Origin of the sequence: Streptomyces sp. NBC_00400 (genome assembly GCF_036048035.1) — a bacterium.
Classification (GTDB): Bacteria; Actinomycetota; Actinomycetes; order Streptomycetales; family Streptomycetaceae; genus Streptomyces.
In genome coordinates, this window is sequence record NZ_CP107940.1 from 7,012,833 (window position 1) to 7,070,503 (window position 57,671).

The 57,671-nt window shown below is 71.4% G+C and carries 49 protein-coding genes and 1 riboswitch (2 of these 50 cut by a window edge); of the genes, 37 read left to right on the forward strand and 12 right to left on the reverse strand.

Annotation, left to right across the window (positions count from 1 at the left end; genetic code table 11):
• From carA to OHS81_RS30820, 10 genes are all read left to right on the forward strand, one after another.
• A protein-coding gene (gene carA / locus OHS81_RS30775; RefSeq protein ID WP_328388631.1) for a glutamine-hydrolyzing carbamoyl-phosphate synthase small subunit crosses the window boundary here: on the forward strand, nt 1–350 show its 3' end. Its footprint begins 832 nt before the window's first position; 350 of the gene's 1,182 nt are visible here — the last part of the coding sequence; its start codon lies off the left edge, out of view; its stop codon occupies nt 348–350.
• Complete coding sequence (gene carB, locus OHS81_RS30780) at nt 343–3,654, forward strand: carbamoyl-phosphate synthase large subunit (protein ID WP_328388633.1); 3,312 nt, start codon at nt 343–345, stop codon at nt 3,652–3,654. The genes carA and carB overlap by 8 nt, the downstream gene beginning before the upstream one ends.
• 80 nt (nt 3,655–3,734) lie before the next feature.
• Entirely contained in the window at nt 3,735–4,844 is a 1,110-nt protein-coding gene (locus tag OHS81_RS30785) for a quinone-dependent dihydroorotate dehydrogenase (protein ID WP_328388635.1), read from the forward strand.
• Nucleotides 4,841–5,677, forward strand: a complete 837-nt coding sequence (gene pyrF / locus OHS81_RS30790; protein WP_328388637.1) for an orotidine-5'-phosphate decarboxylase — start codon at nt 4,841–4,843, stop codon at nt 5,675–5,677. Before OHS81_RS30785 ends, pyrF begins: the two co-directional genes overlap by 4 nt.
• Before the next feature lie 215 nt (nt 5,678–5,892).
• Complete coding sequence (locus OHS81_RS30795) at nt 5,893–6,216, forward strand: integration host factor (RefSeq protein ID WP_006607450.1); 324 nt, start codon at nt 5,893–5,895, stop codon at nt 6,214–6,216.
• Between the two features lie 38 nt (nt 6,217–6,254).
• Nucleotides 6,255–6,875 (forward strand): guanylate kinase, encoded by a 621-nt coding sequence (gmk, locus tag OHS81_RS30800; RefSeq protein WP_328388639.1) that lies wholly within the window; start codon nt 6,255–6,257, stop codon nt 6,873–6,875.
• Nucleotides 6,876–6,946: 71 nt separating this feature from the next.
• Nucleotides 6,947–7,219: a DNA-directed RNA polymerase subunit omega gene (rpoZ, locus tag OHS81_RS30805; protein ID WP_005319902.1), complete on the forward strand. Its 273-nt coding sequence runs from the start codon at nt 6,947–6,949 to the stop codon at nt 7,217–7,219.
• A 99-nt stretch (nt 7,220–7,318) separates the two neighbouring features.
• The gene (coaBC, locus tag OHS81_RS30810; RefSeq protein ID WP_328388641.1) at nt 7,319–8,554 is read left to right on the forward strand and encodes a bifunctional phosphopantothenoylcysteine decarboxylase/phosphopantothenate--cysteine ligase CoaBC; all 1,236 of its coding nucleotides are present in this window, start codon (nt 7,319–7,321) and stop codon (nt 8,552–8,554) included.
• A gap of 253 nt (nt 8,555–8,807) precedes the next feature.
• Nucleotides 8,808–10,016: a methionine adenosyltransferase gene (gene metK / locus OHS81_RS30815; protein ID WP_088796724.1), complete on the forward strand. Its 1,209-nt coding sequence runs from the start codon at nt 8,808–8,810 to the stop codon at nt 10,014–10,016.
• Nucleotides 10,017–10,138: 122 nt separating this feature from the next.
• On the forward strand, nt 10,139–12,277 hold the full coding sequence (locus tag OHS81_RS30820) for a primosomal protein N' (RefSeq protein WP_328388645.1): 2,139 nt from the start codon (nt 10,139–10,141) through the stop codon (nt 12,275–12,277).
• Nucleotides 12,278–12,387: 110 nt separating this feature from the next.
• On the opposite strand, the gene OHS81_RS30825 is transcribed toward OHS81_RS30820, so the two are convergent.
• Nucleotides 12,388–12,945 carry a hypothetical protein gene (locus OHS81_RS30825; RefSeq protein ID WP_328388647.1) on the reverse strand — a complete coding sequence of 186 codons (558 nt, stop codon included), beginning with the start codon at nt 12,943–12,945 and terminating at the stop codon, nt 12,388–12,390.
• Nucleotides 12,946–13,194: 249 nt separating this feature from the next.
• Here OHS81_RS30825 and fmt point away from each other — a divergent pair, with 249 nt between their 5' ends.
• Nucleotides 13,195–14,133, forward strand: coding sequence for a methionyl-tRNA formyltransferase (gene fmt / locus OHS81_RS30830; protein ID WP_328388649.1), 939 nt, complete (start codon nt 13,195–13,197; stop codon nt 14,131–14,133).
• A 139-nt stretch (nt 14,134–14,272) separates the two neighbouring features.
• On the forward strand, nt 14,273–15,706 hold the full coding sequence (locus OHS81_RS30835; protein ID WP_328388650.1) for an RsmB/NOP family class I SAM-dependent RNA methyltransferase: 1,434 nt from the start codon (nt 14,273–14,275) through the stop codon (nt 15,704–15,706).
• A 166-nt stretch (nt 15,707–15,872) separates the two neighbouring features.
• Here OHS81_RS30835 and OHS81_RS30840 read toward each other — a convergent pair whose 3' ends face one another.
• The 3 genes from OHS81_RS30840 to OHS81_RS30850 form a co-directional block, all read right to left on the reverse strand.
• Nucleotides 15,873–16,268 carry a DUF6193 family natural product biosynthesis protein gene (locus OHS81_RS30840; RefSeq protein WP_328388651.1) on the reverse strand — a complete coding sequence of 132 codons (396 nt, stop codon included), beginning with the start codon at nt 16,266–16,268 and terminating at the stop codon, nt 15,873–15,875.
• Nucleotides 16,269–16,328: 60 nt separating this feature from the next.
• Nucleotides 16,329–21,191 (reverse strand): RHS repeat-associated core domain-containing protein, encoded by a 4,863-nt coding sequence (locus OHS81_RS30845; protein WP_328388652.1) that lies wholly within the window; start codon nt 21,189–21,191, stop codon nt 16,329–16,331.
• A gap of 426 nt (nt 21,192–21,617) precedes the next feature.
• A complete protein-coding gene (locus OHS81_RS30850; protein WP_328388653.1) occupies nt 21,618–22,313 on the reverse strand; it encodes an SDR family oxidoreductase in 696 nt (231 codons plus the stop codon).
• Between the two features lie 231 nt (nt 22,314–22,544).
• Between OHS81_RS30850 and OHS81_RS30855 the strand changes: the two genes are divergently transcribed.
• The 8 genes from OHS81_RS30855 (at nt 22,545) to OHS81_RS30890 (ending at nt 30,616) form a co-directional block, all read left to right on the forward strand.
• Nucleotides 22,545–23,465: a LysR family transcriptional regulator gene (locus OHS81_RS30855; RefSeq protein ID WP_328388654.1), complete on the forward strand. Its 921-nt coding sequence runs from the start codon at nt 22,545–22,547 to the stop codon at nt 23,463–23,465.
• 149 nt (nt 23,466–23,614) lie between these two features.
• Nucleotides 23,615–24,298: a ribulose-phosphate 3-epimerase gene (rpe, locus tag OHS81_RS30860; RefSeq protein WP_328388655.1), complete on the forward strand. Its 684-nt coding sequence runs from the start codon at nt 23,615–23,617 to the stop codon at nt 24,296–24,298.
• Nucleotides 24,299–24,517: 219 nt separating this feature from the next.
• Entirely contained in the window at nt 24,518–25,534 is a 1,017-nt protein-coding gene (locus OHS81_RS30865) for a sugar-binding transcriptional regulator (RefSeq protein WP_129297385.1), read from the forward strand.
• Nucleotides 25,535–25,747: 213 nt separating this feature from the next.
• The gene (locus OHS81_RS30870; protein ID WP_328388656.1) at nt 25,748–26,215 is read left to right on the forward strand and encodes a ribonuclease domain-containing protein; all 468 of its coding nucleotides are present in this window, start codon (nt 25,748–25,750) and stop codon (nt 26,213–26,215) included.
• Nucleotides 26,212–26,655 (forward strand): barstar family protein, encoded by a 444-nt coding sequence (locus tag OHS81_RS30875; RefSeq protein WP_328388657.1) that lies wholly within the window; start codon nt 26,212–26,214, stop codon nt 26,653–26,655. The genes OHS81_RS30870 and OHS81_RS30875 overlap by 4 nt, the downstream gene beginning before the upstream one ends.
• 189 nt (nt 26,656–26,844) lie before the next feature.
• Nucleotides 26,845–28,308 carry a GuaB1 family IMP dehydrogenase-related protein gene (locus OHS81_RS30880; RefSeq protein WP_328388659.1) on the forward strand — a complete coding sequence of 488 codons (1,464 nt, stop codon included), beginning with the start codon at nt 26,845–26,847 and terminating at the stop codon, nt 28,306–28,308.
• Nucleotides 28,309–28,686: 378 nt separating this feature from the next.
• Nucleotides 28,687–30,150 carry an amino acid permease gene (locus OHS81_RS30885; RefSeq protein ID WP_443058787.1) on the forward strand — a complete coding sequence of 488 codons (1,464 nt, stop codon included), beginning with the start codon at nt 28,687–28,689 and terminating at the stop codon, nt 30,148–30,150.
• Nucleotides 30,151–30,160: 10 nt separating this feature from the next.
• A complete protein-coding gene (locus OHS81_RS30890; protein ID WP_030076492.1) occupies nt 30,161–30,616 on the forward strand; it encodes an Lrp/AsnC family transcriptional regulator in 456 nt (151 codons plus the stop codon).
• A gap of 33 nt (nt 30,617–30,649) precedes the next feature.
• On the opposite strand, the gene OHS81_RS30895 is transcribed toward OHS81_RS30890, so the two are convergent.
• A complete protein-coding gene (locus OHS81_RS30895; RefSeq protein WP_328388663.1) occupies nt 30,650–32,140 on the reverse strand; it encodes an MFS transporter in 1,491 nt (496 codons plus the stop codon).
• Between the two features lie 54 nt (nt 32,141–32,194).
• Between OHS81_RS30895 and OHS81_RS30900 the strand changes: the two genes are divergently transcribed.
• The 3 genes from OHS81_RS30900 (at nt 32,195) to OHS81_RS30910 (ending at nt 36,080) form a co-directional block, all read left to right on the forward strand.
• Nucleotides 32,195–33,136: a LysR family transcriptional regulator gene (locus OHS81_RS30900; protein WP_328388665.1), complete on the forward strand. Its 942-nt coding sequence runs from the start codon at nt 32,195–32,197 to the stop codon at nt 33,134–33,136.
• Nucleotides 33,137–33,418: 282 nt separating this feature from the next.
• Nucleotides 33,419–34,234, forward strand: a complete 816-nt coding sequence (locus OHS81_RS30905; RefSeq protein WP_328388667.1) for a carbon-nitrogen hydrolase family protein — start codon at nt 33,419–33,421, stop codon at nt 34,232–34,234.
• Nucleotides 34,235–34,379: 145 nt separating this feature from the next.
• Entirely contained in the window at nt 34,380–36,080 is a 1,701-nt protein-coding gene (locus tag OHS81_RS30910) for a flavin monoamine oxidase family protein (protein ID WP_328388669.1), read from the forward strand.
• A gap of 100 nt (nt 36,081–36,180) precedes the next feature.
• On the opposite strand, the gene OHS81_RS30915 is transcribed toward OHS81_RS30910, so the two are convergent.
• Nucleotides 36,181–36,939 (reverse strand): DUF5995 family protein, encoded by a 759-nt coding sequence (locus OHS81_RS30915; protein ID WP_443058788.1) that lies wholly within the window; start codon nt 36,937–36,939, stop codon nt 36,181–36,183.
• Nucleotides 36,940–37,213: 274 nt separating this feature from the next.
• Between OHS81_RS30915 and OHS81_RS30920 the strand changes: the two genes are divergently transcribed.
• Nucleotides 37,214–38,599, forward strand: a complete 1,386-nt coding sequence (locus tag OHS81_RS30920) for a uracil-xanthine permease family protein (RefSeq protein ID WP_328388671.1) — start codon at nt 37,214–37,216, stop codon at nt 38,597–38,599.
• 112 nt (nt 38,600–38,711) lie between these two features.
• Here OHS81_RS30920 and OHS81_RS30925 read toward each other — a convergent pair whose 3' ends face one another.
• Both OHS81_RS30925 and OHS81_RS30930 read right to left on the reverse strand, forming a co-directional pair.
• Complete coding sequence (locus tag OHS81_RS30925; protein ID WP_328388673.1) at nt 38,712–38,870, reverse strand: hypothetical protein; 159 nt, start codon at nt 38,868–38,870, stop codon at nt 38,712–38,714.
• 231 nt (nt 38,871–39,101) lie between these two features.
• A complete protein-coding gene (locus tag OHS81_RS30930; RefSeq protein WP_328388675.1) occupies nt 39,102–39,653 on the reverse strand; it encodes an SMI1/KNR4 family protein in 552 nt (183 codons plus the stop codon).
• Nucleotides 39,654–39,840: 187 nt separating this feature from the next.
• Here OHS81_RS30930 and OHS81_RS30935 point away from each other — a divergent pair, with 187 nt between their 5' ends.
• On the forward strand, nt 39,841–40,329 hold the full coding sequence (locus OHS81_RS30935; RefSeq protein WP_328388677.1) for an acyl-CoA thioesterase: 489 nt from the start codon (nt 39,841–39,843) through the stop codon (nt 40,327–40,329).
• 103 nt (nt 40,330–40,432) lie between these two features.
• On the opposite strand, the gene OHS81_RS30940 is transcribed toward OHS81_RS30935, so the two are convergent.
• Nucleotides 40,433–41,662, reverse strand: a complete 1,230-nt coding sequence (locus OHS81_RS30940) for an MFS transporter (RefSeq protein WP_328388679.1) — start codon at nt 41,660–41,662, stop codon at nt 40,433–40,435.
• A gap of 70 nt (nt 41,663–41,732) precedes the next feature.
• Here OHS81_RS30940 and OHS81_RS30945 point away from each other — a divergent pair, with 70 nt between their 5' ends.
• Entirely contained in the window at nt 41,733–43,064 is a 1,332-nt protein-coding gene (locus OHS81_RS30945) for an ROK family transcriptional regulator (RefSeq protein WP_328388680.1), read from the forward strand.
• Nucleotides 43,065–43,245: 181 nt separating this feature from the next.
• Here the strand turns inward: OHS81_RS30945 and OHS81_RS30950 are convergent, their stop codons facing one another.
• Complete coding sequence (locus tag OHS81_RS30950) at nt 43,246–44,025, reverse strand: SDR family oxidoreductase (RefSeq protein ID WP_328388682.1); 780 nt, start codon at nt 44,023–44,025, stop codon at nt 43,246–43,248.
• Nucleotides 44,026–44,196: 171 nt separating this feature from the next.
• Nucleotides 44,197–44,327, forward strand: a riboswitch (FMN riboswitch).
• Between the two features lie 153 nt (nt 44,328–44,480).
• Here OHS81_RS30950 and ribD point away from each other — a divergent pair.
• The 11 genes from ribD to OHS81_RS31005 all read left to right on the forward strand — a co-directional run bounded on the left by ribD (nt 44,481) and on the right by OHS81_RS31005 (nt 54,927).
• Nucleotides 44,481–45,608 (forward strand): bifunctional diaminohydroxyphosphoribosylaminopyrimidine deaminase/5-amino-6-(5-phosphoribosylamino)uracil reductase RibD, encoded by a 1,128-nt coding sequence (gene ribD / locus OHS81_RS30955; protein WP_328388684.1) that lies wholly within the window; start codon nt 44,481–44,483, stop codon nt 45,606–45,608.
• A gap of 1 nt (nt 45,609) precedes the next feature.
• Nucleotides 45,610–46,245: a riboflavin synthase gene (locus OHS81_RS30960; RefSeq protein WP_328388686.1), complete on the forward strand. Its 636-nt coding sequence runs from the start codon at nt 45,610–45,612 to the stop codon at nt 46,243–46,245.
• On the forward strand, nt 46,242–46,895 hold the full coding sequence (locus tag OHS81_RS30965; protein ID WP_311624368.1) for a nicotinamide mononucleotide transporter family protein: 654 nt from the start codon (nt 46,242–46,244) through the stop codon (nt 46,893–46,895). The genes OHS81_RS30960 and OHS81_RS30965 overlap by 4 nt, the downstream gene beginning before the upstream one ends.
• A complete protein-coding gene (locus tag OHS81_RS30970) occupies nt 46,892–48,232 on the forward strand; it encodes a bifunctional 3,4-dihydroxy-2-butanone-4-phosphate synthase/GTP cyclohydrolase II (protein ID WP_328388691.1) in 1,341 nt (446 codons plus the stop codon). Before OHS81_RS30965 ends, OHS81_RS30970 begins: the two co-directional genes overlap by 4 nt.
• Nucleotides 48,233–48,327: 95 nt before the next feature.
• On the forward strand, nt 48,328–48,813 hold the full coding sequence (gene ribH, locus OHS81_RS30975) for a 6,7-dimethyl-8-ribityllumazine synthase (RefSeq protein ID WP_086720683.1): 486 nt from the start codon (nt 48,328–48,330) through the stop codon (nt 48,811–48,813).
• Nucleotides 48,814–48,938: 125 nt separating this feature from the next.
• Nucleotides 48,939–49,211 (forward strand): phosphoribosyl-ATP diphosphatase, encoded by a 273-nt coding sequence (locus OHS81_RS30980; protein ID WP_086720687.1) that lies wholly within the window; start codon nt 48,939–48,941, stop codon nt 49,209–49,211.
• A gap of 51 nt (nt 49,212–49,262) precedes the next feature.
• Nucleotides 49,263–50,111 carry an ATP phosphoribosyltransferase gene (gene hisG, locus OHS81_RS30985; RefSeq protein WP_328388694.1) on the forward strand — a complete coding sequence of 283 codons (849 nt, stop codon included), beginning with the start codon at nt 49,263–49,265 and terminating at the stop codon, nt 50,109–50,111.
• Between the two features lie 81 nt (nt 50,112–50,192).
• Complete coding sequence (locus OHS81_RS30990) at nt 50,193–50,645, forward strand: PH domain-containing protein (RefSeq protein WP_328388696.1); 453 nt, start codon at nt 50,193–50,195, stop codon at nt 50,643–50,645.
• 174 nt (nt 50,646–50,819) lie between these two features.
• Nucleotides 50,820–52,193: a hemolysin family protein gene (locus OHS81_RS30995; RefSeq protein ID WP_328388698.1), complete on the forward strand. Its 1,374-nt coding sequence runs from the start codon at nt 50,820–50,822 to the stop codon at nt 52,191–52,193.
• Nucleotides 52,190–53,350, forward strand: a complete 1,161-nt coding sequence (locus tag OHS81_RS31000; RefSeq protein ID WP_328388700.1) for a hemolysin family protein — start codon at nt 52,190–52,192, stop codon at nt 53,348–53,350. The genes OHS81_RS30995 and OHS81_RS31000 overlap by 4 nt, the downstream gene beginning before the upstream one ends.
• A gap of 347 nt (nt 53,351–53,697) precedes the next feature.
• Nucleotides 53,698–54,927, forward strand: coding sequence for a serine hydrolase domain-containing protein (locus tag OHS81_RS31005; RefSeq protein WP_328388702.1), 1,230 nt, complete (start codon nt 53,698–53,700; stop codon nt 54,925–54,927).
• Nucleotides 54,928–54,992: 65 nt separating this feature from the next.
• Here OHS81_RS31005 and OHS81_RS31010 read toward each other — a convergent pair whose 3' ends face one another.
• Nucleotides 54,993–56,888, reverse strand: coding sequence for an AAA family ATPase (locus tag OHS81_RS31010; protein ID WP_328388704.1), 1,896 nt, complete (start codon nt 56,886–56,888; stop codon nt 54,993–54,995).
• Between the two features lie 477 nt (nt 56,889–57,365).
• On the reverse strand, nt 57,366–57,671 hold the 3' portion of the coding sequence (locus OHS81_RS31015) for a uridine kinase family protein (protein WP_328388706.1). The gene runs 279 nt beyond the window's last position; 306 of the gene's 585 nt are visible here — the last part of the coding sequence; its start codon lies off the right edge, out of view; the stop codon is at nt 57,366–57,368.

Genomic DNA, 57,671 nt, shown 5'->3' on the forward strand with positions numbered 1-57,671 from the left:
TCGGCAACCAGATCCTGGGCCGCGCGCTGGGCTTCGGCACGTTCAAGCTCAAGTACGGGCACCGCGGCATCAACCAGCCGGTGCAGGACCGCACGACCGGCAAGGTCGAGGTCACCGCGCACAACCACGGATTCGCCGTCGACGCCCCGCTCGACACCGTCTCCGACACCCCCTTCGGCCGCGCCGAGGTCTCCCACGTCTGCCTCAACGACAACGTGGTGGAGGGCCTGCACCTCCTCGACCAGCCGGCCTTCAGTGTCCAGTACCACCCCGAAGCCGCCGCGGGTCCGCACGACGCCGCGTACCTTTTCGACCGCTTCGTATCCCTGATGGAGGGCCAGCGTGCCTAAGCGCACCGATATCCAGTCCGTCCTGGTCATCGGCTCCGGCCCGATCGTCATCGGCCAGGCCGCCGAGTTCGACTACTCCGGTACCCAGGCGTGCCGCATCCTCAAGGCCGAGGGCCTGCGCGTCATCCTGGTGAACTCCAACCCGGCGACGATCATGACCGACCCGGAGATCGCCGACGCCACCTATGTCGAGCCGATCACCCCGGACTTCGTCGAGAAGATCATCGCCAAGGAGCGCCCGGACGCCCTGCTGCCCACCCTGGGCGGCCAGACGGCGCTGAACACCGCGATCTCGCTGCACGAGTCCGGCACCCTCGACAAGTACGGCGTCGAGCTGATCGGCGCCAATGTCGAGGCGATCAACAAGGGTGAGGACCGCGACCTGTTCAAGGACGTCGTCGAGGCGGTCCACGCCAAGATCGGCCACGGTGAGTCCGCCCGCTCGGTCATCTGCCACTCCATGGACGACGTCCTCGCGGGCGTCGACGAGCTCGGCGGCTACCCCGTCGTCGTCCGCCCCTCCTTCACCATGGGCGGCGCCGGCTCCGGCTTCGCGCACGACGAGGAGGAGCTGCGCCGGATCGCCGGCCAGGGCCTGACGCTCTCGCCGACCACCGAGGTCCTTCTGGAGGAGTCCATCCTCGGCTGGAAGGAGTACGAGCTGGAGCTGATGCGCGACAAGAACGACAACGTCGTGGTCGTCTGCTCCATCGAGAACTTCGACCCGATGGGTGTGCACACCGGTGACTCGATCACCGTCGCCCCGGCGATGACGCTCACCGACCGCGAGTACCAGACCCTGCGGGACATCGGCATCGCCGTCATCCGCGAGGTCGGCGTCGACACCGGCGGCTGCAACATCCAGTTCGCGGTCAACCCGGAGGACGGCCGGGTCATCGTCATCGAGATGAACCCGCGCGTCTCGCGCTCCTCGGCGCTGGCCTCCAAGGCCACCGGCTTCCCGATCGCGAAGATCGCCGCCCGGCTCGCCGTCGGCTACACCCTCGACGAGATCCCCAACGACATCACCGAGAAGACCCCGGCCTCCTTCGAGCCGACCCTCGACTATGTCGTCGTCAAGGTGCCGCGGTTCGCCTTCGAGAAGTTCCCGGCCGCCGATGCCACGCTCACCACGACCATGAAGTCGGTCGGCGAGGCCATGGCCATCGGCCGCAACTTCCCCGAGGCACTGAACAAGGCCCTGCGTTCGCTGGAGAAGAAGGGCAGCCAGTTCGACTTCCTGACCGAGCCGGGCGAGAAGGCCGCGCTGCTGGAGAAGGCCCAGGTCCCCACCGACGGCCGGATCAACACCGTCATGGAGGCGATCCGGGCCGGCGCCACGCCCCAGGAGGTCTTCGACGCCACGAAGATCGACCCCTGGTTCGTCGACCAGCTCTTCCTCGTCAAGGAGATCGCCGACGAGATCGCGGCCGCCGAAAAGCTCCACCCTGAGATCCTTGCGGACGCAAAGCGCTACGGCTTCTCCGACGCCCAGATCGCCGCGATCCGCGGGCTGCGCGAGGACGTCGTCCGCGAGGTCCGGCACGCCCTCGGTGTCCGCCCGGTCTACAAGACGGTCGACACCTGCGCCGCCGAATTCGCCGCGAAGACCCCGTACTTCTACTCCTCCTACGACGAGGAGACCGAGGTCGCGCCCCGCGAGAAGCCGGCCGTGATCATCCTCGGCTCCGGCCCCAACCGCATCGGCCAGGGCATCGAGTTCGACTACTCCTGCGTCCACGCCTCGTTCGCGCTCAGCGACGCCGGCTACGAGACCGTGATGGTCAACTGCAACCCGGAGACCGTCTCGACGGACTACGACACCTCCGACCGCCTGTACTTCGAGCCGCTGACGCTGGAAGACGTGCTGGAGATCGTGCACGCCGAGACCCAGGCAGGACCGGTCGCCGGCGTCATCGTCCAGCTCGGCGGCCAGACCCCGCTGGGCCTGGCGCAGGCGCTCAAGGACAACGGCGTGCCGATCGTCGGCACCTCGCCCGAGGCGATCGACCTCGCCGAGGAGCGAGGCGCCTTCGGCCGGGTGCTCACCGAGGCCGGACTGCCCGCGCCCAAGTACGGCACCGCCTTCTCCTTCGACGAGGCCCGGCGGATCGCCGCCGAGATCGGCTACCCGGTCATGGTCCGCCCGTCCTACGTGCTCGGCGGCCGCGGTATGGAGATCGTCTACGACGAGCCGTCGCTCGGCGAGTACCTCACCCGCCACGCCGGCCTGATCGACCGGCACCCGGTCCTCATCGACCGGTTCCTCGACGACGCCATCGAGATCGACGTCGACGCGCTCTACGACGGCCACGAGCTCTACCTCGGCGGCGTCATGGAGCACATCGAGGAGGCCGGCATCCACTCCGGCGACTCCGCCTGTGCCCTGCCCCCGATCACGCTCGGCGGCTACGACATCAAGCGGCTGCGCACCTCGACGGAGGCCATCGCCAAGGGCGTCGGCGTCCGCGGACTGATCAACATCCAGTTCGCGATGGCCGGCGACATCCTCTACGTCCTGGAGGCGAACCCCCGCGCCTCCCGTACGGTTCCCTTCACCTCGAAGGCCACCGCCGTGCCGCTGGCCAAGGCCGCCGCCCGGATCTCGCTGGGCGCCACCATCGCCGAGCTGCGTGCCGAGGGCATGCTGCCCAGGACGGGCGACGGCGGCACCCTGCCGCTGGACGCGCCGATCTCGGTGAAGGAAGCCGTGATGCCCTGGTCGCGGTTCCGCGACATCCACGGCCGCGGTGTGGACACCGTTCTCGGCCCGGAGATGCGCTCCACCGGCGAGGTCATGGGCATCGACTCGGTCTTCGGCACCGCCTACGCCAAGTCGCAGTCCGGCGCCTACGGGGCCCTGCCCACCAAGGGCCGGGCGTTCGTCTCCGTCGCCAACCGCGACAAGCGCTCGATGATCTTCCCGGCCCGTGAGCTGGTCGCGCACGGCTTCGAACTGCTCGCCACCTCCGGCACCGCCGAGGTGCTGCGCCGCAACGGCATCAACGCCACGGTGGTGCGCAAGCAGTCCGAGGGCGAGGGTCCGGACGGTGAGAAGACCATCGTCCAGCTCATCCACGACGGCCAGGTCGACCTGATCGTCAACACCCCCTACGGGACAGGTGGCCGGCTCGACGGCTACGACATCCGTACCGCGGCGGTGGCCCGCGCCGTGCCCTGCCTGACCACGGTCCAGGCGCTGGCCGCCGCGGTCCAGGGCATCGAGGCGATGTCCCGCGGCGACGTGGGGGTGCGTTCCCTCCAGGAACACGCCGAACATCTCACCGCGGCCCGCGAGGAGTAGCGGCCAGGAGGGGGACACCGACGCGGTGTCCCCCTCTTCATGAGCCCTCGCACTCCTCACCCCGGAAGGCCCACCCGACGATGTACCGCCTCTTCTTCCACCTGATCTTCAAGCGCATGGACCCCGAGCAGGCCCACCACCTGGCCTTCCGCTGGATCCAGCTGGCCGTGCGCCTCCCCGTGCTGCGCACCTTCGTGGCAGCCGCCCTCGCGCCCCGCTACCGTGAGCTGCGCACCGAGGCCCTGGGCCGCCGGATGCACGGCCCCTTCGGCCTGGCCGCCGGCTTCGACAAGAACGCCGTCGCGATCGACGGGATGACCATGCTCGGCTTCGACCACGTCGAGATCGGCACGGTCACCGCCCAGCCGCAGCCCGGCAACCCCAAGAAGCGCCTGTTCCGGCTCGTGGCGGACCGCGCGCTGATCAACCGGATGGGGTTCAACAACGACGGCTCCGCGTCCGTGGCGGCCCGTCTGGCCGCCCGCAACCCCGTCTTCCCGGCCACCGTCGGCGTCAACATCGGCAAGACCAAGGTCGTACCGGAGGACGAAGCCGTCGCCGACTACGTCACCTCCACCGAGCGGCTTGCCCGGCACGCCGACTACCTGGTCGTCAATGTCTCCTCCCCGAACACCCCGGGGCTGCGCAACCTCCAGGCCGTCGACCATCTGCGCCCGCTGCTGACGGCCGTCCGGGAGGCCGCCGACCGGACGGTCACCGGCCGCCGGGTCCCCCTGCTGGTCAAGATCGCCCCCGATCTCGCCGACGCGGACGTGGACGCGGTCGCCGATCTGGCCGTCGAGCTGGGTCTGGACGGGATCATCGCCACCAACACCACCATCGCCCGCGAGGGCCTGGGCCTGACCTCCGACCCGAAGCTGACCGCCGAGACCGGCGGGCTGTCCGGCGCGCCCGTCAAGGAGCGCTCCCTGGAGGTGCTGCGCCGCCTCTACGCCCGCGTCGGCGACACGACCACCCTCATCGGGGTGGGCGGCATCGAGAACGCCGAGGACGCCTGGCAGCGCATCCTGGCCGGCGCCACCCTGGTCCAGGGCTACAGCGCCTTCATCTACCAGGGCCCGTTCTGGTGCCGCGCGATCCACAAGGGTCTCGCCGCCCGCCTGCGCAACAGCCCGTACGCCACGCTCGCCGACGCCGTCGGCGCCGAGCACAAGAAGGTGACCGCATGACCAGGGAAGCCTTTGGAACCCGCCTGCGCCGCGCCATGGACGAGCGCGGCCCGCTCTGCGTCGGCATCGACCCGCACGCCTCGCTGCTGGCCGACTGGGGCCTGAACGACGATGTCGCGGGTCTGGCGCGGTTCACCCGGACCGTCGTGGAGGCCCTGGGCGAGACGGTCGCACTCTTCAAGCCACAATCCGCGTTCTTCGAGCGCTTCGGCTCCCGCGGCCTCGCCGTCCTGGAGACCGCCGTCGAGGAGGCGCGCGAGCGCGGGGCCCTGGTGCTGATGGACGCCAAGCGCGGCGACATCGGCTCGACCATGGCCGCCTACGCGGAGACCTACCTGCGCAAGGACTCGCCGCTGTTCTCCGACGCGCTGACCGTCTCCCCGTACCTCGGGTACGGCTCGCTGCAGCCGGCCGTCGACCTGGCACGCGAGAGCGGCGCCGGACTCTTCGTCCTCGCCCTCACCTCCAACCCGGAGGGCGCCGAGGTCCAGCGGGCGGTGCGGGAGGACGGCCGCACGCTCGCCGCGACCATGCTCGGCCACCTCGCCGCCGAGAACGCCGGTGCCGAGCCGCTGGGCTCCTTCGGCGCGGTCGTCGGCGCCACGCTCGGCGATCTCTCCTCGTTCGACCTGGCGATCAACGGCCCGCTGCTCGCCCCCGGCATCGGTGCCCAGGGCGCCACCCCCGCCGACCTCCCGAAGGTCTTCGGTGACGCCGTGCGCAACGTCGTGCCGAGCGTCAGCCGGGGGGTGCTGCGGCACGGTCCGGACACCTCGGCGCTGCGCGCCGCGGCCGACCGATTCGCCGGCGAAGTGCGCACCGCGCTCGATTGAGAGCCTTCCGACGGGGACTTTGGTCCCGAATTGTCCTGGTCAGCAGAGTCTGACCAGGACTTTTCGCTTGTTCTCGCTGACTCCGGCGCCCTCTGGCGCTAGTCTCCGACGAGAGCACTGCGCGTAAGCGCGTTGCTCGTTGCTCCGCAGGTGCGGGGCGACTAGGTTCCACACCGGTCCGTATCCGACAGTTCGACATCCGAGGTGACGTAGGCGTGGCTCTTCCGCCCCTTACCCCTGAACAGCGCGCAGCCGCGCTCGAGAAGGCCGCCGCGGCTCGCCGGGAGCGCGCCGAGGTCAAGAATCGGCTCAAGCACTCCGGTGCTTCCCTCCATGAGGTCATCAAACAGGGCCAGGAGAACGACGTCATCGGCAAGATGAAGGTCTCCGCGCTCCTTGAGTCCCTGCCGGGCGTCGGCAAGGTCCGCGCCAAGCAGATCATGGAACGGCTCGGGATCTCCGAGAGCCGCCGTGTCCGGGGTCTTGGCTCCAACCAGATCGCGTCGCTGGAGCGCGAGTTCGGCAGCACTGCTTCCTGAATTTTCCGGCATCACCGGGAAGCTGGAATAATCGCTGCATGAGTTCTGCAGTCTCCGGGGGGATGACCCCCGCGCCCCCGGCCAGACAACCGCGACTGACCGTGCTCTCCGGCCCCTCCGGGGTCGGCAAGAGCACGGTCGTCGCGCATATGCGCAAGGTCCACCCCGAGGTCTGGCTCTCGGTTTCGGCCACCACCCGCAAGCCGCGACCCGGGGAGCGGCACGGTGTCCACTACTTCTTCGTCGACGACGGGGAATTCGACAAGCTCATCGCCAACGGTGAGCTGCTCGAATGGGCCGAATTCGCGGGCAACCGGTACGGCACTCCCCGCCAGGCGGTGCTGGACCGCCTGGAGTCCGGGGAGCCGGTCCTGCTGGAGATCGATCTGCAGGGCGCCCGCCAGGTCCGCGAGTCCATGGCGGAAGCGCATCTGATCTTCCTGGCCCCGCCGAGCTGGGACGAGCTGGTCCGCCGGCTCACCGGCCGGGGCACGGAGGCGCCCGAGGTCATCGAGCGCCGGCTGGCCGCCGCCAGGATCGAACTGGCAGCGGAGAAGGAGTTCGATACGACGCTTGTCAACACCTCCGTCGAGGACGTCAGCCGTGAGCTGCTAGCCTTGATGCTGGATAGGTCCGGAGACGAGAAGACCAGCGGCTGACCGCGCAGCTCCCCGGACCGTCGAAGACTTTGCGTCACACCCCCGCTTCATCCCCCTTCGGAAGGCAGAGAGTGTCCTCTTCCATCACCGCACCCGAGGGCATCATCAACCCGCCCATTGATGAGCTTCTCGAGGCCACCGATTCGAAGTACAGCCTGGTGATCTACGCCGCCAAGCGCGCGCGTCAGATCAACGCGTACTACTCGCAGCTCGGCGAGGGCCTGCTCGAGTACGTCGGCCCGCTCGTGGACACCCACGTCCACGAGAAGCCCCTGTCGATCGCGCTGCGCGAGATCAACGCGGGCCTGCTGACCTCCGAGGCCATCGAGGGCCCGGCTCAGTAAGCAGAGGCATTTCACCAAGGGCCCGGCGGAGCGACCGCCGGGCCCTTGGTGTGTCATGGGGGCATACACAGGGACCTAGGCCCGGGGAGCGGCGAAGCGATGGACAGGCGTGAGCGGGAGCGGCCCAGGGTCGTCCTGGGGGTGAGCGGCGGGATCGCCGCCTACAAGGCGTGTGAGCTGCTGCGGCGGCTGACCGAGTCCGGACACGACGTACGCGTCGTGCCGACCGCCTCGGCGCTGCACTTCGTCGGGGAGGCCACCTGGTCGGCACTGTCCGGCAACCCGGCCGGCACCGAGGTCTGGGAATCCGTCCACGAGGTCCCGCACGTCCGGATCGGCCAGACCGCCGACCTCGTCGTGGTGGCCCCCGCCACCGCCGATCTGCTCGCCAAGGCGGCCCACGGCCTGGCCGACGATCTGCTGACCAACACCCTGCTCACCGCGCGCTGTCCGGTGGTCTTCGCCCCGGCGATGCACACCGAGATGTGGGAGCACCCCGCCACCCAGGAGAACGTCGCCACGCTGCGCCGCCGTGGCGCCCTCGTCATCGACCCGGCGGTCGGCCGGCTGACCGGCGTCGACACCGGCAAGGGCCGTTTTCCCGACCCGGCCGAGATCTTCGCGTTCTGCCGCCGGGTGCTGGCCCGCGGCGACCGGGCGGCGGAGCAGGATCTCGCCGGCCGCCGCGTCGTGGTCAGCGCGGGCGGCACCCGCGAGCCGCTGGACCCCGTCCGCTACCTGGGCAACCGCTCCTCCGGCAAGCAGGGCTATGCCCTCGCCCGTACGGCGGCGGCCCGCGGCGCCCAGGTCACACTGATCGCCGGCAACACCGAGCTGCCCGATCCGGCCGGGGTGGACGTGATCCACATCGGTACCGCCCGTCAGCTCCATGAGGCGGTGCTGAAGGCGGCCGCGGACGCCGACGCGGTGATCATGGCTGCCGCCGTCGCCGATTTCCGGCCTGCCGTCTACGCCAGCGGCAAGATCAAGAAGGTCGAAGGCCAGGAGCCGGAACCGGTCACTCTGGTCCGAAATCCGGACATCCTCGCCGAACTCTCCGCCGAGCGGGCCCGCCCCGGCCAGCTCGTGGCCGGATTCGCCGCGGAGACCGACGACGTGCTCGCCAACGGCCGCGCCAAGCTGGCCCGCAAGGGCTGTGACCTGCTGGTCGTCAATGAGGTCGGGGAGCACAAGGCCTTCGGGTCGGCGGAGAACGAGGCGGTGATCCTGGCGGCCGACGGAACCGAGACCCCGGTCCCGTACGGCCCCAAGGAAGACCTGGCCGACACGGTCTGGGACCTGGTCGCGCCCCGCCTGGCCGAGACTCGCCCCTGACGCGCCCGGACGGACCTGGGAGTCACCCCACCGGCCGCCTAAACTCCGGCATGTCCCCTTGACCCGGCCCATACTCGAGGTGATCGTCCTATCGAGGGCCGTGGTGTCCCAGGTCACGGGGGGTCCATAAATCGAGACCGCGTGCCCGAACGCCGCACACGACCGATAAACTGGCGAGTGGATCGGGCCGAGCGCAGCTCTCGGCCCTTCCGCCAATGATCAGCCAGCAGCCGCTGCAACCCCAGGGAGCGATGTGTCCCGCCGCCTGTTCACCTCGGAGTCCGTCACCGAGGGCCACCCCGACAAGATCGCTGACCAGATCAGCGACACCATCCTCGACGCTCTCCTCAAGGAAGACCCGACCTCCCGGGTCGCCGTGGAGACGTTGATCACCACCGGCCTGGTGCATGTGGCCGGCGAGGTGACGACGAAGGCGTACGCCGACATCCCCAACCTCGTCCGCAACAAGATCCTGGACATCGGTTACGACTCGTCCAAGAAGGGCTTCGACGGCGCTTCCTGCGGCGTCTCGGTGTCCATCGGCGCGCAGTCCCCGGACATCGCCCAGGGTGTCGACACCGCGTACGAGAACCGCGTCGAGGGCGACGACGACGAGCTGGACAAGCAGGGCGCCGGCGACCAGGGCCTGATGTTCGGCTACGCCTGCGACGAGACCCCGGAGCTGATGCCGCTCCCGATCAACCTCGCGCACCGCCTGTCCAAGCGCCTGTCCGAGGTCCGCAAGAACGGCACCATCCCCTACCTCCGCCCCGACGGCAAGACCCAGGTCACCATCGAGTACGACGGCCACAAGGCCGTCCGCCTCGACACCGTCGTGGTCTCCTCCCAGCACGCCAGCGACATCGACCTCGACTCGCTGCTCGCTCCCGACATCCGTGAGTTCGTCGTCGAGCACGTCCTGGCCCAGCTCGTCGAGGACGGCATCAAGCTGGACACCGACGGCTACCGGCTGCTGGTCAACCCGACCGGCCGCTTCGAGATCGGCGGCCCCATGGGTGACGCCGGCCTCACCGGCCGCAAGATCATCATCGACACCTACGGCGGCATGGCCCGCCACGGCGGCGGTGCCTTCTCCGGCAAGGACCCGTCCAAGGTCGACCGTTCGGCCGCCTACGCGATGCGCTGGGTCGCCAAGAACGTCGTCGCCGCCGGCCTCGCGGCCCGCTGTGAGGTCCAGGTCGCCTACGCCATCGGCAAGGCCGAGCCGGTCGGTCTCTTCGTCGAGACCTTCGGCACCGCCACCGTCGACACCGACAAGATCGAGCAGGCCATCGGCGAGGTCTTCGACCTCCGCCCGGCCGCCATCATCCGCGACCTCGATCTGCTCCGCCCGATCTACTCCCAGACCGCCGCCTACGGCCACTTCGGCCGTGAGCTGGAGGACTTCACCTGGGAGCGCACGGACCGCGTGGAGGCGCTGAAGAAGGCCGCAGGCCTCTAAGGCTCCTCGGTTTCGTACCGCCCGTTCAGTGGCCGACGGCCCCGGACCGCCCCAGTGGTCCGGGGCCGTCGGCTGTCCACAGGCACCCCTCGCTGTCCGTGCCATCTGCTAAGACTGATGCTGTGAGCAGGGAGAACGGGCGACCGGAGGCGGGGGCATCGGGTGCGGGCGAGCAGTTGGCCCTCATCCGCGAGGCCGTGCGGGAGACCAAGGCGGAGCGGGCGAAGCCGCGGACGTGGCGGGGCGCCGAGCTGGCCGCCGGGCTGCCCGTGGCGCGGGTGCTGGTCGACAAGGGGCTGGTGCACCTCGACCGCTATTTCGACTACGCGGTGCCCGCGGCGATGGACGCCGAGGCCCAGCCCGGAGTGCGGGTGCGGGTGCGCTTCGGGGCGGGGGAGAAGGGCGGCCGCCGTGAGGGCGGCAAGCTGGTCAGCGGATTCATCGTGGAGCGGGCCGCGGAGAGCGACTACCGCGGGGTGCTCGCCCCGATCGCGCAGGTGCTGTCGTCCGAGCGGGTGCTGACGCCCGAGCTGCTGGGGCTGTGCCGGGCGGTGGCGGACCGCTATGCCGGGACGCTCGCCGATGTGGTGCAGCTGGCCGTGCCGCCGCGCCGCGCACGGGCGGAGGCCAAGCCGTCGCCGGCGCCACTGCCGCCCAACGCCGCCCCGGAGCCCGGCAGCTGGACGCGCTACGGCGCGGGCCCCGGGTTCCTGGCGGCGCTGACGCGGGGGGACGTGCCGCGGGCGGTGTGGACGGCGCTGCCCGGGGCGACCTGGCCGCAGGAGCTGGCGCGGGCGGTGGCCGCGGCGCTGGCCGGCGGGCGTGGCGCGCTGGTGGTGGTGCCGGACGGGCGCGCCGCAGCACGGGTGGACGCGGCCCTCGGAGAGCTGATCGGGGAGGGCCGGCATGTGCTGCTGACCGCCGATGCCGGGCCCGAGGAGCGCTACCGCCGCTGGCTGGCGGTCAGCCGTGGCGCGGTGCGCGCCGTGGTCGGGACGCGCGCGGCGATGTTCGCACCGGTCGCAGGCCTGGGCCTGGTCGCCCTGTGGGACGACGGGGACGCCAGCCACAGCGACCCGCATGCGCCCCAGCCGCACGCCCGTGAGGTCCTTATCCAGCGGTCGGTCAATGAGCGTGCCGGATTTCTGCTGGGCGGGCTGAGCTGCACGGTCGAGGCGGCCCAGCTCGTCGAGACGGGCTGGGCGCGCCCGCTGGCCGCCGAGCGCGAGCAGGTGCGGACCGCTGCGCCCCTGGTGCGTACGGTCAGCGACGGTGACGAGGCGCGGGACGCCGCGGCGCGCGCCGCCCGGCTGCCGACGATGGCCTGGCAGGTGGTGCGCGAGGGGCTGCAGCGCGGACCGGTGCTCGTCCAGGTGCCGCGCCGGGGGTATGCGCCGCGCCTGGCCTGCGAACGCTGCCGTACCCCCGCGCGCTGCCGGGCCTGTGCGGGCCCGCTGGAGTCGCAGGACGCGGGCGAGCTGGCCTGTGCGTGGTGCGGCCGGCCCGAGCCGGACTGGCACTGCGCCGAGTGCGGCGGGGCGCGGCTGCGGGCCCGGGTCGTGGGGGCGCGGCGGACGGCGGAGGAGCTGGGCCGGGTGTTCCCCGCGGTCCCGGTGCGCACCTCGGGGCGCGATCATGTGCTGGCAACGATTCCGGGCGCTCCCGCGCTCGTGGTGAGCACACCGGGCGCGGAGCCGGTCGCCGAGGACGGCGGATATGCGGCGGCGCTGCTGCTGGACGGCTGGGCACTGCTGGGGCGCCCTGACCTGCGGGCGGGGGAGGAGGCGCTGCGCCGCTGGCTGGGCGCCGCCGCGCTGGTCCGCGGCCAGGCGGAGGGTGGCACCGTCGCGGTGATCGCGGAGCCGACGCTGCGGCCGGTGCAGGCGCTGGTGCGCTGGGACCCGGTCGGCCATGCGGTCCGCGAGCTGGCCGAACGGGCCGAGCTGGGCTTCCCCCCGGTGTCGCGGATGGCTTCGGTGGCCGGGCGCGCGGAGGACGTCGTCGAGTTGCTGAGGGATGCCGGACTCCCCGCCGGCGCCGAGGTGTTGGGGCCCGTTCCGCTGCCGGCGTTGGATCCCGCGCGCCCGCGCCGCCCCGGCGACCCTCCGCCGGGCGAGCAGTGGGAACGCGCGCTGGTCCGCGTCCGCCCCGGCCAGGGCACCGCCCTCGCCGCGGCGCTCAAGGCCGCCCGCGCGGCCCGGCTGGTCAAGCGGGAGGGCGAGGCGGTACGGGTACGGATCGATCCGCCCGATCTGGGGTGAGGCCGCCCGCGCGTCCCGGACATGGCGCCGCCCCGGGACCGATGTCGGCGGGTGGTCCCGGGGCGTTGGCGAGCGGCGGGGGAGCCAAGGGCGCTCGGTGCCGGGGTGGTTCAGCCGTTGCGGGGGCCGGGGAAGGCGCCCGGGCGGGCCGGCTCGTCGCGGGAGACCGCGGAGGGCTGGGCGGGCATGGTGCGGGCGGCCGGGACGGACGGGGCGCCGGGCAGGCCCGCGGCCATGGTCACCGCACGGCTCGCGGCGGCGGAATCGGGCGAACGCACCGTCGGCTCACCGCCGTTGGTCTCCGCGGAGGGCTGCGCGGCGGCCCGGCGGGCACCGTAACGGCGGTGCACCGCCTGCTTGGTGACGCCGAGTGCCGAGCCCACCGCGTCCCAGGAGAATCCCAGCGAACGGTCGAAGTCGACCGCGGCCGTGACCAGGGTTTCGACGCTGTCCCGCAGCTCCTGGGCGAGGCGCACCGTCGGGGCGGGGGCGCGTCCGTAGACGACGAAGCCTGCGGAGGGGCCCGTGCGCCGCGGCCGGTAGACGTTGCCGAGCTGAGCGGTCAGCGTGCGCAGTGCGTCCACCTGCCGGCGCACCCGTTCGATGTCCCGCACCAGGAGATGCAGGCTGGCGCGCGCCTGGGCGTCGTGGGTTGCGTGGTCGGCCATGAGCAAGCCTCTCGAACCGGCGTGGAAAAGGAAGAGTGAAAGCGAGCGGGCCGCCAAAGCGGCCCGGTCCGGGTCAATGCTGTTTGACCAACGCGACAGCAGCGGCTCTGGTCACGGTATGGGGGCGCACGAGCTTCCGTACAAGGCGCGGGAAATGTCGTACGCCCCCTGGTCCACCGCCCATGGCCCGGTACGGTCCCCCTAGACTGGTGTGTCGTTCCGCTGCGTGTGAGAGGTAGATCGCCACCCATGAGGCTCGTCTTCGCCGGCACCCCCGAGGTCGCCGTACCCGCCCTCGATGCCCTGCTCGCCTCGGACCGGCACGAGGTCGTGGCCGTCGTCACCCGGCCCGACGCGCCGGCGGGCCGCGGTCGGAAGCTGGTCGCCAGCCCCGTCGCGGAGCGGGCGGAGGAGGCGGGCATCGAAGTGCTCAAGCCCGTCAAGCCGCGCGACGAGGACTTCCTGGCCCGGCTGCGGGAGATTGCGCCGGACTGCTGCCCGGTGGTCGCCTACGGGGCGCTGCTGCCCAAAGCCGCGCTCGACATTCCCGCCAAGGGGTGGGTCAATCTGCACTTCTCGCTGCTGCCCGCCTGGCGGGGCGCGGCGCCCGTGCAGCATGCGGTGCTGGCGGGGGACGAGGTGACCGGCGCCTCGACGTTCCAGATCGAGACCGGACTGGACTCCGGCCCGGTCTTCGGGGTGCTGACCGAGGAGGTCCGGCCCACCGATACCAGCGGCGATCTGCTCACCCGGCTGGCATTCGCCGGTTCCGGGCTGCTCGTGGCGACGATGGACGGCATCGAGGAGGGCACGCTGCAGGCGGTGCCGCAGCCGGCCGAGGGGGTCACGCTCGCGCCGAAGATCGAGGTCGAGGACGCCAAGGTGGACTGGGCGGCGCCCGCGCTGCGGGTCGACCGGGTGATCCGCGGCTGTGCGCCCGCGCCGGGGGCCTGGACGGTCTTCCGCGGTGAACGCCTCAAGCTGATGTCGGCCGCTGCCGCCCCGGGCCACACCGAGCCCGCCCTTGCGCCCGGCGAACTCGCCGTGACAAAGAAGGCGGTGTACGCCGGTACCGGCAGCCACCCCGTCGAACTCGGCTGGGTCCAGCCGCAGGGCAAGAAGCCGATGCAGGCGGCCGATTGGGCGCGTGGGGTGCGGATCGAGAGCGGGGAGCGGCTGGGGGACTGAGCCCCCGCCGTCCGCTGTCAGGGGGCCGGCCGCCGCCGGAGGGCGGCCCCGGTCCGGCTCCGGCCTCCGCGCGCGCTCCGCCCGCGCGCCCGCGTAGGCTGGGACGGACCCCTCATCTCGTATCCGGAGCACCTTTTCTGTGAGCCAGCAGCCGCGCCGTCGCCCCAGCAAGCCCCATCGCCGCCCGCAGAAGGACCCGGTCAGGGTCCTCGCGTTCGAGGCGTTGCGGGCCGTCGACGAGCGGGACGCGTACGCGAACCTCGTCCTGCCGCCGTTGTTGCGCAAGGCACGCGAGGGCGGCGACTTCGACGCCCGGGACGCGGCGCTGGCGACGGAGCTGGTCTACGGCTCGCTGCGGTGGCAGGGGACGTATGACGCGATCATCGCGAGCTGCGTGGACCGGCCGCTGCGGGAGGTGGACCCACCGGTCCTGGACGTGCTGACTCTCGGGGCGCACCAGTTGCTCGGCACCCGCATCCCGACGCATGCCGCGGTGAGCGCCAGCGTCGAGCTGGCGCGGGTGGTGCTGGGCGACGGGCGGGCGAAGTTCGTCAACGCGGTGCTGCGCAAGGTCGCCGCCCATGATCTGGACGGCTGGCTGGAGCGGGTCGCCCCGGAGTACGACGAGGACCCCGAGGACCACCTCGGCATCGTGCACGCGCACCCCCGCTGGGTCGTCTCGGCGCTGTGGGACGCGCTCGGAGGGGGCCGGGCCGGTATCGAGGACCTGCTGGAGGCGGACAACGAACGCCCCGAGGTGACCTTGGTCGCCCGGCCCGGCCGGGCCACCACCGAGGAGCTTCTGGCGGCAGCCGGCGAGGAGCGGGCGCTCCCCGGGCGCTGGTCCCCGTATGCGGTGCGGCTCGCGGAAGGCGGGGAGCCGGGCGCCCTGGGCCCGGTCGGCGAAGGGCGTGCCGGGGTGCAGGACGAGGGCAGCCAGCTCGTTGCCCTCGCGCTGGCGAACGCACCGGTCGAGGGCCCCGACCGCGCCTGGCTCGACGGCTGTGCGGGCCCTGGCGGCAAGGCGGCCCTGCTGGCGGCGCTCGCCGCCGAGCGCGGTGCCGCCCTGCTGGCCTCGGAGAAGCAGCCGCACCGTGCACGTCTGGTGGCGCGGGCGCTCGACGGCAACCCCGGTCCGTATGCGGTCATCACCGCCGACGGCACCCGCCCGGCCTGGCGGCCAGGATCCTTCGACCGCGTGCTGGTCGATGTGCCGTGCACCGGTCTGGGGGCGCTGCGCCGGCGGCCGGAGGCGCGCTGGCGGCGCCGCCCCGAGGACCTGGACGGGTTCGCCCCGCTGCAGCGCGAACTGCTCCGGCAGGCGCTCGCGGCCGTACGGGTCGGCGGCGTCGTCGGCTATGCGACCTGCTCACCGCATCCGGCCGAGACCCGGGCCGTGGTGGACGACGTCCTCAAGGGGCGGGGCGGCGAGCCGGTGCAGGTGGAGTGGATCGACGCCCGCCCGCTGATGCCCGGCGTGCCGGCGCTCGGCGACGGTCCGGACGTCCAGCTGTGGCCGCATCTGCACGGCACGGACGCGATGTATCTGGCGCTGCTGCGCCGGACCGCATGAGGAGACGTCTGCCTGCGTAGTGTCTCGGAACCGCTGCGGTGGGAGCCACCCTGCGCCGTGCAATCTCCAGCGGTGGTGTCCCGCTACGAATGGCGGCGCAGACCACATGAGGTGAGGTCTGCGCCGCCGTTCAGCGCCTGGGGCGCGCTGGATGGCCGACGCGCGATCAGGGGCGGTCGAGATCGTCAGCGGTTCCGTCGATCGCCGGACCGCAGCCGGGCGGGAAATGAGCGACGACCAAAGCGGCAGCCTCTTCGGCCGATTCCGCATCTCCGACGATCTGGCGGCTCGACCCTACGGGTTCGTTCATCCGGATCACGCGAAATCCTCCACCGGAGGCCGGGTAGATGGACGGCACGTCGTTTGTCCAGGGGAATTTGGTGCAGCGGCTGAAGTGCAGCGAGCCGTGGCTGATGAGAGGAAAGAGGGCTCGGAGGTGAACATTCGCGTAGGCGCCTTCGACCATGGCGGGGTCGATCAACTCATCGCTGGTTTCTCGCGCCTTTTGCCATTTGGCCGCCACGACATTCGACGCCTGGGGTTCGATATTACCGTGAGTCACGTGTATACCTTATCGGGTTTCGCGGTGCGTTGTGGGGTCCACTGTGCCTGATCGGCAGAATCAGCGGCGGCGTCTTCCGGCCGCCTGGTCTTCCCTGGGAGGGAGTGGAATGTCCGGTTCGGGAACGGTTACCCTCTCATTGCCCGAATACCAGTGTATGGAGTCCCATGAGCGGCCCCCCAGGTCTTCGTTGAACGCCAGGACATTTCTGGCCACCACGCTCATCTCCCAGGCCGTTCCGTGGCCGGGGCCAGGACGCTCCTGGCCGGGTCCCACGCCAAACTGCCGACCATGCTCAACGGCTACCAGGAATGCTTCATGGATGGATTCCGGAGTGTTCCAGTTTCCGTTATCGCCATTGCGATTGGGCATGCCGTCCAGCGTTATGGAAAGAGTGGTGTCCGGATCGCCCACCGCGGCCATGACATGGGACATCCAAACAGGGGTTCCGTTCACGTCATCAGCGTAAGCTCGGCCATTGTAGTTGTGGGCGTCAGGGTCGCCGTTCTCGCGAAGGTGTTTCGCCAGAACGTCGGACCCGAAATCGTCTCCGTTGACGCCGAGAACCACACTGTGCCTGCCGCCCTTCTTTCGGTGGGGGCAGGCCGACAGGCCCAGTGGGTCAATCCACGTGGTCGGGTTATGGACGTAGGCCGTCGGATTTGGTGCGGGAAGAAGGCCGAGTGGGTCCGGTGTGATGTAGCGGGCGGTGTCGGGGTCGTAGTAGCGCTGATTGTTGTAGTGGAGTCCGGTCTCCGGGTCGAAATACTGGCCGGGGAAACGGAGGGGCGTGTAGGCAGTGGCGTTGGTGTTCCAGGTCGTGGAGCCCCACAGGGTGGTGCGGGTACGCCAGGCGATGTTGCCGTCCTCATCCACGAGTTCGGCAGGGGTGCCGATCAGGTCTGTGACGATGGCAAAGAAGCGTTGGTCTATTTCTTGCTGCGGGGCTTCGGCCAGACTTTTGCGTTCAGCCTGAACGATGGGGTGCAGACCCTTGTGTTCCCAGGTGAGGGTGATCAGATGTGCGCCATCGGGTGAGGCGGTGGTCTGCTCGGCGAGGGTGTTGCCGTCCCAGGTGAAGTTGGTCTGTTCCAGAACCTGCCGGCCATCCGGGGCCAGGCGTTGTTTGGCGACCCGGCGGCCGAATGGGTCATAGATGTAGCGCCAGGTGCCGCCGCCCGGCGTGATGACCCGGACGAGCCGGTCTTCGGCATCCCACTCGTACCGCCACGTTTCGGGTTTGCGGGACAGCCTGGTCTTCTGCCGCAAGACGATACGGCCCTGCGCGTCGTGTTCATAACGAATGTCGCCGGCCCGCGTGATGCGGGTTCCCGTATACGTGCGCGGGCCGCGGGATTCGGGAGAGGGGTGCCGGTCGGACCAGTCGGCTTCGGTCTGGTTGCCGGACTCGTCGTAGGCATACCGTTCGGACCAGCCTTGGGCATGAACGGCAGTTACTCTGCCCGCGCTGTCGAGGTCGAAGGTGCGGGAACCATTCAGCTGATCATCAATTCCGGCGAGATTGCCGTCCGGGTGGTAGGAGTAGGAACGCCGCTGAAGGGGGCCTGACGGTGCGGTGAGGGACTGGTCGGTGAGCAGGCCGCTTGCGTCCCAGCTGTGGGTGAGGGTCAGATCTGTGCCGAAGTGACGGGCCAGTTCTTGGCCCGTGGGGTCGTATGCGAATCCGAGGGTGCGGCCGGAGGCGGTCAGGGCGGTACGGCGGCTTGCTGCGTCGTATTCCCAGTTGCTCGTTGCGCCTGCGGGGGTGGTGCGATGGGTGCGGCGTCCCAGGGCGTCATAGGCGAAGGTCGTGGTGCGGTCGTTTACGGTCTCGGTTACCACCCGGCCCAGAGAATCGCGCCGGTATTCCAGCTCAACGTCCGGAGCCGATGCCTGCAGCAGGCGCCCCGCCGGATCGTGTTGATATGAGGTGACCCGCCCGTCCGCATTCTTCGCCACGATCCTCCCGAGGGGGTCGTGGGTGTAGGTGACGGTTTGGCCGAGGGCGTTGGTGCGAGTGGCAAGTCGGCCGACCGGGGTGTGGGTGTATCTGAGGGTGCGGTTGTCGAAGTCGGTCTCGGATATCAGGTGGCCGGCCGGATCGTATTCATAAGTCCACGTCAGGCCTTGCTGGTTGGTGACGGACGTGAGCTGCAGCTCCGTGTCGTGGGTGAACTCGTAGCGAGCTCCGTCCTGGGTGGTTCGTGCCTTGAGCTGGTCGAAGTGGGTGTATTCAAAGGTGGTGACCCCGCCGGCTGCATTGGTGTGGGCGATGCAGTTGCCTTCGCCGTCGTATGTCCAGGACTGCTCCGAACCATCGGAGCCGGTATGGCCGGCCAGCCGTCCTTCCACCGTCCAGGCCAGACGGCTTGATGCACCCAGTGGATCGGTGACGGAGATGACACGACCGAAGGCATCGCGCTGGTAGCGGGTCTTAGCCCCCAGCGGATTGATGATGCGGAGAGGAAGCCCCGCCGGGTCGCATATGAGGGAGGTGGTGTTGCCCAGGGCATCGGTGACAGAAGTCGGACGGCCTTGTGCGTCGTAGCTGAAGCGGGTGGTGGCGCCGCTCGGATCGATGTGTGCCGTGCGATTGCCACGGCTGTCGTATTCGTCCCGCCAAGTGGACCCGTCCGCGCCGGTCACGGCAACCAGTCGACCGAGGCTGTTGTACTCGGCGATGGCCTGACGACCGTCCGGGCGGTTGATGGTGGTCAGGTGGCCGTGCTCGTCGTACGCGTACCGGGTGGTGTGGCCGAGGGGGTCGGTGACGGCCAGGGGACGGTCGTACGCGTCGTATTGGGTGCGGGTGGTGTGGCCGAGCGGGTCGGTCTCGGCGATGACCTGGAGCCGGTCGTTGATGAGGTAGCGGGTGGCATGCCCGAGAGAGTTCGTGGCGGTGGTGACTCGGTTGCCGGTTCCGGGCTCCGGTTGGCCGAAGTCGAAGCGGTAGCGCAGGTGGCCTTCGGCCCCGCCTTCAGCGACGCAGCGGCTGTGGTGGTCGTAGGTGTACTCGTAACGGCTGTCGTTGGTGTCGGTCCAGGCGACGAGACGGTGGTCGGTGTCGTACTCGAACCGGGTCGGGATGCCGGAGGAGTTCGTGAGGGTGGTGAGGTTGCCGTGCTCGTCGTGGCCGTAGGAAATGACCAGCACGTCGGTGCCGTCGGCAGCGGCGTCGGCGAGGTGCAGCGCGGTGATGTACCCGTTGCCGTCGGTGGTGATTTTGAGGTGGTAGCCGGCGGAGTGGCGGATGGCGAGCGGGGCGCCGGTTTCGTCGTCGTAATCGAAGGCGATCCGGTTGCCGTTGCGGTCCGACAACTCGTCCAGCACGGCGGTGCCGGGGGAGTGGCTTGCTTCGGTGAAGTAGCGGGTCTGCCCGGTGTCGGGGTCGTGGACGGCCCAGTCACCCCGGGGGGTTCGTGTCAGAGGCCAGCGCGGACCGTGGGCGGGCAGAACACGTTGGTCGGGCTCGGGAGTCTCGTAGGAGAGCAGCAGGCCGTTCTCGGTGACGAAGATGATGCCCTGGTCGTCGATCTCCAGGCGCTGGTCGGCCGTGGACGACCAGGACGGCCCCATATGGCGGCCCGCGCGGTATGACGACTCGAATCTCCGCGTGAACGTGAGAGGGAGAGCGCCGGGCAGGGCGATGTCGGTCTGGCGGAGGAAGACCCGGCCGGTGGCGACGTCCACCGGGTCACCGCAGTCCTTGACAGCCTTGTCGGTGCGAGTGCTGTTGTTGGGGTGTTCCTTGCCCAGTTGGGCGCGGGTCTTGTGGTTCCTGCCGCGTCCCTTGCCCGTGGAGTTCGCGGACGAGACGGAACCGTTGTCGGGTGATTTCGGGTCGTGCTTGTTCTTCTTGCCGATGCCTTTGAGGTGCTCGGCGATCTTTTCGTCGTTGTCGCGGTGGTTCTTGATCATCTGCTTGACGCCGCGCGTCATGTTCTCGTCGAGGTGCTTGGCGGTCTTCTTGACGCCGTCCTCGATGCCGTCGACGACCTTGTCCAGCACCACGTTCGCCGCATCCGCGATGGCGTCCTTGCCGCGGGTACGGCCGTGGTGGCTCCTGGCCCGGCCGATCTTGCCGCCGGCTTTGGTGCGGAACGTGCCGCTCGCGCTCTGCAGACCGGTTACGACGTTGTTGTGTTCGCCTTCGTCGAAGCTGAACCCGCTGCCGGCTCCCCCTCCGGACCTGCCCCCTCCACCGCCGCTTCCGCCTGCGCTGAGGAGCCCCGTCGTCGGGTTCGCGGCGGTTTCCTTGGCCGTACCCTTGGCGTCCTGTGCGCCCTGCCGGAGGCCGTCCCCGCCGGCCTTGGCGGTACGGCCGAGGTCGACACCGTCCTGGACGCCGAGGGCATTGGCGCCGAGCTGGACCACGAGGTCCCCGACCATTGCCCCGAGCGCTTCCTCAACCGGGGTGAGCGCGATGCTGACGACCTGCTCGGCGACCTGTTGGCAGACCTCTTTGAAGAGCCGTTTGAGGATCATCCGGGTGGCCTGCGTCGCACCCATCGCCCCCAATTCCGACAAGCCAAGGGTGAAGGGGGCTGCGGCCTGGGCGGCGATCACCTCCGCAGCGAGGATGCCCAGCTGGACCAGCGCGCCGATTTTCGCGCCCTCGATGAGGGTCGCGACACCGTCCATCGCCGTGCCCGCCTTGCGGCCGCACTCGGCAAGGCCCTTCAGATGTTTGCCGTTGACCTTGCCCCAGTGTGTGTTCAGTGCCTCCACGGCAAGGGAGCCGCCGGCCGAGCCGACCAAACCCTGGATGGCGGTGTGCGCCTGGTCGGCGCCCTCGGCAATGTCGTCGGCGAACTCCCGCATGGCGTCGGCCATGTCGCGGTAGTCGTCCTCGTCCACATTCGGCCACGACACGCCGATCAGGTCAAGCAGCTCATCCGCCCACCCAGGCAGAACCACACCCATCAGAACCCCCGTTCGATCATGATCGACTGGAACGTAAGTCAGATCGGTGGGCGGGGCAAGTGGCCAAATGGTCACGCGGGGGCGCCTGACGGCGGATTGGTGCTGCAGGGCACGCCCCACGGTCCGACGGTGTGGCGGAGGCGGGCGCTTGACGGTGCGGCGCTCTGTGCGCATCGGGGGGCGCGTCTCATGACGTCCTGCCGGGCGTCTGCATTCGCCCGTGGGCCGGGCCACGGCGCGTCCGGCATTCCGGCGTGCTCGGTGAGGGCCGCGCTCCTGTGGCAGGGTGTCGGCTCCGCCGCTACCGGAGCCACCGTCCTCCGGGGCCGGCGACGCACCGGAACATCCCGGCTGAAGGGCTACCACGCTTAGCGGGAAGACCGCCCCGGCGGGGCCCGGTTGCGGCGTCTACCAGGGCCGCGGCGTCTACCAGGGCACGACCTGCCCCTGGTGGTCGACAAAGTGCAGACCGGGCTCCGCTCGGTGGCGCTCGATCGTCTCCACCACCCCGGGAATGCTCTCCTCCACGCTGAGCTCGGCGTCCGGGCCGCCGAGCTCGGTGCGCACCCAGCCCGGGTCGACGAGCAGCAGTTTGCGCGTGTCCTCGGCGTGGCGGGCGGCGTAGCTGCGCATCAGCTGGTTCAGCGCGGACTTGCTGGCCCGGTAAAGATCCTGTCCGCCCTCGGTGTTCAGGGCGATGCTCCCCTGGTCGGAGGACATGACGCCGATGGTCCCGGTGGGCGCGACCAGCGGGCGCAGGGCTTCCACGACCCGCATCGGGCTGAGGGCGTTGGTGACCATGACCTCGGTGAACATGTCCGTCGGGACCTCGCCGATCGGGAGATCGCCGCGCGTGATGGCGGCGTTGACGAAGAGCAGGTCGAGGGTGCGCCGGGCCAGCCGGTCGCGCAGTGCCGAGATCTGCTCCGGCTCGGTCATCTCCAGCGACTCGATGGTCAGCCGCCCACCGGACGTTTCGGCCAGGTCGTGGAGGCCGGTGCGCCGGCTGCCGCGGACGGTGCCGATGACGTCCCAGTCGCGGCGCAGGTACGCGGCGGCGAGCCCGAGGCCCAGTGTCCGGGAGGCCCCGATGACGAGAGCGGTCCTGCGGGTGTCGGTCATGTGATTCCTCTGAGCCAGCTGGTCGGCGGGGCGGAGCGGCGGCCGTCCAACGGCGGCCGTGCGTGGCCCGCTTGACGGTTCAGTACCTCGGACATGAGGTGCGCCGTGCCGCCGGCGAGAGGTCCGCGTGGGTGCCGCCCGCCGGAGAGGCGATGGCGATCATGAGTCAAGTCTCCGAGGGGTTCCGCCGGGCGTCCAATACCCTTTCCGCCACGTTGATACCTTTCGGGCATGGATTTAGATCTGCGCAAGCTCCGCTATTTCGTCGCGGTGGCCGAGCACCGGCAATTCGGCCGGGCGGCTCAGGCGTTGTTCATCGCGCAGCCGGTCCTCAGTCGGCAGATCCGCGCATTCGAGGAGGAGTTGGGCTGCCTGCTGTTCACGCGGACCACGCGCAGCGTTGAACTGACCGCCGCGGGACGGCAGTTGTACGACGAGGCGCGCAGGATCACCACGGTGGTCGAGACGGCGCTGCGGCGCGTGCACGAGGCCGAGCGGGGCGAGCAGCGGCTCGTCGTGGCCTTCTCGCCCGGCCTGCGTGTGTCGGAGGCGATCTTGGCGTTCACGGCGAGCCATCCGAAGGTCGAGATCGATGTGTTTCCGCTGCGCTGGTGGGAGCAGGACGCGCCGCTGCGTGACGGCCGCGCGCACGTCGGACACCTCCGGCGCCCCTTCGACGACACGGGGCTGCGCACCGTCCCCATCGGTCACGAGGCCAAGGTCGCGTGCCTGCCCGTGACGCATCGGCTGGCCGGCCGTCGCACCCTCACGTCGGCCGCTCTCGACGGTGAGCCGGTCCTCGACGTCAGGACGCGGCGGACGTCCTCACTGGAGGAGAAGTTCGAGCTCATCGCCTCCGGGCAGGGCCTCGCGCTGGTTCCGGTCAGCGTCGCGCGCTCGTACTCCCGCCCCGATCTCGTCTACCTGCCCGTCACCGATGCCCCGCCCGTCGAGACCTGCCTGGCGGCGCCGGAGGACAACTGCGCGGGCCCCGTACCGGACTTCCTGGACATCGCCACCGCAACGCTGCGCCGGCACTCCGGCGAGGCGACGACGGAGGAAGCCGGTGCCGGTGCCGGAGCCGCGGGCCCGGCGCCCGGCGACAGCGGCCGCCCGGACGGAGAACCGGTGCGCGCGCCGTCCGCGGACTGACCGGGCGGGGGAGCGCCGGTACGCGGGAGAGGGCTCCTCCGCACTCCCGCCGCCGCGCTCCGCGCCCGAGGGTGTCGGGCGTCACCGGCCCGCCAAGTCCCGTCCCTCCCGCCGCCGCCCGTTCCCGGCCCGCACGCCATACTGGGGGCATGGCCTTGATCAACCCCAGCATCCTGTCCGCAGACTTCGCCCGCCTCGCCGAGGAGGCGCAGGCCGTCAAGGGCGCCGACTGGCTGCACGTCGACGTCATGGACAACCACTTCGTCCCGAATCTCACCCTCGGTGTGCCGGTGGTCGAGTCGCTGAGCAAGGCGACGGACACCCCCCTCGACCTGCATCTGATGATCGAGGACCCGGACCGCTGGGCGCCGCAGTACATCGAGGCCGGAGCCGGGTCGGTGACCTTCCATGTGGAGGCGGCGGCCGCGCCGGTGCGGCTGGCGCGGGAGATCCGGGCCAAGGGTGCGCGGGCGTCGATGGCGCTGAAGCCGGCCACCCCGATCGAGCCGTACGAGGACCTGCTCCCCGAGCTCGACATGGTGCTGATCATGACCGTGGAGCCCGGCTTCGGCGGCCAGGCGTTCCTGGACATCATGCTGCCGAAGATCCGCCGCACCCGTGAACTGATCTCCCGGCACGGCCTGCAGCTGGGGCTCCAGGTGGACGGCGGGGTCTCGGCGGCCACCATCGAGCGGTGCGCCGACGCGGGCGCCGATGTGTTCGTGGCGGGCTCCGCGGTGTACGGCGCGGACGACCCGGCCAAGGCGGTCCGGGACCTGCGCGAGCAGGCCGAGACGGCGACCGCGGCGGCGGGCTGGGGCTGCGCGCACTGAGTGCGAGGGGCGGGAGCCGGGGCCCGGCTGATTCACGCCACGGGAATCCGCCCGTGGCGGGGGCCGTGCCGCCCGTTGTACGGGGCGCAACCGAGCGTTCACGAGGGTCGGGACGGTCATGGTCCCCGTTGCCGCCGGGTTTCTGAAAGGATGAGCAAAGACTCGATCAGATGCGCAAAAGGGGAGAATTTCGTGGTAGCCAGCCGCCCACAGTCCGGAATGGGCCCTGCCGAGCTGGTGCAGGCCGCGGCCATGGCCCGCCGTTTCTATCTTGAGGGCAAGTCGAAGATCCAGATCGCGGAGGAGTTCGGCGTCAGCCGGTTCAAGGTCGCGCGGGTGCTGGAGACCGCCCTGGAACGTGATCTCGTACGGATCGAGATCCGGGTGCCCTCCGAGCTGGACGCCGAACGCTCCGACGCCCTGCGGGCCCGCTACGGCCTGCGGCACGCGGTCGTCGTCGAGTCGCCCGCTGACGCTCCCCCCGCCTTCGGCGGCCAGACGCCGCCCGACGACGCCGCGGACCCGGAGAACCTGGGCGAGGTCGCGGCCGATCTCCTCGGTGAGCTGGTCACCGAGGGCGATGTGCTGGGGCTGGCGTGGGGCCGGTCGACCATTCATATGGCGGCCGCGCTGCACCGCCTCCCGCCGTGCACCGTGGTGCAGTTGACCGGTGTGTACGACGCCGGTACCGCCGACCGCGGCTCGGTCGAGGCGGTGCGCCGTGCGGCCGATGTCGCCGGCGGCGAGGCGCATCCGATCTATGCGCCGATGCTGCTGCCCGACTCGGCGACCGCCGAGGCGCTGCGCCGCCAGACCGGGATCGCCCGCGCGTTCGAATACTTCGACAAGGTCACCGTCGCCTGTGTCTCCATCGGTTCCTGGGAACCGGGCGTCTCGACCGTGTACGACATGCTCTCCGAGCAGGAGCGGGAGCACTACGCCTCGCTGGGGGCGGCCGCCGAGATGTCGGCGCACCTCTTCGACGCCGAAGGGCGCCGGATCGGCCGGGACCTCGGCGAGCGCTGCATCACCGTCGAGGCGGACCGGCTCCGCCGTATCCCGGAGGTCGTCGCCATCGCCGGCGGCCGGCGCAAGGCCGACGCGATCGGCGCGGTGCTGCGCTCCGGGCTGGTGACCAGCCTGGTCACGGACACCGCCGCGGCCGACCACCTGCTGCTGGAGACCGGCCCCGGGCCGCGCCCCGCGCTGGACCGGGCGGATCCTGACGGAGCGTGACCCGCGCCGGGCGGGGCGTGGCGGCGGACGGCCCCGCGTGACCGCTCCACCGGCCCGCCGCCCCGCCTGTGCGTGAGGGCGCCCGCCCGTGCGGACCGCCCCGCCGGCCTCGCGACGCCGCCCCTGCGCGACCGCCCCGCCGCCCCGCCCCCGTGCACCCCCGGCGCCGGTCATCGACGAGCAGCCTGCGCGGCCCTGTGACAGCATCGGCGCATGGTGATCCGCTCCGTCCCGCGTCGTGCCGCCGCTGTCCTCGGCACGCTGCTCGCCGGGCTGCTCCTCGTGCTGACCGGCTGTGCCACGGGCGGTGGCGCAGGCGGGAGTTCGTCCGGATCGCCGCGGTCCACCGCCACGGCCGCCGCCGATGCGCCGGGTCCCTCCGGGGCTCCGGACCGGCCGCGGGGCATGCCGGTCGTGCCGGCCGGCGCGCTGCCCGCCCAGGCGCGGGACACCCTCCGGCTCATCGATGCCGGCGGTCCCTTCCCGTATCCGCAGGACGGCACCGTCTTCGGCAACCGTGAGCGGCTGCTGCCCCGTCAGCCGCGCGGCTACTACCACGAGTACACGGTGCCCACGCCCGGTTCGCCGGACCGCGGAGCCCGCCGGCTCGTCACCGGACACGGCCATGAGACGTACTACACCGACGACCACTACCGGACCTTCAAGGCGGTGCTTCGATGACGGGTTCCGTGCCCCGGCCGCTCGCTGCGGTGCTCGACGGACGTACGCCCCCCGGGGTGCTGCCCTGGCCCGCGGAGCGCTCGGTGGCCCAGGCGCTGGACGCCGCGCGGGACGCCGGCTGGACCGGCACGTCCCTGGACCTGGAGGGGGTCGCGGACAAGGCCGCCTTCATGGACCGGTGCGCCCGCGCCTTGCGGCTGCCGGACTGGTTCGGCCGCAACTGGGACGCGCTCGCCGACTGCCTCACCGATCTGTCCTGGTGCCCCGCCGACCGCGGCCGGCTGCTCGTCGTGACGGGCTGGCAGGGCTATGCGGCCGCGTCGCCGGACGAGTGGAGCATCGTCGAGGGCGTCCTGGCGGATGCGGTGGGCTACTGGCGTGACACGGACACCGGGCTGGCCGTGATCATGGCCAGGGGGCGGGACCGGCAGGGCGTCTAGGACAGCCCCTGGCGGCGGCGCACCGGGCCTGACCGGCGGCGATGCGGTGCGGCCCGCCAAGCGGCGGAGCACCCCCGTTCCGGCGTTGCTCTCCCCGCCGTTCACGGCACCTTTGGCGGATCGCACACACGGCCGGGGAAAGCCTCGGATTATCACATGAGCCCTGGTCAGGGCCCGTATCCTGGCCGTATGCGATTCCTGAATCCGAAGAATGGCGCGCTCGAAGAGAGTTCTTCGGTGCCCTACGACCTGACCTACGACGATGTGTTCATGGTGCCCGGCCGCTCCGCCGTGGGCTCCCGTCAGGGAGTGGACCTGTCCTCCCATGACGGGACCGGTACCACCATCCCTCTCGTGGTCGCCAACATGACGGCGATCGCCGGCCGCCGGATGGCCGAGACCGTTGCCCGCCGTGGTGGTCTGGTCGTCATTCCGCAGGACATCCCGCTCGATGTCGTCACCGACGTGGTGACCTGGATCAAGCGCCGCCATCTGGTCCTGGACACCCCGATCGTGCTGTCCCCGGTCGCGACCGTCGCCGACGCCCTGGCGCTGCTGCCCAAGCGGGCGCACGGCGCGGGCATCGTCGTCGAGGGCGGCCGCCCGGTCGGCGTCGTCACCGAGCACGACCTGGCCGGGGTGGACCGCTTCACCCAGGTGGCCGAGGTCATGTCCAGGGACCTGCTCGTCCTGGACGCGGACATCGACCCGCGGGAGGCCTTCAACCGCCTGGACGCCGCCAACCGCAAGCTCGCGCCCGCGGTGGACGCGGACGGCATGCTGATCGGCATCCTCACCCGCAAGGGCGCGCTCCGCGCCACCCTGTACACCCCCGCCACGGACGCCAACGGCAAGCTGCGGATCGCGGCCGCCGTCGGCATCAACGGCGATGTGGCCGGCCGCGCCAAGGCGCTGCTGGACGCCGGTGTGGACACCCTCGTCGTGGACACCGCGCACGGCCACCAGGAGTCGATGATCACCGCGGTCCGCGCCGTCCGCGGGCTGGACCCGCAGGTCCCGATCGTGGCGGGCAACATCGTTGCCGCCGAGGGCGTCCGCGATCTGATCGAGGCCGGCGCGGACATCATCAAGGTCGGCGTCGGACCGGGCGCGATGTGCACCACCCGGATGATGACCGGCGTCGGCCGGCCGCAGTTCTCCGCGGTCCTGGAGTGCGCCGCCGAGGCGAAGAAGTTCGGCAAGCACGTCTGGGCCGACGGCGGGGTGCGCCACCCCCGCGATGTCGCGATGGCGCTGGCGGCGGGCGCCTCCAACGTCATGGTCGGCTCCTGGTTCGCCGGCACCCTGGAGTCGCCCGGTGACCTCCAGCACACCGCCGACGGCCGGCCGTACAAGGAGAGCTTCGGGATGGCCTCCGCGCGTGCCGTGCGCAACCGTACGAGCGATGAGTCGGCCTACGACCGGGCCCGCAAGGGACTCTTCGAGGAGGGCATCTCCACCTCGCGGATGTTCGTCGACCAGGCGCGCCCCGGCGTCGAGGACCTGATCGACTCGATCATCGCGGGGGTCCGCAGCTCCTGCACCTACGCGGGCGCCGGCTCCCTGGCGGAGTTCGCCGACAAGGCCGTGGTCGGGGTGCAGAGCGCCGCCGGCTACGCCGAGGGCAAGCCGCTGCACGACAGCTGGAACTGACCCGCCGCGGGACGTACCCCGCCCCTGGCACCGCCGCTCACCGGCCCCGCACCGACTCGGTGCGGGGCCGGTCGGCTATCCGGAACCCGGGCCCCCGTTCCGCCGCACCCTCTCGGAGCCCGTACGATCGAACCCCGGCGCGCAACGAACGGCTGCCCGGCGCGCCGGTGCGCAACGATCAGTCACTGTTGCGCAAGGAACCTGCATTACGGCAGGTCAGCGGCGGGCCGTAAGGTCATGCGCTGTACGTGGAGTGACGGAGTCCGTCTGCTCGGCGGTCTCCTGCTGCGGGTTGCTTCGGCATGCCCGTGTACCGACCGCTGCCGGTCGTCGTCCTCCGTACCTCATCTGATCGGCAGCGATAAAGGAGCCACCCCAGTGTTGGAGCACGGCGCAGCCCCACCCGTAGGGCCCCCACCGCATTCCTCCGGAGGCCTCGGCACCCGGTTGATGCGGCGCAAGCCCGTCGAGCGGCTGGTCGCCGAGGGCGGCAAGGGCGAGGGGGGAACGCTCCGCCGCTCGATGGGCATGTGGCAGCTGACCATGATCAGCATCGGCGCCACGCTCGGCACCGGCATCTTCGTGGTCCTCGGCGAGGCCGTCCCGGACGCCGGTCCCGCGGTCATCCTCTCCTTCGTCATCGCCGGTATCACCGCCCTGTTCTCCGCGCTGTCCTACGCCGAGCTGGCCGGCACCATCCCGGTCTCCGGATCGTCGTACTCCTACGCCTACGCCACCCTCGGTGAGCTGGTCGCCTGGGTCTGCGGCTGGTGCCTGATCCTGGAGTACGGCGTCTCGGTCGCGGCCGTCGCCGTGGGCTGGGGCCAGTATCTGAACGAGCTGCTGGACGGCACGCTGGGGTTCACCATCCCGGACGCGCTGTCCCAGCCGCCCGGTGACGGCGGCGTCTTCAACCTGCCGGCCCTGCTGGTCGTGCTGCTGGCGATGGCGTTCCTGCTGGGCGGGGCCAAGGAGAGCGCCCGCGCCAACACGATCATGGTCATCGTCAAGATCATCGCCCTGCTGCTGTTCTGCGGCGTTGCCGTGCAGGGCGTGAAGTCGGGCAACTACGCGAACTTCATGCCGATGGGCATGGCGGGGGTCAGCGCGGCGGGCGCCACCCTGTTCTTCTCGTACATCGGCTTCGACGCCGCCTCCACCGCCGGTGAGGAGGCCAAGAACCCGCAGCGCGACATGCCGCGCGCGATCATGCTCTCGCTGGTGATCGTCACCGCGCTGTACTGCCTGGTTGCGGCCATCGCCGTGGGCGCGATGCCCTGGCAGAAGTTCAAGGGCTCGGAGGCCGCGCTCGCCGGGATCATGAAGGACGTCTCCGGCCAGAGCTTCTGGGCCGTGCTGCTCGCCTTCGGCGCGGTCATCGCCATCGCCAGCGTCGTGCTGACCGTGCTCTACGGCCAGACCCGCATCCTCTTCGCGATGTCCCGGGACGGGCTGGTGCCGAAGGTGTTCGCCAAGGTGCACCCGAAGAGCGGTGCGCCGCGGGCCAACACCGTGATCGTCTCGCTGTTCTGCGGCATCCTCGCCGCCGCGGTGCCGCTGGGCCAGCTGGCCGACGCCACCAGCATCGGCACGCTGTTCGCCTTCGCGCTGGTCAATGTCGCGGTGATCGTGCTGCGCCGCACCCGCCCCGATATGCCGCGCAGCTTCCGGACCCCGCTCTCGCCGCTCTTCCCGGCGATCGGATTTCTGCTGTGCCTCTACATGATGGGCAGCCTCGGCGCCGTGACCTGGGTGGTCTTCGGTGTCTGGATGGTCGTGGGCCTTGTGGTCTACTTCGGTTACGGCTTGCGCCGCTCCCGATTGGCCACCGCAGAGAAGTGATCCACCCGCAGTGCGACTGAACGATCTCGACGAACGCATCGTCCACGCCCTCGCCGAGGACGCCCGCCGCAGCTACGCCGATATCGGCCAGGAGGTCGGGCTGTCCGCGCCGGCCGTCAAGCGCCGGGTGGACCGGCTGCGGGCCGACGGCGCGATCACCGGCTTCACCGTACGGGTCGATCCGGCCGCGCTCGGCTGGGAGACCGAGGGGTTCATCGAGATCTACTGCCGCCGCAACACCTCGCCCGAGGCGATCCACCGCGGCCTGTCGCGCTACCCGGAAGTGGCGTCCGCCTCCACCGTCACCGGTGAGGCGGACGCCGTCGTCCAGGTCTTCGCCTCCGACATGCGGCACTTCGAGCGGGTGCTGGAGCGCATCGCGGGCGAACCGTTCGTGGAGCGGACGAAATCCGTCCTGGTGCTCTCGCCGCTGCTGCGGCGCTACAGCTCGGGGGCGCCGGGCTAGATGTGCTGTCCCGGCCCATGGGCTCCATGCCTTTCAGGCCGGAATCCGGCCCTGCCCGTCCCGTGCACCGGTACGCAGGCCGCGCACCACGGCGAGGCCCAGCACCAGCACCACGCCCGCCGCGATCCGGTAACCCAGCGCCATGGCGGCGGTGAACGCGGTGGCCGCGGCGGCCCCGCCCCCGGTACCCGAGGCGAAGCGCACGGACAGTACGGTGCCCACCACGGCGATCCCCAGCGCCGCACCCAACTCCCGTGCGGCACCCTGGAGTCCGGACCCCATGCCGGAGCGCCGGGCCGGTACGGACGCCACGATCGCATGCGACAGCGTCGGCATCGCCAGCCCCGCACCGGCCGACATCACCAGGAGAAACACCAGGTAGAGGACGTACGGGGTGTGGGCGTCCGCGGTGGAGAGCAGCAGCAGACCGGCCGCGATCAGGGCCAGTCCCGCGCCCGCCGTCCAGGCCTCACCGGCCCGCCGCGCCGCGCGCAAGCCGTACTTCGTCACGGCCATCATCCCGACGGCCAGCGGCACGATCGCGCAGCCCGTCTGCAGCGGTGAGTACCCCTTCACGTACTGCAGGAACTGGGCGTTGACGTAGAAGAGCGCGAACATCCCGAAGAAGGTGACGGCGATGCCGATGCTGCCGGCGCGGAGCCGTGGCAGCCGGAACAGCCGGGGATCCAGTACCGGCTGCGCCGCCCGCAGGCCGTGCCGTACGAACACCGCGAACACCACCACTGCCAGGGCGAAGGCGCCGGTCACCGGGGCGGAGGTCCAGCCCAGGCCCGGGCCTTCGATGATGCCGAAGAGCAGTGCCGCCGCCCCGAGGACCAGCAGCGCCGAGCCGGGCAGATCGAGTGCCGCGGTCTGCCGGGGAATCCGGGGCGCGGCCGCTGCGACCCAGCTCAGCAGGGCCAGGGCGAGGGGCACATACGCCCAGAACAGCCCTTGCCAGGGCAGGTATTGCAGGATCAGCGCGCCGCCCGCGTTGCCCGCCATCCCGCCGATGCCGACCGCCGTGCTCCAGGCGGCCACCGCCCCGGTCTTGCGGTCCGGCGGAGCGGCGTGCAGCAGTACGGACATGGTCGCCGGCACCAGGAGCGCGGCCCCCGCACCCGAGAGGGCCCGGCCCGCCAGCAGCACCGGCAGCCCGGCCGCCGACGCGCTCAGCAGCGCACCCACGGCGAATACGCCGAGCCCCGTGAGCAGCACGCCCTTGCGGCCCACCCGGTCGCCGAGCGCACCGGCCGGGATCAGCAGCCCCGCGAAGACCAGCACATAGGTGTCGACGATCCACAGCAGCTGGGCGGGGGAGGGGTGCAGCCCGCTTGCGGCGATCTTGGGTATCGCGAGATTGATCGCGGCCACCAGCGACTGCGCGACCAGCACACAGGCGCACATCGCGGCCGTCACCGAGCGCCGCCGGGCGGGGGCGCCGACGGGCAGGGGAGGGGAGTCAGGAAGGGAACTCGGAGGGGAGCCCGGAAGGGAACCAGGAGGAGACGCGGTCGAGGTCATGGCCGGGACGCTAGAGTCCCGATGAGTTGACCTCAAATGCAAGGTGTGCAATCCATGATTGCGCGAGACGCAAACATCGACCTCAACCTGCTGACGGCGCTGGACGCCCTGCTCGAAGAACAGAGTGTGACCGCGGCCGCCGACCGGCTCGGACTCTCCGGACCGGCCATGAGCCGGGCGCTCGGCCGCATCCGCCGCACCATCGGCGACCCGGTCCTGGTCCGCGCCGGCCGCCACATGGTGCCCACCCCGCGCGCCCTGGAGATCAGGGCCGAGGTACGCCGGGTGGTGGAGGCGGCGCACGGCGTGCTGGCCCCGTCCCCGCCGGCCGACCCGGCCCGACTGGCCCGGGTGTTCACCCTCTACGCCAATGACCTCGTGGTCACCGCGCTCGGCCCGCGGCTGGTCGCCCGCGTCGCCGAGGAGGCCCCGCAGGTCGTGGTCCGCTTCCTCGGTGAGAGTCATATCGATGTGCCGCTGCTGCGGGACGGCGCGGCGGACCTGGAGCTCGGTGTGATCGACAGCCACGAGCCGGAGATCCGCAGGGAGGAGCTGTTCGTCGACCACATGGTTGCGGTGGTGCGCGAGGGGCACCCGCTGACCACCGGGAAGCTCACCGCGCGGAGGTTCGCCGACGCCCCGCACCTCAACTTCTCCCGGCGCGGCCGGCTGACCGGCCCCCTCGATGCGGCGCTCGCCGAACGCGGGCTGCGGCGCACGGTGATCGCCACCGTCCCGACCTTCGCCGCCTCGCTGCTGATGGTCCGGGACACCGATGCGGTCGGCCTGGTCAATGCCCGGACCGGCAGCTCGACGGTCCGCGGGCTGGGGCTGCGCACCCTGCCGATCCCGTTCGCGCTGCCACAGATGACCATGGAGATGGCGTGGCACCCGCGCCATGAGGCCGACGCGGGGCACCGCTGGCTGCGCGGGATGGTGCAAAGGACGGTACGGGAGCTCCTGGCAGACCTGGACCTGCCGCCCGGCGAGGGCTGAACGCGGCGGCCGCCGCGGCGTGCGGACGGCGGCCCCGGGGCATCCCGCTCGTCCGCACGCCGAGGGGCCCGCGGCCACCGGGAGCCGGGGCCGGCGCGCACCGAGAGCCCGGGTGTGCACGGGCCCGCTGCCCCTGCGGCCTGGCACGCAACGAATCTTCGAACAGTCCCTTGAACGCGCAACGAATCGTCCCTCGGCGCGCAACGGTGACTCCTTGTCCCCCGTCGTCGGCGGCCCGTACCGTCAATGCGTCCATCCGTACCGTCCTCGCCGAGGGGTCCCATGACGTCGCTGCACACCGCCCTGCTCCAGAGTTCGGGCCGGCCCGGCGATGTCGCGCACAACCTGCGGGTCCTCGACGACGCGGCCCGCGAGGCGGCGGCGACCGGCGCCGGACTGCTCGCCTGCCCCGAGCTGTTCCTCACCGGCTATGCCATCGGCGCCGACGTCCACCGCCTCGCCGAGACCGCCGACGGCGCCGGCGCACAGGCCATCGGGAAGATCGCCGCCGAGCACGGCATCGCGGTGCTCTACGGCTACCCCGAGCGCGCCGCGCAGGACGAGAGCGACAGCGCCGCGGTGTACAACTCGGCGCAGCTCATCGGGCCGGACGGCAGCCGCCTCGCGAACTACCGCAAGACGCATCTCTTCGGCTGCTTCGAGCGCGAATGGTTCACCCCGGGGGAGCGGGCCGTCGTCCAGGCCGAGCTGGCCGGCCTGAGGATCGGCCTGCTGATCTGCTACGACGTGGAGTTCCCGGAGAACGTCCGGGCCCATGCGCTGGCCGGCACCGATCTGCTGCTGGTGCCCACCGCGCAGATGCACCCCTTCCAGTTCGTCGCCGAGTCCGTCATCCCGGTCCGCGCCTTCGAGAACCAGATGTACCTCGCGTACGTCAACCGCGTCGGCGCGGAGGGCGAGTTCGAGTTCGTCGGCCTCAGCTGCCTGGCCGGCCCGGACGGTGTCGTCCGCACCCGCGCCGGCCGCACCGAGCAGCTGGTACGGGCCGAGGTCGACCCCGCCTTCCTCAAGGAATCCCGGGCGGACAACCCCTATCTGCACGACCGCCGGCCGGAGCTGTACGGCCCGCTGACCTGAACCGACCTCGCTCCACCCCCTGATCCGACCCGCCCGACCCCCCTCTGATCCACCGCAGGCCGACCCCCCTGATCCGCCGCAGGCCGGACCACCCGGCCCGCGCCGCCCTGCCTGCTGTGCCCTGTCTGCAAGGAGTCCGTCCCCGATGACGTCCACGGTGCCCACCGCCGCCCACCACGCGGATGCCCAGCCGCCGATCACCATGTTCGGCCCGGACTTCCCGTACGCCTACGACGACTTCCTCGCTCACCCGGCGGGCCTCGGCCAGATCCCCGCGATCGAGCACGGCAAGGAGGTCGCGGTCATCGGCGGCGGCCTCTCCGGCATCATCACCGCCTACGAGCTGATGAAGATGGGCCTCAAGCCCGTCGTCTACGAGGCGGACCGGATAGGCGGCCGGCTGCGCACCATCGGCTTCGAGGGCACCCCGTCCGATGCCGCGGGCCTGACCGCGGAGATGGGCGCGATGCGCTTCCCGCCGTCCTCGACGGCGCTCCAGCACTACATCGACCTGGTGGGCCTCGCGACCAAGCCGTTCCCCAACCCGCTGGCCCCGGACACCCCCTCGACCGTCGTCGACCTCAAGGGCGAGTCCCACTACGCGCGTACGGTCGAGGACCTTCCCGAGGTCTACCACCAGGTGATGGACGCCTGGAACGCCTGCCTGGAAGAGGGCGCGGACTTCTCCGACATGAACCAGGCGATCCGCGAGCGCGACGTCCCGCGCATCCGCGAGATCTGGTCCCACCTCGTCGAGAAGCTCGACAACCAGACCTTCTACGGCTACCTCTGCGACTCGACAGCCTTCAAGTCCTTCCGTCACCGGGAGATCTTCGGCCAGGTCGGCTTCGGCACCGGCGGCTGGGACACCGACTTCCCCAACTCCATCCTGGAGATCCTGCGGGTCGTCTACACCGAGGCCGACGACCACCACCGCGGCATCGTCGGCGGCAGCCAGCAACTGCCGCTGCGCCTGTGGGAGCGCGAGCCCGCCAAGATCGTGCACTGGGCGCCGGGCACCTCGCTGTCGTCGCTGCACGAGGGTGCCCCGCGGCCCGCGGTGACCCGCCTGAACCGCACCGCCGGCAACCACATCACGGTGACCGACGCCGACGGCGACATCCGCACCTACGAGGCCGCCGTCTTCACCGCGCAGTCCTGGATGCTGCTGAGCAAGATCGACTGTGACGATGCGCTGTTCCCCATCGACCACTGGACGGCGATGGAGCGCACCCACTACATGGAGTCCAGCAAGCTCTTCGTGCCCGTCGACCGGCCGTTCTGGCTCGACAAGGACGAGGACACCGGCCGGGACGTCATGTCGATGACGCTGACGGACCGGATGACCCGCGGTACCTATCTGCTCGACAACGGCCCGGACGAGCCCGCCGTCATCTGTCTCTCCTACACCTGGTGCGACGACAGCCTCAAGTGGCTGCCGCTGGACGCGAACGAGCGGATGGAGGTCATGCTGAAGTCGCTGTCGGAGATCTATCCGAAGGTCGACATCCGCAAGCACATCATCGGCAACCCGGTCACCGTGTCCTGGGAGAACGAGCCCTACTTCATGGGCGCCTTCAAGGCGAACCTCCCCGGCCACTACCGCTACCAGCGCCGCCTGTTCACCCACTTCATGCAGGACCGGCTCCCCGAGGACAAGCGGGGCCTGTTCCTCGCGGGCGACGACATCTCCTGGACCGCGGGCTGGGCCGAGGGCGCCGTGCAGACCGCACTGAACGCGGTGTGGGGCGTGATGCACCACTTCGGCGGTGCGACCGACGCCACGAACCCGGGCCCGGGCGACGTCTACGACGCGATCGCACCGGTCGAACTGCCCGAGGACTAGCTCCTCCAGGGCCCAGGGCCAGGGCCAGGGCCGGTTGCACACGGTGTCCTCGCAGGCGTCCCGGGGGCGCCGCGACACGGTGGCCGGGGTGGTGGCCGGATCAGCCGGGCAGCGGAGTCAGCAGCATCCGTCCGACCAGGCCCACCCCGGCATCCAGCCGCTCGGTGAGCTCTTCGGCCACCTCCGGCAGCCGGCGTACGCCCCACAGCGCCCTGGCTGCCACCCAGGCGCCGTCCCTGGCCTTGTCCAGGCTCCACGACCCGATCAGATGCGTCAGCGGATCGGCCACGTCCAGCACATCGGGGCCGGGCATCAGCCGCTCGCGGATCCGCTCCTCCAGGCCTGTCAGCACCCCGCCGACCCGGTCGAAGTCGCTTTCCAGCGCGGCCGGTTCGCACTCCAGTGCCCGGCAGGTGTCCAGCACCGCCAGTGCCAGGTCGTGGCCGATGTGGGCATTGATCCCGGCCATCGCGAACTGCAGCGGATGCACGCCCGGGTGACGGCGGAGCTGGAAGAGCGGACGCCAGCAGGCCGGTGGCCGCAGCCCGGCGGCCGTGGCGTCCACCGCGTCGAAGTACCGCCGCGCGAAATGCACGTCCAGCTCGCCCGCGGCCGCCGGGTCCTGGAACGCGCCGTCCCCGATCTGCCGCGCCACGGCCTCGGTGACCGCCAGGTAGACCCCGTTGAAGACGGCCACCCCGTCCTCGGCGGGCAGCGCCTCGGCCAGCGCTCGCATCCGGGCGAGTACGTCCGCCACATCCGTCGCGGCCTTGGACTCCGGTCGGGCGGGTGGCCGGGCGGCGGGCCCCGCGAGCGGGGCCGGCCTGCCGCGGATGTCATGGCGCTGCGTCGTCGTCATCCACTCAGCGTGACATCTCGGTTACGGATAGGGAGGTTGGCTTCGGCTCGTTGACCGGAACGAGGTACCGAACGGCGCGCCTCGTTGTGGTGCGGGAGCGGACGCGGGTCGCCGCCGCCGGGCCGCGTCTGGCCGCGCCGGGCTGAAGGTTCCTCGGATACCCAGCGGCGCCTCCTCGGATATCCAGCGGCTTCAGTTTGTCCAGAAGCAGTCGTTCGACTATGAATCACCTCGGCTCTGTGACGTGCAGGGCGTCGCGGAGTGGAGAGTGATCATGGCCGGCCTCGGGTGGACAGTGCATGGAGACGGGCGGCATCTGAAGCCCGGCGAGGTGGTCAGGCCCGGGGAGCGCCTGACATGGGGGCGGACGATCGCGCTCGGCGCCCAGCATGTCGTATCGATGATCGGGGCGTGTTTCGTTGCCCCCGTGCTCATGGGTCTGGACCCCAGCCTTGCCCTGATGGCGTCGGGTGTGGCCACCGCACTGTTCTTGGTGATGACCGGCGGGCGCATCCCCAGCTACCTGGGCTCCTCGCTCTCCTTCGTGGGCGTGTCCGCCGTGATCGCGGGCCAGGGGGGCGACGCCGGCACGCTGACGGGGGCGATGCTCGTGGTCGGTGCCGCTCTGGCCGGCTGTGGCATCGTCATCCATGCCGTCGGGGCGCGGGTGATCCACGCCGTGCTCCCGCCGGTGGTGACCGGTGCGGTCGTGATGCTGATCGGCTTCAACCTCGCCCCCGTCACGGCGTCCACGTACTGGCCGCAGGACCAGTGGACAGCTCTGGCGACGATGCTGTTCACCGGACTCGCTCTCGTCGTACTGCGGGGCTTCTGGTCGCGGATCGCCATCTTCCTGGGCCTGGTCTTCGGCTATGCGCTGTCCTGGATTCTTGACCGCACCGCGGGAAAGATCCACTCGGTCAATGGCGCGGGCAAGCTCACGGATCACTGGCGCATCGACTTTTCGGGAGTCGTCAAGGCTGACTGGATCGGCCTTCCCGCATTCCACGCACCGAACTTCTCGGCCTCCGCGGTCCTCGTCGCGCTGCCGGTCCTCATCGCGCTGATCGCGGAGAATGCCGGACACATCAAGGCGGTCGGTGCCATGACCGGTGACCCCTTGGAGGACAAGATGGGCGTGGCCATCATCGCCGATGGCACCGCAACGGTCCTGTCGACCGCGGTGGGCGGCCCCGCCACCACGACCTACGCCGAGAACATCGGCGTGATGGCGGCCACCAGGGTCTACTCCACTGCGGCTTACTGGGCGGCGGCCGGCTTCGCCCTGCTCTTCGGCCTGTGCCCGAAGTTCGGCGCGGTGGTGGCGGCGATTCCCGGCGGCGTGCTGGGCGGTATCACCGTCATCCTCTACGGCATGATCGGCCTGTTGGGAGCCCAGATCTGGGTGCGGAACAAGGTGGATTTCTCGGTCCCGCTGAACCTCATTCCCGCGGCGGCCGGGATCATCATCGCCATTGGAGGTGTCTCGTTGAAGTTCACCGAGCACTTCGAACTGAGCGGCATCGCCTTGGGGACGCTCACCGTGCTCACCGGCTACCACGCCCTGCGCTGGCTCTCCGGGGCGGCAGGCCGGCCCCGCACGCCCCTCCTCGACGCCGGGACCAGCGAGTACACGGAGCCCACGGACGGGGAGGACTGACGCGACGCGGGCACCGCCGCCGCACCCGGTCCGCCGCGCCGCCCGATTCCGGGACAGGTCTCGGAGAGCGACGAGCGGGCGCGGCTTGATGCCCGCGGCTGAGATCCGGCCTTCAGGCTGTTGCCGCGGAGCGCACCTGCTCGGCTTTCCGTTTGTCGAGGGCGACTCGGACCAGCGCCGCGGCGAGTTGTGGCAGGTCGGCCTCGTCCACGAGGGACGCCAGTTTCCTGGCGGAGGTGGGGAGTCCGAGGCGCTGCGCCCCGTCCAGCACCTTGCGGTCGAGGGAGCCTGATGCCCGCCTGGGCGGCGTAGGTCCGGCCGTGCTGGTCGAGCAGTGCCCGCACCATGGCTTCGTCCTTCTTGCTCATGACGCACTCACCTTCCCGGGCGGCTCACGGCGCGAAACGCGCATCAGTCCAGGCCGGTTCGAGCGGCCGCGGCAGCTACGCGATGACCGTTTCAGCGTGCCCCCGCTGCCTACAGCCTGCAAACGATCCTGGAGTCACGGACGCTGCAGCCACTCGGTGTACCAGCCGCGGAAGTCAGGGCTCACCGGGACGAAGCCGCCCCAGTCCGGGTCGATCCGCCAGATCTCGCCCACTCTCGGGCCGGTCAGGACCAGCCGGATGAACATGCCGCAGCCCTCTTCGGCCAGCATGAGCGTGCCCCGGGTCAGTTCACCGGCCGATGCGCCGATCCGGCCGGGCAGGGGTTCGGTGAGGGGGAACGGCGCGGCCAGTCGGCCCGGCAGTCGGTCCTCTTCCCACTCGTCGTCCACGGCCCACTCGTCGTCGGCCTCCGGCCGGGGGGTGGTCAACGGCATCAGCCCGTGGCCGGGACCGGCGGGGCCGTTGCCCACCACCGCGACGAAAGACCGGTACTCCGCCGGCAGACCGACCCCGTGGGCTTCCTCGAACGCCCCGATCTCCGCCTCCGGCAGCGCGGGCGCCAGCTCGTACCGGTGGGTATCCGCCCCGAAGCGCGCCCGCTCCCCGTCCTGTGCTGCCATCTCCCGTATCCGGGCGCGTACGGTGCGCTCGTCCCAGCTCTCCATTCAGGGACCGTAACAAAGGGCGCCCTCCGGGTCCGGCGGGACTCCATCCCGGCGGACAGAGCATCCTAAGCGGCCGCTTACGATGGCCTCGGTTCGTCATAGGAATGCCACCCGCACCATCAGCACTATCTGCACCATCCGCCTCAACAGCGCCGGCCGGCGCCCCCAGCCCCCAGGAGCACCACCCGTGAGCGTCGAAACCCTGCAGACCACCACCGTTCCGTACGGCGAACTGGTCCCCGTCACCGTCCACTTCGACGACCTCGACGCGCTCGGCATGCTCCACAATTCCCGCTACCCGCTGCTGGCCGAGCGCGCCTGGGCGGAGTACTGGCACGGCCGTGGCTTCGGTTTCGACGGCGACTGGGCCGCCGCGGGCGATATGTGCAACGTCATCAAGGAGATGCAGGTCTCCTACGAGCGTCCCCTCACCCGTCCCGGCCGCTATGCGGCACACCTCTGGGTCGCCCGCCTCGGCCGCACCGGCCTCACCTACGGCTTCCGGATCTGCTCGGCCGACGGCAGCGAGACCTACGCCCACGGCCACCGGGTGCTGGTCCGCGTCGATGCGCAGACGCTGCGTCCCACTCCCTGGTCCGACCGCGCCCGGAGCATCGCGGCGCAGCTGCTCCGGCCGGAGGAGCCGGACGCGGGCGCCGAGGCGGACGCGGCCTGACCCGTCGCCGATCCGGAGCGGCAGGGCTCGCTCCGCAGCCGCCGGCGATCCGGAGTTGCCGGGCTCACGACCGCAGCCCTCTCCCGTCCTGGAGCGACCGGGCTCACGACCGCTCCAGGTCGCCGGTCACCACGGGGGTGCTGCCGGATGCCGTACGGCTCGGCACCCGCAGGACCCGCGCGCCCAGCACCAGCCCGCACGCCAACACCGTCACCAGCATGAACGACGCCGTCAGCGAGGCCGCCTGGGCGATACCGCCGATCGCGGACGGGGCGATCAGCCCGGAGGTGTAGGTGATCGTGGCGACACCCGCGATCGCCTGGCTGGGGGCCGGACCGCTGCGCCCGGCGGCCGCGAAGGCCAGCGGGACCACGACCGCGATCCCGAGGCCCATCAGGCCGAACCCGCCCAGGGCCATGGCCGGATGCCGGGCCGCGATGATCAGCAGTCCGCCGGCCGCCGCCAGCACCCCGCCGGCCCGCACCGTGTGCACCGGGCCGAAGCGGGCCACCACCTTGTCCCCGGCCAGCCGGGCGGCGGCCATGGTGCAGGCGAAGACGGTGGTCGACGCGGCGGCCAGGCCCGCATCGGTGCCCAGTGCGTCGCGGAGGTAGACCGCCGACCAGTCCAGGCCGGCGCCCTCCGCGAAGACCGCGCAGAACCCTATGGCCCCGATGAGCAGCGCCGACCTCGGCGGCAGCGCGAAGCGCGGCGGCGGATGCTCCTCGGGGGCGCTGCGCAGATCCAGTACCCCCTGGCAGGCGAGCGCGCCGAGCAGGGTCAGGACGAGCGCCGCACCGGCCAGATGGAGCCGGGCGTCCCACCCGGCGTGTGCGGCCACGGTGCCGGCTGCCGAGCCGAGCAAAGCGCCCGCACTCCACATGCCGTGCAGCCCCGACATGATCGGTTTGCCGAGCCGGTCCTCGGTCTCCACGCCCAGCGCATTCATCGCGACGTCCGACGTCCCGGCGGCCGCGCCGTACAGCAGCAGTGCCGGGCACAGGGTGGAGAGGCCGGGGGAGAGGGCGGGCAGGAGCAGCGACAGGGTCCACAGGGCGAGCAGACCGCGCAGTGCGGTGCGGGCGCCGAAGCGGTGGCTGATCCGGCCGGCCAGCGGCATCGCCAGGGACGCACCGATCGCGGGGAAGGCGAGGGCCAGGCCGAGCTGGCCCGGGGACATGCCGGTGTGGTCCTGGATCCAGGGGATACGGGTCGCGAAGTTGCCGGTGACCGAGCCATGAATGAGGAACACCAGGGCCACGGAGCGGCGGGCGCGACGCAGCTCATCGCGGGGGAGCGGGGTGACGTCGTGGGGGACACCGTTGCCAGCCATGGCGCGTAAATTATCAGGAACCCTGCCTGATAATAAGGGTGTTGACCCGACCGGAGGGAAGACTCACGCCATGCATGCATCGCGCGCCGCCGCGGCCGGCCGCACCGCCTCCCCGGCCACCGCACGGTTGATCAACGACCGTCTGGCTCTGCAACTCCTGCAGTCCGAAGGAGCCTTGACGGCAGGGCAGCTCAGCGCGCTGACCGGTCTGTCCCGGCCGACCGTGGCGGACCTCGTCGAACGCCTCCAGGCGGCCGGGCTGATCGCCGTGGTCGGCGAGAGCGGCGCACAGCGGCGCGGCCCCAATGCCCGGCTCTACGGAATCGTCGCCGACCGGGCGCATCTCGTCGGCCTCGACCTGCGGACGCACAGTGTCACCGTCGCGGTCGCGGACCTCCTCGGCGAGGTACGCGACGAGCGCACCGTCCCCGTCGGCGCCGACGACACGCCCGAGGCGGCCGTGGCCACCGCCCTCGCCGTCGTGGACCAGGCGCTTGCCGCGGCGGGCGCAGACCACCCCCACACCATTGCCGTCGGCGCCCCCGGCCTGGTCGACCCCGCCACCGGGCGGCTCGGCGGCACCGACTGGATCCCGTCCTGGCATATCGCCCTGGTCGGCGCGCTGCGCGCACGGCGTGCCGGCTCCGTCCTGCTGGAGAACGAGGTCCATCTCGCCGCCCTCGCCGAGCAGCGGGACGGTGCGGCCCGTGACCGCGACACCTTCGTCCTGCTCTGGCTCGGCCACGGCACCGGCGCCGCGGTCGTTCTGGACGGCACGCTGCGGCGGGGCGCCTCGGGCGGCACCGGCGAGATCGGTTTTCTGCCGGTCCCCGGCACCGCCGCGCTGCCCTCGGCGAGCGGCTGCGACGGCGGCTTCCACTCCCTGGCGGGTTCCGCCGCGATCTGCGCCCTCGCCGCGGAACACGGCCTGTTGCCGACCGGGACCGGCACCGGGTTCCAGGCGGCGCATACGCGCCCGTCCGACGCCGACGCCCCACCCGCTGATGCCGAAGCTGAAGCCGAAGTCGAGGCTGAAGCCTACGCGGATGCCCCGCCCGCCGAAGCCGTCGTACGGGCCGCCGTGTCCGCCGTGTCCACCCCGTCCGCCGTGTCTTCCGGCGACGCCGCCGCAGCCTTCCTGGACGCACTGGCCGCGCGGATCGCCCTCGGCGTGGCGGCGGTGTGCGCCGTGCTCGACCCCGGGTGTGTCGTCCTCGGCGGGGAGATCGGCCGGGGCGGCGGCGACGAGCTGGCCGGGCGTGTCGCCGGGCAGCTGGCCCGGCTCTCCCCGCTGCACACCGATGTCCGTGCCGGGACGGTCGGGGGGCGGGCGGTGCTGCGCGGCGCCGTCCTCGCCGCGCGCGAGGCCGCACAGAACGAGCTGTTCACGTCAGCGGGGTGAGCCGGTGAGGTGTCTGCGTGCGCGCCAACCGCCGTGCCTCCGCGGTGCGTTGACCTCGCCGGGGCAGGGGCTTCCGGTCCCGCGGTCAGGGCGTCGGCCGAGCGCCGTGCCCCGCCCGCTGCCGGCCACGGCGCGCCGCTCCGGGGGCTCCGGAGGGCTTCGGGCGCTCCCGGGCGGCGCGTCATCGGCGCGCTCCGCCCCCCTTACGCTCCGCGAGGAATGCGGCGTAGGTCCGCAGACCGTCGGCGTGCTCCGGGGTGAGGTTGCCGCCGCGGCGCAGTGCCGCGGCAGACGCGCCCGGCAGCCACAGCGGCATCAGCAGCCGGCGCCGCCCACCCGCCTCCAGTGTGGCCCGTACGAGATCCCGGGCGTCCAGTACCTCGGGACCGCCCATGTCGGTGACCCGCCCGGCCGGTTCGCCGACCGCCAACTCGGCCAGCCGGGCGGCGACTTCCTGTACCTCGACCGGCTGCACCCGTACGCCCGTCGGCACCGGGAGCACCGGCGACCGGGCGCCCGCCTTGATCACGTCGAGCACCAGGTTGTGGAACTGCGTGGTCCGCAGCACCGTCCAGCCGACACCGGAGTCCTCGATCAGGCGCTCCACGGCGAGCTTGGTGCGGTAGTAGCCGATCGGGACCCGGTCCACGCCGACGATCGAGATGTACACCAGGTGCGCCACGCCCGCCGCCCTCGCCGCCGCGACGAGCCGCCCGGCCGCCTCCGCGTCCCCGCCCGCCGGTGACGAGGCGCAGTGCACGATCGCGTCCACGCCGGTCACCGCCTCGGGCAGGCCCATACCGTCCCGCAGGTCGACCGCGTACGCATGCGGGCGCGGGCGTGCCGTGCCGGTGTGCGGCCGCCGGCTCAGCGACCGGACGTCATGGCCGTCGTCGAGCAGCCGGCCGACCAGGGCCCGCCCGAGTGTGCCCGTGCCGCCGGTCACCAGAATTGTCGCCATCGCGGATCAGTCCTTGAGGGAGAAGGGACACGTACTCCTCCGCTATGACGAATCACCCGCGCCGTCTGTGACAGGCGGCGCGCCGGGTGCTGTGAGGCAGCCCACAGCGCTTCGCCCGCATGGGCGACTACCGGCCGTGGCAGACTGAAGCTGTACTGACATAAGAAGCAGCAGCGCACTCCGGGGTCGGTGTAATTCCGAACCGGCGGTAACAGTCCGCGACCCGTCCGCAGCCAGCGGCCGGTTGAGCAGGTGAAATTCCTGCACCGACGGTGAAAGTCCGGATGGGAGGCAGTGCGCGGCGGGCCAGCTTCGGTACACCGCCGTCGGCGGCGCGTCCGGAATTTTTTCCGGACGGGTTCTCCTTTCCGGCCGTGGTGTTCCCCGTGGCGTTGTTCCGCTTTCTGTCGTCCAGACAGCCCCGGAGTCCGTGCCCTGAGAGGCAGGAGGACCCGGTGGCCACCGCAGCCCCCGTCGAGACCGCGGCGATGTGCCGAGCCATCGAGCTCGCCGCGCGCGGCCTCGGGCACACCAGCCCGAACCCGGTCGTCGGCTGCGTCATCCTCGACTCCGCCGGCCGCATCGCCGGCGAGGGCTGGCACCAGCGGGCCGGCGGGCCGCACGCCGAGATCCATGCCCTGCGTGCCGCGGGCGAGCGGGCACGGGGCGGCACCGCACTGGTCACCCTCGAACCCTGCAACCACACCGGCCGCACCGGTCCCTGCGCCCAGGCGCTGATCGACGCCGGGATCTCCCGCGTCGTCTACGCCGTCTCCGACCCCGACCCGACGGCCACCGGCGGCGCCGTCACCCTGGCCGACGCCGGGATCGACGTCGAGGGCGGACTGCTCGCCGACGAGGCCGCCGCCGGCAACGAGGCCTGGCTGACCTCGGTCCTGCGCCGCCGCCCGTTCGTCCTGTGGAAGTACGCCGCCACCCTCGACGGCCGGATCGCCGCCGCCGACGGCACCAGCCGCTGGATCTCCTCGCCCCGGTCGCGCGCCGATGTGCACCGGCTGCGGGCCGCCGCGGACGCCGTCATCGTCGGCTCCGGTACCGCCCGCGCCGACGACCCGCAGCTCGGCGCCCGCATCGGCGGACTCGCCGACGACGAGATCAGCCAGCCGCTGCGGGTCGTCGTCGACTCCGGCGCCACCGCCGTCAAGGCCGGCGCCCGCGTCCTGGACGGCACCGCCCCCACCCTCATCGCGGTCGCCGAGGACGCCGACGCCGGCCACCTCGAAGGCCTCGCCCCGCTCCTCCGGCTCCCACGCGCCGCAGCGGGACGCGGGCTGTCCATCCCCGCACTGCTCCAGGCCCTGTACGAGCGCGAGGTGCGCTCCGTCCTGCTCGAAGGCGGTCCCACGCTCGCCGGGGCCTTCCTCGCCGCCCAGGCCGTCGACAAGGTCGTCGGCTATCTCGCGCCGGTGCTGCTCGGCGCCGGACCGGCCGCCGTCGGCGACGCCGGAATCACCACCATCGCCCAGGCGTTGCGGCTCGACGTGACAGACACCGAACGGCTCGGACCCGACCTGCGCATCACCGCCAGCCCCATCCGCCACGCCCTCCCCGAGGAGAACTGAAGTGTTCACCGGAATCGTCGAAGAACTGGGTGAGGTCGTCGCCGTCGACAACCTCGGTGATGCCTCCCGCTTCCGACTGCGCGGCCCCGTCGTCACCGAGGACGCCAAGCACGGTGACTCGATCGCCGTCAACGGCGTCTGTCTGACCGTCGTGGACACCGCCGACGGTGAGTTCACCGCCGATGTGATGGCCGAGACCCTGAACCGCTCCAGCCTCGGCGCGCTGGCCGCCGGTTCGCGGGTCAACCTGGAGCGCCCGATGGCGCTCGGCGGACGGCTGGGCGGACACCTCGTCCAGGGGCATGTCGACGGCACCGGGACCATCGTCGAGCGCACCCCCGCGGAGCACTGGGAGATCGTCAAGATCGCGCTGCCGGCCGCGCTCTCCCGCTATGTCGTCGAGAAGGGCTCCATCACGGTCGACGGCGTCAGCCTGACCGTGGTCGAGGCCGGGGACGACTACTTCACCCTCAGCCTCATCCCCACCACCCTCGCCCTGACCACCCTGGGCATCAAGAAGGCCGGCGACCCGGTCAACCTCGAGGTCGACGTCCTCGCCAAGTACGTCGAGCGGCTGCTCGGCCGGGGCACCGGCGACCTCAAGGATCTCGACGAGCTCAAGGAGATGGACCGGTGAGCGCCCTCGACTCGCTGAACGGCGTGGCTTTCACCGCCTTCGGACAGCACGTCATCTGGTCGGACATGATCGGCAACACCATCGGTCTGGCCGCCCTGGCGCTCGGCTGGCGGCGCTCCATCTGGACCTGGCCCGCCCAGTTCCTCTCCGGCGTGATCCTCGTCGCCGCCTATTCCTCCGCCCACCTCAGCGGCGGCGTCGGCAAGCAACTCCTGGTCATCGGCGTGGCGTTGTGGGGCTGGCGGCAGTGGCAGCGCGGCCGGCAGCAGGCGCAGGACGGCTCCATCGCCGTACGCTTCGCCGGCTGGCGCGAGCGCGGCCTGCTGCTGGGCGGCACCGCCCTGGGCACCGCGGCCGTCGGCACCCTGTTCACCCTCATCCCGCAGCTGTCCTGGAACCCCTGGCCGGACGCCTACATCTTCGTCGGCACGCTCGCCGCGATGGTCGCCCAGGCGCGCGGACTGGTCGAGTTCTGGTGCGCCTGGCTGCTGGTCGACCTCGTCGGCGTCCCGCTCGCCTTCAGCAGCGGCCTCGCCTTCTCCGGCCTCGTCTACGTCGTCTATCTCGCCCTCGTCGTGTGGGGCATGCGCGACTGGTGGCTGCGCTCGCGCGCCGCCGGCCGCACCGTCCTGGAAGGAGCAGCGGCATGACCGCCCTCAAGAGCTGGTATGACACCGAGAACGCCGACGACGAGGCTTCCCTGGCGCTCGATCCCGTCGAGCAGGCCATCGCCGATATCGCCGCCGGCCGCCCCGTGGTCGTCGTGGACGACGAGGACCGCGAGAACGAGGGCGACCTCGTGCTCGCCGCGGAGAAGGCCACGCCCGAGCTCGTCGCCTTCATGATGAGCGAGTGCCGCGGCCTGATCTGCGCCCCCATGGAGGGCCCGGAGCTGGACCGGCTGGAACTCCCGCAGATGGTCGCGCACAACACCGAGTCGATGCGGACCGCCTTCACCGTCTCCGTCGACGCCACCGCCGCGCACGGCGTGACCACCGGCATCTCGGCCGCCGACCGCGCCACCACCCTGCGGCTGCTGGCCTCCGGCGAGTCGGTCGCCGGCGACTTCGTCCGGCCCGGCCACATCTTCCCGCTGCGCGCCCGGCCCGGCGGGGTGCTGGTCCGCAACGGTCACACCGAGGCCGGTGTCGACCTCGCCCGGCTGGCCGGACTGCGCCCGGCCGCCGCCATCGTGGAGATCGCGGGCGAGGACGGCACGATGCTGCGGCTGCCGGAACTGGTGCCGTTCGCGCGTAAGCACGGACTGTCGATCATCTCCATCGAGGACCTGATCGCCTACCGCCAGTCGTCCGAGCCCACCGTCCGCCGCGAGGCCACCACCCGGCTGCCCACCGCCCACGGCGAGTTCACCGCGTACGGCTACCGCTCCACCGTCGACGGCGTCGAGCACATCGCGCTGGTCGCGGGCGAGCTCGGCGACGGCGAGGACGTCCTGGTCAGGGTGCACTCCGAGTGCCTGACCGGGGACATCTTCCACTCGCTGCGCTGCGACTGCGGCCCCCAGCTGGCGGCCTCGCTGCAGCGGATCACCGAAGCCGGCCGCGGCGTGGTGATCTACCTCCGCGGCCACGAGGGACGCGGCATCGGACTGCTGTCCAAGCTGCGCGCCTACGAACTCCAGGAGCGCGGCCGCGACACCCTGGACGCCAACCTCGAACTGGGCCTGCCCGCCGATTCCCGCGACTACGCCGCGGGCGCGCAGATGCTCCAGGACCTCGGGGTGCGCTCGCTGCGCCTGATGACGAACAACCCCGAGAAGACCGCCGCTCTGGTGCGGTACGGCCTGCAGGTCACCGGCCGGGAGCCGATGCCCGTCAAGGCCGGTGAGCACAATCTGCGGTATCTGCGGACCAAGCGGGACAGGATGGGGCACGACCTGCCCTGGCTGGACCCCGCTGCCGCCACGGGGCCGGCCGGAGCGGCGGACGCCGCACCCCCCGCCGCCACCGCCTGCGACAACCAGTAGCCACCCGGCGCCACGCCACCACCTGGCACCACCCCTGAGACAGCACCACCACCCGTAAGACCAGCACCGGCACCATCACCCGTAAGAGGAGAACCGTGAGCGGCAAGGGCGCACCCGAACTGACCGTGAAGAACTGTGGCGACCTGCGGGTGGCCGTCATCGCGGCGCAATGGCACGAGCAGGTCATGAACGGCCTGGTGGACGGCGCACTGCGCGCCCTGACCGAGCTCGGCATCGACGAGCCCACCCTGCTGCGGGTGCCCGGCGCCTTCGAGCTGCCGGTCGTCGCCAAGGTGCTGGCCGGCCGCGGCTATGACGCGGTGGTCGCCCTCGGCGTGGTCATCAAGGGCGGCACCCCGCACTTCGACTACGTCTGCCAGGGCGTCACCCAGGGCCTGACGCAGGTGTCGGTGGACACCGGCGTACCGGTCGGCTTCGGCGTCCTGACCTGCGACACCGAGCAGCAGGCGCTCGACCGCGCCGGCCTCGAAGGTTCCACCGAGGACAAGGGCCACGAGGCCGTCACCGCCGCCGTCGCCACCGCCGCGACGCTGCGGACCGTGTCGGAACCCTGGCGCTGACCGCTCGCCCGTCGCCCACCGCCATCTGTCGCCGAGGCGTTGCACGCCCGCCCGTCGCCCGCCATCACCCTTCGGTCGAGGCGCTGCGCGCCGGAGCGATATCACCGCGTAGGGTGGTGACCATCATGTCCAAGAAGACGTTCGAGGAGCTCTTCTCCGAGCTCCAGCAGAAGGCCGCCACGGGCGACCCCGCCACCTCCCGCACCGCCGAGCTGGTACAGGCCGGTGTCCATACGATCGGCAAGAAGGTCGTCGAGGAGGCCGCCGAGGTGTGGATGGCCGCCGAGTACGAATCCGACGAGGCCGCCGCCGAGGAGATCTCCCAGCTCCTCTACCACCTCCAGGTCATGATGGTCGCCAAGGGCATCTCCCTCGACGACGTCTACGCCCACCTCTGATCCACCCCCGCACCCACCGCAACACCCCTCAGTGCAAAGGAATTCGCTCTCATGCTGCGCATCGCTGTCCCCAACAAGGGTTCACTGTCCGAGCCTGCGTCGGCGATGCTCCATGAGGCCGGATACCGCCAGCGCAAGGACCGCAGGGAACTGGTCCTGGTCGACGTCGAGAACGAGGTCGAGTTCTTCTTCCTGCGCCCGCGCGACATCGCGGTCTACGTCGGCTCCGGCAAGCTCGACATCGGCATCACCGGCCGTGACCTGCTGCTGGACTCCGGCTCGCCGGCCGAGGAGATCCTCCAGCTCGGCTTCGCCGGCTCGACGTTCCGCTACGCCACCCGTCCGGGTACCGCCAAGGACGTCAGCGAGTTCGGCGGCATGACGATCGCCACCTCGTTCTCCGGCCTGGTCCGGCAGCACCTCGCCGACAACGGCGTGGACGCCTCCGTCGTCCACCTCGACGGCGCCGTGGAGACCGCCATCCAGCTCGGCGTCGCCGAGATCATCGCGGATGTCGTGGAGACCGGCACCACCCTGCGCAACGCCGGGCTGGAGATCATCGGCGAGCCGATCCTCAAGTCCGAGGCCGTGGTCATCCGCGGCACCGGCGCGCCGGACGACGACCCGAAGGTGCGCCAGTTCCTGCGCCGGATGCAGGGCGTCCTGGTGGCCCGCCGGTACGTGATGATGGACTACGACATCCGGGTCGAACACGTCGAGAAGGCCGTCGGCCTCACCCCGGGCCTGGAGTCGCCGACCGTCTCCCCGCTGCACCACGAGGGCTGGGTCGCGGTCCGCTCGATGGTCCCGTCCCAGGACGCCCAGCGCATCATGGACGAGCTCTACGACCTCGGCGCCCGCGCGATCCTGACCACCGGTATCCACGCCTGCCGGCTCTGACCGGAGCCGGTACCGGCCCCGGCCCCGGCGCCTCCTGACCCCCGTACGCACCGCTGCCTCCACGACGGAAGACCCGACGACGTGTCCGCGCCCCTGCCCAGCCTCCCGGTGACGTTCCGGCCGACCCGTACCCGGGTCGTCCTGTACGCCGTCGGCATCGCCCAGCTCGCCGCCCTCACCCTGATCGCGCTGCTGCTGCCGAAGCTGACCGGCGGTGAGCGGCTGAGCTTCGTCGTCACCGGACTGCTGGTGCTCGCCGTCCTCCTGCTGCTCAGCCGCCCCAAGGTGGTGGCGCGGCAGGAGGGCGTCACGGTGGTCAACCTCACCACCAAGCGCGACCTGGCCTGGGCCCAGGTCCTGCGCGTCAACCTCCGCGAGGGCGACCCCTGGGTCCACCTCGACCTCGCCGACGGCACCAGCCTGCCCGCCATGGGCATCCAGCCCGGTATCGCCAGGGACCAGGCCATCCGGGACGCCCGTGCGCTGCGCGATCTCACCGAGAAGCACGGTGCCGTCGACCACACGGCCGGTTGAGCCTGCCCTAATCAGGGTCCCGCTGTTTACTCTGTTCTCCGGGGCGCACCCTGCGCCCTGCCCCTCACGGGGCCAACACCGACCCGAGGAGTGACTCCCTCCGGCAATGGACGGATCGTCCTGTAGTACCTGCGCCGCCCCTCCCCAGCCCCCGCATACCACGGAGGCGGCGGCATGACCGGCCCCTTGCTGCTGCTCGCCGCGGCACTCGTCCTGATCCTGGCCAACGGTTTCTTCGTCGCTGCCGAGTTCGGACTCGTCACCGTCGAGAAGGCGGACGCCGAACGGGCCGTGGCCGACGGCGACCGCCGCGCCCACACCGTAGTCTCCGCCCTGCGGGAACTCTCCTTCCAGCTGTCCGGCACCCAACTGGGCATCACGATCACCTCCTTGGTGGTCGGCATGCTCGCCGAGCCCGCACTGGCCGAGCTGCTGTCCGGCCCGCTGGCCGCCACCGGCCTGCCCAAGGGCGCGGTGCCCGGCACCGCCGTGGTCGTCGGCATGCTGCTGGCCTCCGCGGTCCAGATGGTCGTCGGCGAGCTGGTGCCGAAGAACTGGGCGGTCTCCAAGCCGCTGCCCGTCGCCCGTGTGGTCGCCGGCCCCCAGCGCGCCTTCTCCCGCTTCTTCCGCCCGGTGATCACCCTGCTGAACACCGTCGCCAACCGCCTGGTGCGCGCCCTGGGCGTGGAGCCGACCGACGAGCTGGCCTCCGCCCGTACCCCGGGCGAACTGGTCTCGCTCGCCCGGCACTCCGCCCGCGCGGGCGCCCTGGAGCAGGACACCGCCGACCTGTTCGTCCGCACCCTCTCGCTGGGCGATCTGACCGCCGAGAACGTCATGACGCCGCGGGTACGGGTGAGCGCCCTGCAGGCGTCCGCGACCGCCGAGGACGTGGTGAACCTGACCCGTGCCACCGGACTCTCCCGCTTCCCCGTCTACCACACCCGCCTCGACGAGGTCGTCGGCATGGTGCACCTCAAAGACGCGCTGGCCGTCCCGGCGCACGACCGGCTGCGCATCCCGGCGGGCCGGATCGCGGTGCCGCCGCTGCTGGTGCCCGAGACCCTGCCGGTGCAGCCGCTGCTGGAGCGGCTGCGCAGCGAACAGCCGATAGCGGTGGTCGTCGACGAGTACGGCGGTACGGCCGGTGTGGTCACCCTGGAGGACATCATCGAAGAGCTCGTCGGCGAGGTCCGCGACGAGCACGACGGCGTGGACCTGCCCGAACTGGGCCAGGCCCCGCCCGAGGAGGGCCGCCCCGCCTGGGACGCGGACGGCGGCTGCCGGGTGGACACCCTGCGCAAGATCGGCCTGGAGGCCCCGGAAGGACCGTACGAGACGGTGGCAGGACTGGTGGCACACATACTCGGCCGGATCCCGGCCCCCGGCGACATCGCGGAACTCGACGGCTGGCGGCTGCGGGTACGGCTGGTGTCGCACCACCGCGCCGAGCGGATAAGGATCGTACGGACCGCCACCGTCCCGGTCCCGGCCGCACCCGAGGCACCCCGTGAGCCCGTCGTGGCGGTCGCGGAGGTGGCCCGATGACACTGGTCCAGCTGCTCTTCGCGGTCCTGCTCGTCCTTGCCAACGGCTTCTTCGTCGGCGCCGAGTTCGCCCTGGTCTCGGTACGCCGCAGCCAGATCGAACCGCTGGCGACCGAAGGCTCCTCCCGGGCCCGGCAGGTGCTGCACGGCCTGGAGAACCTTCCGCAGATGATGGCCGCCGCCCAGTTCGGCATCACCGTCTGCTCCCTGACGCTCGGTGCGGTCGCCGAGCCCACCGTCGCCCACCTCCTGGAGCCGGTCTTCGAGGCCGTCCGGCTCCCGGCGGCGCTGGTCCACCCGCTCGGCTACGTCATCGCCCTGGCGCTGGTGGTCTTCCTCCACCTCGTCATCGGCGAGATGGTCCCCAAGAACCTGGCGATGGCGGCACCCGAGAAGACCGCCCTGTGGTTCAGCCCGGGCCTGGTCGCCTTCGCGCGGCTGTGCCGCCCGGTCACCGCGCTGCTCGGTGCCTGCGCCCACGGGGTGCTGCGGCTCTTCCGCGTGGAGCCTAAGGACGAGGTGGAGGCGGTCTTCACCAGTGAGCAGCTGACCCATCTCGTCGAGGACTCGGTCCAGGCCGGCCTGCTCGACCCGGCCGAGCAGGAACAGCTCTCCGACGTGCTGGAACTGGGCAGCCGGCCCGTCACGGACGTCCTCCTGGACCGGGCGGCACTGGTCACCGTCGAACCGACGGTGACGCCCCGCCAGGTGGAGGAGCTGACCGTACGCACCGGCTACTCCCGCTTCCCGGTGTGTGCGCCCGGCGGCGCGTACATGGGCTACCTGCACGTCAAGGACGTCCTGGACCTGGAGGAACGCGACCGCGCGGTGCCCCAGCGCATCTGGCATGCGATGACGACGCTGCGCGCCGAGCTGCCCCTGGACGACGCCCTCACGGCGATGCGCCGGGCCGCCTCCCACCTGGCGGCGGTCGCCGACGCGACCGGCCGGGTGCTCGGCCTGGTCGCGCTGGAGGACGTCCTGGAAATGCTGGTCGGCGAGGTCCGCGACCCGGCCCACCACCGGGCTCCCGCCGCCCGTGCCCACCGTCGCGCGGGCGACCGGGCCGCGGGCGACCGTATCGCGGGCGACCGGGTCAGCGAGCCCCGCGAGGAGGCACCGCTGCCGACGGCCGAGGGCCGGGCCATGGCACGCTGAGCCGGACGGGGGAGGGCGCCGAGCGGTGCCTTCCCCCTCTGCGCGGGACGGGCCGGAGCCGGGTCCGGGAGCCGGGGCGGAAGTCCGGGCTTGGTCCCGGGGTCCGAACCGCGGGATCCTCGGGGAAGCCGCTTCGCCGGAGGACATGGAGGCCGGTGTGGCGGCCGGTGTGGAGGCCCCGGGGACTGATCTTCGGGGCCGTCGTCAGGGGGATCCCCGATCCGGTTCCGGGACCGGTCAGGGGGTGCCCCTGATGCCGTGAACGATCACGGTGCGACAAGCTTTCAGGCATGAACCCAGCGCGAAAAACCGCACGTTGGCGCCGGGGGTGCGCGGCGGCCGCCGTGATGTTACTGGCCACAGGAGCGCTGGCAGCTACCGCCCCCGTCGCACCCGCCTCCGGCCGCACGGCGGCAGCCGCCTCGCTGCCGCCACTCGACCCCCAGGCGCTGCGCGCCTCCCTCACCGGGCTGCCGGAGGGCGAGGTGACCGGCGCTCTGCTCCAGGTCCGCGGCTCGGGGGACGCCTGGACCGGCACCTCGGGAGTGGCGGACATCGCGACCCGTGCGCCCGTCAACCCCCGCTCGTACTTCCGCATCGGAAGCATCTCCAAGGTCTTCACGGCCACGGTCATGCTGCAGCTCGCCGCCGAGGGCCGTGTGGACCTCGAGGCCCCCGCCCGGCGCTCGCTGCCCGACCTGATCCCGGCCGCCTTCAAGGACGTGACGATCAGGCAGCTGCTCGACCACACCAGTGGCCTGCCACCCGCCGACGCGGCGCTCGACGGGGACGGCACGAACGAATGGTTCGTCGGGCACCGCTTCCGGTCCTGGACACCGGCCGAGGTGGTCGGCGCGGCACTGCGACAGCCGCCGCAGTCCCCGCCGGGCCGCGTCCAGCAGTACAACGGCATCAACTACTTCATCGCTGGGCTGATCGTCGAGAAGGCGACGGGCCATTCGTACGCGCACGAAGTACGGACGCGCCTCACGCGACCCCCCGGTCTGCGCCATACGTATGTGCCGGACGCCGACGATCCGGCCCTGCCGGCGCCACACGCCCACGGGTACCGCTCCGTCACCGGCAGCAAGGACCGTCGTCACCTGGCCGACGTCACCGAGCAGAGCCCCTACGCGTGGGCCGAAGGAGGAATGATCTCCACTGCAGGCGACCTGGACCGCTTCCTGACTGCCCTCTTCCGGGGCCGCCTCCTGCCGCCCGCGCAGCAGAAGCTGGTCTTCGCGGTGCCCGACCCCGGCTCGGTGGCCAACGGCAGCGGAAATCACCACTGTGCGAGCCTCACCAAGCCCGGGGACAAGGGCGTGCCCTGCTTCAGCGCGGGCGGGATCATGCGTGCCACACTCCCGGACGGCACTGTGCTCTGGGGCAAGACCGGCACGGAGCCCGGATACACCAACGCCGTCTTCGCCGCCCCCGGCCTCAGCCGCCGCCTCGTCTACTCCCTCAACTACACGGCCCCGCCGGGCAGCAGCGAGATGCCGTCTGTACTGCATATCGTGCAAGCTGCCTTCTCCCACACCGGCGGCGCGGAGAACTCCGGAGCCCGGACACGATGATCTGCCGGGGGTGTGTCCCACGGCCCCGCCCCATGGCTGACGGCGGGAGCCCGCGGACCGGGCGGCTAGAGATCCAGCCCCTTCGGCGGCGGCCCCTGGACGTCCGGGCCGCGGCCGGAGAGGACCTCGCCGTAGGCCTGCATCAGGTCGGGCAGCCGGAGGGTGGCGAGGTCGTCGCGGGTGGGGGTGCCGCGCCAGGTGGAGAGCCGCAGATCGCGGTAGGCGCAGCTCTTCTCGTAGAGGGTGCGCAGGAAGCGGCCGTTGCCCAGTTCGTCGATCCAGCCCTGGTCGACGACGTGGCCGCTGATGCTGCACAGCTCGTCGCGGGACTCCTCGTCCCAGCGGTCGCCGTTCTCGGCGGCCAGCACCTCGCCGATCGCGGTCAGCTCCAGCGGCCGGTAGCTGGGGAAGTCGACGCGGCTGGTGAAGCGGGAGGACAGGCCGGGGTTGGCGGCCAGCAGCCGGTCCATGCCCTCCGGGTAGCCGGCCAGGATGACCACGAGCCGGTCGCGGTTGTCCTCGGCGCGCTTGAGCAGCACCTGCAGCGCCTCGTCGCCGTAGGCATCGCCCTTGCTGTAGCCGGAGTTGGACAGGCTGTACGCCTCGTCGACGAACAGCACCCCGCCCAGCGCCGAGTCGATCAGCTCATTGGCCTTGACGGCGGTCTGGCCGAGGAATTCGCCGACGAGGTCGGACCGTTGGGCCTCCACGAGATGGTCCCCGCCCAGCAGCCCCAGGGCGTAGAAGACCCGCCCGAGTATCCGTGCCACGGTCGTCTTGCCGGTGCCGGAGGGGCCGGAGAAGACGAAGTGTCGTTTCGGCGGCTGCACCGGCAGCCCCTGGCTCGCGCGCAGCCGGGCCATGCGCAGCTGGGCCGACAGCGCGCGCACCTGCCGTTTGACCGGCTCCATGCCGACCATCCGCTCCAGCTCCGCCAGGGCCTTCTCCAGCAGCACCGGATCGGCCGGCCCCGCGGGCAGCCGCTCGGCGCCGCGCGGCACCGGCGCCGCTGCCTTGACCCGTGCCGCGGCATCGCCTCCGGCCGGGACGCCACCGATCTCCCCGTCCGGCCCGTTCGCCTCACCGGTCACCAGCAGCTCACGGCCGTCGACCGGATCGAGCGGAGCCAGGTCGCCGCCGGCCTCCTGGCCGAGGCCGGCGGCGGAGACCGCCGCGAGATCGGCGCCCTCGTCCAGCCCGTCCCCCTCCGCGATGGCGGCGAGCCGCGCCGCGGTGTCCATGAACGCCGGGTCGACGCGGTGCACCGCGCGGTAGAGGGGCAGCGCCGCGGCACTGCGGCCGGTGCCCTCATGGGCGCGGGCGAGCCAGTAGCGCAGCTCCTTGCGCTGCGGCTGCTCGCTGCGGCAGCGCATCAACGCGGCCGACAGCAGCGGCTCGGCCTGCCCGTACATCTCCAGCCGCACCCGCGCCATCCCGCCGAACAGCCCTGCCTCGATGCCCAGCACCGGATCGCCGAGCAGCGGCTCGGTATGCCGTACGAGCTGGTCCCAGTCCTTGACGAGATAGGCACGGCAGGAGTGCAGAAAGCGCACCTGGGGATCGGTGTCGACCGGCGGGCAGCCGGCCAGTGCCTGGTCCAGCTCGGCGACATGACGGCCGTCGAGCCAGTGGGAGGCGTGCGCGAGCAGCAGATCGCGGCCCGTCTCCAGCACCGGCTGCACCCACCACCCCAGCCAGTACCAGGAGTTGAGGGTGCGTCGGTGGCGGGCGCGCATCTCGCCGAAGCGATCACGGTGCCGGTGCATCCGCAGCAGCGCGATGGAGGTGTCGGCGCGCAGCGCGTGCAGGCCGAGCCAGGCGTCGGCCATCGAGGGATCGAGTCGTACCGCGGCCCGGAACTCCTCCTCCGCCTGCGGGTAGGCGCCCACGGTGTAGGCGTCGACCGCGCGCAGCCAGGCGAGCTCGGCCGGGGCGGGCGAACCCTGAGTGCCGACATCCATCGCGTCCCCCCCACACCACACGTCCCCCAGTACCGCCGGGCGCGTGCCCGGCCGCGGCCGGGTGAACCGGCGTACGGAGAGCGGGATTTGACCTTCGCCGCGCGCACATCGGTTCTGGCCTGCGGTGGCACAGACTCGCATCGTACCTGCGGGATCGGTGCAGGTCGTAGAGGGCGGTACGGGGCAAGAGCGGACGAGGATGCGTGGCGCGGCGGCGCGAAGAATACGGTGACCCAGGGTGAGGGAGGGACAGCGCCGAGCGGCGATAAGAGGTGATTTCGCACAGAACGAAGCCCCCGATCACGGGGGAACAACCGGGGGCTTCGCATCTGCGGGCGGTCCGTAGAACCGCACATTGAGAACGTAAGTCCTGTACGCCCCCCAGGTCAAGCCGAGTTGGGGCACTCGGCGGGACCCTGTCGGCGCCATTCGGCCCGCCGGCCGCCGTCCACTACGGAGCGTGAGATCTGGGGCCGGTCAGGGCGTCGCGGGCGGCCCCATGAGCACCTTGTACCCCACCTGCTTCTGGTGCACCAGGAAGTCGGCATACGGACGCGAAGGATCCGCTGCGAAGTGCGCGCGCTCCGCCGGAATCCAGCCACTCCAGAACGCGGCGAGCCCCGGTCCGTCCCGGAGCCGCCCCCTTTCCCAGGAGTGCTCGCGCGCCAGTTCCATCCACACCAGGGACGCCAGAGACGGGCGCAGCGCCCGCCGGCCCGCGCCCACGCCCTCGACCAGCACCAGCGGCGCGGGCGCCAGCTCACGCACCTCGGTGAACTCCCC

Bases quoted from the DNA above. Each gene is read 5' to 3' on its own strand.
- OHS81_RS30785 (WP_328388635.1), top strand. From the start codon at position 3,735: ATGTACCGCCTCTTCTTCCACCTGATCTTCAAGCGCATGGACCCCGAG.
- pyrF (WP_328388637.1), top strand. From the start codon at position 4,841: ATGACCAGGGAAGCCTTTGGAACCCGCCTGCGCCGCGCCATGGACGAG.
- gmk (WP_328388639.1), top strand. From the start codon at position 6,255: ATGAGTTCTGCAGTCTCCGGGGGGATGACCCCCGCGCCCCCGGCCAGA.
- coaBC (WP_328388641.1), top strand. From the start codon at position 7,319: ATGGACAGGCGTGAGCGGGAGCGGCCCAGGGTCGTCCTGGGGGTGAGC.
- OHS81_RS30825 (WP_328388647.1), bottom strand. From the start codon at position 12,945: ATGGCCGACCACGCAACCCACGACGCCCAGGCGCGCGCCAGCCTGCAT.
- fmt (WP_328388649.1), top strand. From the start codon at position 13,195: ATGAGGCTCGTCTTCGCCGGCACCCCCGAGGTCGCCGTACCCGCCCTC.
- OHS81_RS30845 (WP_328388652.1), bottom strand. From the start codon at position 21,191: ATGGGTGTGGTTCTGCCTGGGTGGGCGGATGAGCTGCTTGACCTGATC.
- OHS81_RS30850 (WP_328388653.1), bottom strand. From the start codon at position 22,313: ATGACCGACACCCGCAGGACCGCTCTCGTCATCGGGGCCTCCCGGACA.
- OHS81_RS30855 (WP_328388654.1), top strand. From the start codon at position 22,545: ATGGATTTAGATCTGCGCAAGCTCCGCTATTTCGTCGCGGTGGCCGAG.
- rpe (WP_328388655.1), top strand. From the start codon at position 23,615: ATGGCCTTGATCAACCCCAGCATCCTGTCCGCAGACTTCGCCCGCCTC.
- OHS81_RS30865 (WP_129297385.1), top strand. From the start codon at position 24,518: ATGGGCCCTGCCGAGCTGGTGCAGGCCGCGGCCATGGCCCGCCGTTTC.
- OHS81_RS30870 (WP_328388656.1), top strand. From the start codon at position 25,748: ATGGTGATCCGCTCCGTCCCGCGTCGTGCCGCCGCTGTCCTCGGCACG.
- OHS81_RS30875 (WP_328388657.1), top strand. From the start codon at position 26,212: ATGACGGGTTCCGTGCCCCGGCCGCTCGCTGCGGTGCTCGACGGACGT.
- OHS81_RS30880 (WP_328388659.1), top strand. From the start codon at position 26,845: ATGCGATTCCTGAATCCGAAGAATGGCGCGCTCGAAGAGAGTTCTTCG.
- OHS81_RS30895 (WP_328388663.1), bottom strand. From the start codon at position 32,140: ATGACCTCGACCGCGTCTCCTCCTGGTTCCCTTCCGGGCTCCCCTCCG.
- OHS81_RS30900 (WP_328388665.1), top strand. From the start codon at position 32,195: ATGATTGCGCGAGACGCAAACATCGACCTCAACCTGCTGACGGCGCTG.
- OHS81_RS30905 (WP_328388667.1), top strand. From the start codon at position 33,419: ATGACGTCGCTGCACACCGCCCTGCTCCAGAGTTCGGGCCGGCCCGGC.
- OHS81_RS30910 (WP_328388669.1), top strand. From the start codon at position 34,380: ATGACGTCCACGGTGCCCACCGCCGCCCACCACGCGGATGCCCAGCCG.
- OHS81_RS30915 (WP_443058788.1), bottom strand. From the start codon at position 36,939: ATGACGACGACGCAGCGCCATGACATCCGCGGCAGGCCGGCCCCGCTC.
- OHS81_RS30920 (WP_328388671.1), top strand. From the start codon at position 37,214: ATGGCCGGCCTCGGGTGGACAGTGCATGGAGACGGGCGGCATCTGAAG.
- OHS81_RS30930 (WP_328388675.1), bottom strand. From the start codon at position 39,653: ATGGAGAGCTGGGACGAGCGCACCGTACGCGCCCGGATACGGGAGATG.
- OHS81_RS30940 (WP_328388679.1), bottom strand. From the start codon at position 41,662: ATGGCTGGCAACGGTGTCCCCCACGACGTCACCCCGCTCCCCCGCGAT.
- OHS81_RS30945 (WP_328388680.1), top strand. From the start codon at position 41,733: ATGCATGCATCGCGCGCCGCCGCGGCCGGCCGCACCGCCTCCCCGGCC.
- OHS81_RS30950 (WP_328388682.1), bottom strand. From the start codon at position 44,025: ATGGCGACAATTCTGGTGACCGGCGGCACGGGCACACTCGGGCGGGCC.
- OHS81_RS30970 (WP_328388691.1), top strand. From the start codon at position 46,892: ATGACCGCCCTCAAGAGCTGGTATGACACCGAGAACGCCGACGACGAG.
- OHS81_RS30980 (WP_086720687.1), top strand. From the start codon at position 48,939: ATGTCCAAGAAGACGTTCGAGGAGCTCTTCTCCGAGCTCCAGCAGAAG.
- hisG (WP_328388694.1), top strand. From the start codon at position 49,263: ATGCTGCGCATCGCTGTCCCCAACAAGGGTTCACTGTCCGAGCCTGCG.
- OHS81_RS30995 (WP_328388698.1), top strand. From the start codon at position 50,820: ATGACCGGCCCCTTGCTGCTGCTCGCCGCGGCACTCGTCCTGATCCTG.
- OHS81_RS31000 (WP_328388700.1), top strand. From the start codon at position 52,190: ATGACACTGGTCCAGCTGCTCTTCGCGGTCCTGCTCGTCCTTGCCAAC.
- OHS81_RS31005 (WP_328388702.1), top strand. From the start codon at position 53,698: ATGTTACTGGCCACAGGAGCGCTGGCAGCTACCGCCCCCGTCGCACCC.
- OHS81_RS31010 (WP_328388704.1), bottom strand. From the start codon at position 56,888: ATGGATGTCGGCACTCAGGGTTCGCCCGCCCCGGCCGAGCTCGCCTGG.